Genomic DNA, 55815 nt, shown 5'->3' with positions numbered 1-55815 from the left:
TCTCGTCGTGGAGCGTGTCGAATACCACGTCCGCGGCGGTGCGGCGGTCGAAAATCCCTGCGACGTCCTGCATCTTGCTCCTTTCCCCCGAGACCCGGAGTTTGCCCGATCCGCCCGCCGGTGAAACCCGTCGGAATTCATCTTGGCATAACTACCATACTAGTGTGCGAATATCCACAAACTGGGGGCGGATGCGATCCGGCCCTGCCTGAAACAGGGACCGAAGGGGAATTTGGCATGATCGACAGGGCCGCGAACGGGGGCGACATCACGGGGACATTGACGGGCAAGGTGGCGATCGTCACCGGCGGGGGGCGCGACATCGGACGGGCCTGCGCCCTGCGGCTGGCCGAGGCCGGCGCGGCGGTGGCGATCAACTACCACAGCTCGGCCGCCGGTGCTGACAGTGCGGTGGCCGAGATCACGGCCGCGGGCGGTCGGGCGCTGGCGAAACAGGGCGACATGACCGACGCGGGCGACGTCGCCGCGCTGGTGGAGGACACGGTCAAGGCGTTCGGGCGGATCGACGTTCTGGTGCATGTCACCGGCGGGCTGGTCGCGCGCAAGACAGTGGCCGAGATGGATTTGGATCACTAGCAACGGGTGATGGACCTGAACGCCACCTCGTTCCTGCTGGCGGTAAAGGCGGTGCTGCCACATATGGGCGCGGGCAGTGCGATCGTCGGGCTGGCCAGCCAGGCGGGCCGCGACGGCGGCGGGCCGGGCGCGGTGGCCTATGCGGCGTCCAAGGGAGCGGAGATGACCATGACCCGCGGTCTGGCCAAGGAACTGGGGCCCGACATCCGCGTGAATTCGGTCTGCCCCGGCATGATCGACACCGATTTCCACAACATCTTCACCAAGCCCGAGGCGCGCAGCCACGTCGCGAGCATCACGCCGCTGAAACGCGAAGGCCGGCCCGAGGAGGTCGCCGATCTCGTCTGTTTTCTCGCCTCGGACCGGTCATCCTTCATGACCGGCACGAATATCGACATCAATGGCGGGCTGCTCTTTTCCTGAGCGCCCGCGCAACCGGAAACCGCTTCAACATCCAAGGGAGGACACATCATGTTGCGGAAGATCACGGGAACCGTGCTGGGCGCGGTCACGGCGCTGACGGTGGCGGCGGGCACCGCGGGGGCCGCCGAATGGCGCGGCTGGAACATCCATGTCGAGGGCTATCCCAACACGGTTGCCATGAACAAGTTCGCCGAACTGGTGGAGGAAAAGACCGGTGGCGAGATCAAGCTGCAGATGTTCCATGGCGGCACGCTGGGCAGCCAGCCTGACGCGATCGAACAGGTCCGGCTGGGCGCGCTCGAAGTGGGCAATTTCAACCTCGGCCCGATCGGCCCGGTCGCGCCCGAGGCGAACGTCGTTTCGCTGCCCTTCATCTTCAAGGGCGTGGATCACATGTTCCGGGTGTTGGACGGCGAGGGCGGCAAGATGATCGCCGACGGGATGGCGGCCAAGGGCCTGCTGCCGCTGTCGTGGTTCGACGCCGGGGCGCGGTCGTTCTACAACACGGCCAAACCGATCAACACGCCCGAGGACGTCAAGGGCATGAAGGTCCGCGTGATGAACAACGACCTGTATTCGGGCATGATCGCCCAGCTGGGCGGCAACCCTTCGCCGAGGTCTATCAGGCGCTCAAGACCGGCGTCGTGGACGGGGCCGAAAACAACTGGCCATCCTATGAATCCACCGGCCACTACGAGGTGGCCGGCTACTATTCGCTGTCGCAGCACCTGATCATCCCCGAATGCCTGTGCATCAACACCGATGTGTTCAACGGCCTGTCCGACGAACACAAGAAGGCCGTGAAGGAAGCCGCGGCCGAGGCGGCGGCGCTGCAGCGCCAGCTTTGGGCCGAGCGCGAGAAGGCCAGCCGCGCCAAGGTCGAGGCCGCCGGCGTGAAGGTCAACGAGATTGCCGACAAGGCGCCGTTCCAGGCCGCGATGAAGCCTGTCTATGACGCGTTCCTGGAGGCGAACCCGAACCTTCGGCCGCTGGTCGAAATCATTCAGGCCACCGAATGAGCCGAGCCGGCAGACAAGGCGCCGAGCCCCCGGACGGGGGCCGGCGCCGCGTGACCGGAGAACATGCCATGACGGACAGGGAATTCGTGGCCGAACGACCCTCCTTTCTCGATCTGCTGGACCGCGTGCTGGACGGGATCGCCGATCTTTGCCGGGTGCTGACCGGCGTGGCGCTGGTGGTGCTGACGGTGATCTTCGGCTGGCTGGTGTTCGGCCGCTATGTTCTGAACGCGACGCCCGCCTGGGTCGAGCAGGTGTCGCTGCTGCTGGTGATGACCATCGCCTTTCTCGGTGCGGCAGTGGGGGTGCATGACAACACGCATCTGGCCGTCATGGCCTTCCGCAATATCGTGCCGGGCCGGGCGCGGGCCTTTCTGGTTGCGCTGACCGACCTTTTCCTGGCGGGGTTCGGCCTGCTGATGCTGATCTTCGGGGCCAAGCTGACGCTGTTCAAATGGGGATCGGAGATTCCCCTGATTCACCTGCCCGAAGGGCTGCGGTCGCTGCCGCTGACCGTGGGCGGCGGGCTGATCGCGCTGTTTTCGCTGGGCCATCTTCTGCGGCTGGCGATGGGGCGCGACCAGCGGACGGATTTCACGGAATAGGAGCCGCAAGATGGGCCTTTTTCTTCTGCTCGGCCTGTTCGCTCTGTGTGTGGTGATCGGGGTGCCGGTCGCCTTTGCGCTGGGGATCTCGGCCGTCGCCGCCTTCTGGTTCGAGGGCCTGCCGCTGGTGATCGGGTTCCAGCGCATCATCTCGGGCATCAACGTGTTTTCGCTGATGGCCATTCCGTTCTTCATCTTCGCCGGAGAGCTGATGTTCCACGGCGGCATCGCGCAACGGCTGGTGCGGTTCGCCTCGGCCGCAGTGGGCGCGGTGCGCGGAGGGCTGGGCATCGTCAACGTGTTCTCTTCGATGTTGTTCGGCGGCATCTCGGGCTCGGCGGTGGCCGATATCTCGGCCCTGGGGTCGATCCTGATCCCGGTGATGAAGGAAAAGGGCTATGATCCCGACTATGCGGTGAACATCACGGTCACCTCGTCGATTGCCGGGATCATCATTCCGCCCAGCCACAACATGATCATCTTTGCGATCGCAGCGGGCGGGGGCATCTCGATTTCCAAGCTGTTTCTGGCCGGTGTGGTGCCGGGCGTGCTGATGTGCCTGTGCCTGGCGGTAGCCGGCTGGCTGATCGCGGTCCGGCGCGGCTATGCGGCCGAGAAGTTCCCCGGATGGGAAGCGCTCGTGCTGAGTTTTGCCGGCGCGCTGCCCGGTCTGTTCACGGCCGTCATTATCGTCGGCGGCGTGTTGTCGGGCGTGTTCACGGTCACCGAATCCGGCGCTTTCGGCACGATCTATGCCTTTGTCGTGACCCTTCTGGTCCATCGCAGCATCAGCCGGGAAAACTTCGTGATCGCGGTGCGCAATTCGGTCCGCACCACGGCGATGGTGATGATCCTGATCGCCTGCGCCGGAGCGTGCGCCTACATGCTGACCTTCTACCGCGTGCCGAACCGGATGGAGGATCTTCTGACCGGGCTGACCGACAACCCGATCCTGATCCTGCTGATGATCAACGCGGTGCTGCTGGTTCCGGGCATGATCATGGACATGGCGGCGCTGATCCTGATCTGCACGCCGATCTTTCTGCCGGTGACCAACAGCCTGGGCATCGACCCGATCCAGTTCGGCATGATCCTGATGGTCAATCTCGGCCTCGGCCTGTGTACGCCGCCGGTGGGATCCTGCCTGTTCGTCGGCTGCGCGGTCGGCAAGCTGCCGATGGAGAAGGCCGTCCGCACGATCTGGCCGTTCTATCTGGCGATCCTCGTGGCGCTGATGCTTACCACCTTCGTCCCGGCCATCTCGCTGGCGCTGCCGGCGCTGCTTGGCGTCTGATGGCCGGGTAATTTGGAAAGGAAAAACTTTACGCGCGAAAAAAACCGTGCAAGTTTCGCAGCCACGGGCAGGTTTGACCCAGCCCGTGGCTTGCTTTTTTCGACGGAGGCGCCGGTGACGAAGATCAGGAACATGGAAGAGTTTGCCGCCGCCGCGGGGGTTTCCCGGCCCACCGTGTCGAAATATTTCAACGACCCCAACAGCGTGCGGCCATCGACGCGGGAACGGATCGAGGCCGCGCTGGAACGCTATGACTGGCGGCCGAACATCTTTGCGATGAACCAGAACCGCAAGCTGACCAAGATCGTCGGCATCGTGGTTCCCTATCTGGCCGATCCCTTCTTTGCCGAGATCGCGCGTTCCATCGAACGGCGCTGCATAGAAGCGGGCTATCTGCCCACGCTCTACAGTTCGCACGGCGACCCGGCGCTGGAGAATGACATCCTCGACACGCTGCGCTCGCTCAGGCCGGCCGGGGTGCTGCTGGCGCCGTTGGGCCGGACCTCGGACAAGGGGGCGATCGAAAAGTTCTGCGCCGACGTGCCGACGGTTCTGTTCGACAGCAACGTGTCGGGGCTGGAAATCGCCTATGTCGGTTCCGACAACCCGCAATTCGCCGACCTGATCGTGGACTATCTGTGCCGCACCGGCGAACCGCCCTGTTTCTTCGAGATGAAGAACCCCGCCAACCCCAATGCCAACAAGCGGCGGCAAAGCTATCTGGCGACGATGGAACGGCTGGGGCACACGCCGCATGTCGTTTCGGTGGGCGGCGAAGGCTGGGACTTTGAAGAGATCGGGCGCAGCGGCGGCGCAAAGGCGCTGGCCGAGAAGCGGTTCGCCACCAACACGGTTCTGTGCAGCAACGACCGGCTGGCGATCGGGTTTCTGACCGCGTGCTACGAGTCGGGGGTGCGGGTGGGGCGCACCCCCGACTGCGCGATTCGCGTCGCGGGCCAGGATGACCACCCTTTTTCCCGCTACACCTGTCCCCCGCTGACCACGGTGGCGCAGGACTATGACGCCATTTCAAGGCATGCGGTGGAAACTCTGTTCCAGTCGGTGGAAGACGGCGAAAAGCCGCGCGAAGTCAAGCTGTTCGAGGGCCGTCTGGTCATGCGGGATTCGGCATGAGGAAAGTTTAAACTTCTCGTGCGTAAAAAATATATCGACGCCGCGAACAGCATTTGGCTAGGCTTTCGCCAATCATCCAAACCAGGGAGGACCCGGATGCAATTCTCGAAAGCCCTCTGCGCCGCTGGCGCGATTTCCGTTCTGGCGACCGGCGCGGCCTTGGCCGACACGATCACCATCGCCACGGTGAACAACGGCGACATGATCCGGATGCAGAAGCTGACGGACGACTTTACCGCCAAGACCGGCCACACGGTCGAGTGGGTCACGCTGGAGGAAAACGTTCTGCGTCAGCGTGTCACCACCGACATCACCACCAAGGGTGGCCAGTTCGACATCATGACCATCGGCATGTACGAAACCCCGATCTGGGGGGCAACGGCTGGCTGGTGCCGCTGAACGATCTGCCGGCATCCTATGACGTCGATGACATCCTGCCCGCGATGCGTGGCGGGCTGAGCCATGACGGCACGCTTTATGCCGCGCCGTTCTACGGTGAATCCTCGATGATCATGTATCGCACCGACCTGATGGAAAAGGCGGGGCTGGAAATGCCCGAATCGCCGACTTGGGGCTTTATCAAGAAGGCCGCGGCGGCGATGACCGACAAGGAGAACGAGGTTTACGGCATCTGCCTGCGCGGCAAGGCCGGCTGGGGCGAGAACATGGCCTTCATCACCGCCATGTCCAATTCGTTCGGCGCGCGCTGGTTCGACATGGATTGGAAGCCGCAGCTCGATACGCCGGAATGGAAGGAAACGCTGACCTTCTATCTGGACCTGATGAACAACTACGGTCCCCCGGGCGCGTCCTCCAACGGCTTCAACGAAAACCTCAGCCTGTTCCAGCAGGGCAAGTGCGGCATGTGGATCGACGCTACGGTGGCGGCCTCCTTCGTGACCAACCCCAAGGAATCCACCGTCGCCGACAAGGTCGGTTTCGCGCTGGCGCCGCACAAGGACGGCATCGACAAGAACGCCAACTGGCTGTGGGCCTGGGCGCTGGCGATCCCGGCCGGCACCGACGATGCCGAGGCCGCCAAGGAATTCATCCGGTGGGCCACGTCGAAGGAATATATCGAGCTGCTCGCCTCGAAAGAGGGCTGGGCCAACGTGCCGCCGGGCGCGCGGGTGTCGCTGTATGAAAATCCGAACTACAAGGACATTCCCTTTGCGCAGATGGCGCTCAAGTCGATCCTGTCGGCCGATCCGCTGCACCCGACGGTGAAGCCGGTGCCCTATGTCGGCGTCCAGTTTGCGGCGATCCCCGAATTCGCCGGCATCGCGACCGAGGTCGGTCAGGAATTTTCGGCCGCGCTGGCCGGGCAGCAGTCGGCCGACAAGGCGCTGGCCAAGGCGCAGGCGCTGACCGCCGAGGCGATGGAAGCCGCCGGTTACTGAGGCTCCTCCCCGACCGGGGGACGGCTGCGGTCGCCCCCCGGTCATCCGACCCCGCTTTACCCTTTCAATCGTATAGACTGCGTCCGGGGCGGCATCTGCGCCGCCGCGAAAGGAGAAGTTGTCATGGCTACCCAGCATTCCAGATCCGCCGCACGGATCATGATGGCGCCCGCGGTCATCCTGCTCTTGGGATGGATGCTTGTCCCGCTGACGATGACGCTGTGGTTTTCGTTCCGGAAATACCTGCCGCTGCGGGGCGGTGACCTGGGCTGGGCGGGGTTCGACAACTTTACCCGGTTCGTTTCATCCAGCACGTTCTGGCCGGCGGTCCAGGCCACGCTGATCATTGTCGTCGGCGTGATCGTGGTGACGGTGGTTCTGGGCGTGCTGCTGGCGATCCTGCTGGATCAGCCGATGTGGGGGCAGGGGATCGTGCGCATCCTCGTCATCGCTCCGTTCTTTGTCATGCCCACGGTTTCGGCGCTGGTATGGAAAAACATGTTCATGGACCCGGTGAACGGCCTGCTCGCGAATCTGTGGAAGGCCTTCGGCGCCCAGCCCGTGGAGTGGCTCAGCCAGGCGCCGCTGAGCTCGATCGTGATCATCGTGTCCTGGGAATGGCTGCCCTTTGCCACGCTGATCCTGCTGACCGCGATCCAATCGCTGGACAGCGAACAGCTGGAGGCGGCCGAGATGGACGGCGCGCCGCTGCTCAAGCGGTTCTGGTATGTCGTCCTTCCGCATCTGAGCCGCGCGATCACCGTGGTGATCCTGATCCAGACGATCTTTCTGCTGTCGATCTTTGCCGAGATTTTCGTCACCACCCAGGGCGCGTTCGGCACCCGGACGCTCACCTATCTGATCTACCAGCGCGTGCTGGAGAGCCAGAACGTGGGGCTCGGCTCGGCAGGAGGGGTGTATGCGATCATCCTGGCCAATATCGTCGCGATCTTCCTGATGCGGATCGTCGGCAAGAACCTGGACGCCTGAGGAGGAGAGGCCATGGCACGAGACGTCAAACCCCGTCGCAAGGCCCTGAACACCGCGCTGGCCTGGGCCGCGGGCCTGCTGATCTTCTTTCCGATCCTCTGGCCGATCCTGACCAGCTTCAAGACCGAGGGCGACGCCATCGCCAGCCCGCCTGTGTTACTGTTCTTCGACTGGACGCTGGAGAACTACGCCGTGGTGCAGGAACGCTCAGACTACATGCGCTATCTGTGGAACTCGGTGATCATCGCCGGTGGCTCGACCCTTCTGGGGCTGCTGGTCGCGGTGCCGGCGGCGTGGTCGATGGCCTTCGTGCCGTCAAAGCGGACCAAGGACATCCTGATGTGGATGCTCAGCACCAAGATGCTGCCGGCGGTGGGGGTGCTGTATCCGATCTATCTGATGTTCATCCAGATGGGGCTGCTGGATACGCGGATCGGGTTGGTGATCGTGCTCATGCTCATCAACCTGCCGATCATCGTCTGGATGCTCTACACCTATTTCCGCGAAATCCCCGGCGAGATCCTCGAAGCCGCGCGGATGGACGGGGCCGGCCTGCGCGAGGAAATCCTCTACGTGCTCACGCCGATGGCGCTGCCGGGGATCGCCTCGACGGTGCTGCTGAACGTGATCCTGGCCTGGAACGAGGCGTTCTGGACGCTCAACCTCACCGCCGCCAATGCCGCGCCGCTGACCGCCTTTATTGCCAGCTATTCCAGCCCCGAAGGCCTGTTCTACGCCAAGCTCAGCGCGGCTTCGACCATGGCCATCGCGCCGATCCTGATCCTTGGCTGGTTCAGTCAGAAACAACTGGTCCGCGGCCTGACCTTCGGCGCCGTGAAGTAGGAGACGACCCAAATGGGACAGATCAAGCTTGAAAACGTCACCAAGAGCTTTGGCAACGTGGAGGTCATCCCGCCACTGGACCTGACCATCGAGGACGGCGAGTTCTGCGTCTTCGTCGGCCCTTCGGCCTGCGGCAAGTCCACCCTGCCGCGGCTGATCGCGGGCTAGAGGACGTGACGTCGGTAACGATCCGCATCGACGGGCAGGACGCAACCGATACGCCGCCGGCGAAACGCGGCCTGGCGATGGTGTTTCAGTCCTACGCGCTCTATCCCCACATGACGGTGGCCAGGAACATCGCCTTTCCGCTGCGCATGGCAAAGATGGAAAAGGCCGAGATCGACCGCCGGGTGCGGGCCGCGGCAGAGGTGCTGAACCTCACCGATTACCTTGACCGCCGCCCCGGCCAGCTTTCGGGCGGGCAGCGCCAGCGCGTCGCCATCGGCCGCGCCATCGTGCGTGAACCGAAGGCGTTCCTGTTCGACGAACCGTTGTCAAACCTCGATGCCGCGCTGCGCGTGGGGATGCGGCTGGAGATCAGCGAGCTGCACGAACGGCTCGGGACCACAATGATCCATGTCACCCACGATCAGGTCGAGGCGATGACCATGGCCGACAAGATCGTGGTGCTCCAGGCCGGGGTGATCGAACAGGTCGGCAGCCCGCTGGAACTGTATCGCGCCCCGCGCAACCTGTTCGTGGCCGGCTTCATCGGCTCGCCGAAGATGAACTTCATCAAGGGCGAAGAGGCCGCCCGGCGCGGCGCGCACACGATCGGCATCCGGCCCGAGCATATCGACGTGGTCGAGAATGGCGGGGTGTGGCAGGGCACGGTCGGCGTGGCCGAGCATCTGGGCTCCGATACCTTCGTTCACGTCCACGACACCGGGCTGGCCGACACCATCACCGTCCGCGTGCCGGGCGAGGTAAGCCACCGCAGCGGCGACCGGATCGGGCTCGCCCCGCGCGAGGATCAGATCCATCGCTTTGACGCTCAGGGGCTGAGGATCGGCTGATGAGCGAACTCCGGATGGTGGCCGAGATGCACGCCTGGGCGGATTGCCGCGATGTCGGGCGAAAATTGGAAAGGCTGACATGACCCCCGCGCCGCACATCACTCCGTCGCCGCTTTCTGCCGCGACCCTGGACCGCCTGCCCTCGGCGACCCAGCGGCCGGCCTACGACCGCGCGCGGCTGCGTCCGGGTATCCTGCATGTCGGTGTCGGCAATTTCCACCGCGCCCATCAGGCGGTCTATCTTGACGACCTGTTCGGGCTGGGCCGCGATCACGACTGGGCGATCGGTGGCGCGGGGCTGATGCCCGGCGATGCGCGCCAGCGCGACCTGCTGGCCCCGCAGGACTGGCTTTATTCGGTGACCGAGCTGGCGCCCGACCGGACCGAGGCGCGCGTGATCGGCGCGATGGTCGATTTCCTGCCCGCAGATCCGCAGGCGCTGGCCGCGCGGATCGCCGACCCGTCGGTCCGCATCGTCTCGTTGACCATTACCGAGGGCGGCTATTTCATCGATGCCGCCACCGGCGAGTTCGACGCGAACCACCCGGCGATCCGGGCCGATGCGGAAAACCCCGACGCGCCGCGGACCGTCTTTGGCGCGCTGTTCAAGGGGCTGCGCCTGCGCCGCGACCGGGGGCTTGCTCCGCCCGCGGTCCTGTCCTGCGACAACGTGCAGGGCAATGGCAAGGTTACCCGTGCCGCCGTCGAGGGTCTGGCGGCGATGATTTCGGACGGCCTGCGGGATTGGGTCGCGGGCAACGTCGCCTTTCCCAACGGCATGGTGGACCGGATCACACCGGCCACCACGGATGCCGAACGCGCTCTGATCGCACGCGAATTCGGGTTGGCCGACGCCTCGCCCGTGGTGTGCGAGCCGTTCCGGCGATGGGTGCTCGAGGACGATTTCCCGCTGGGCCGCCCGGCGCTGGAAGAAGTCGGCGTGCAGTTCGTGGCCGACGTGGCCCCCTATGAGACGATGAAGCTGCGCATCCTGAACGCGGGTCACGCGGCGATCGCCTATCCGGCGGCGCTGTTGGGGCATGTGCATGTGCATGAGGCAATGGCCGACCCCGACATCGCCGCCTGGCTGCATGCGCTGATGACGCGCGAGGTGATCCCGGTCCTGCCGCCGATCGCGGGCGAGGACTACCACGCCTATCTGGCCACCTGCGCCGACCGCTTTGCCAACCCCCGCGTGCGTGACACGGTTGCGCGGCTGGCGCAGGACGGATCGAACCGCCTGCCCAAATTCATTCTGCCCACCGTTTCCGAGGCGCTGCAGGCGGGGGGCGAGATTGACGGGCTGGCGCTGGAGGTTGCGTTCTGGTGCCGGCACTGCGCCGCCGGCGGCCGGCCGGACGATCCGCGCGGCGACCGGCTGCGGGCGGCGGCCGAGGCGACGCGGACCAACCCTGCCGCGTTTCTCGCGCTGGCCGACGTGTTCGGGCCGCTGGGGGGCGAGGCGCGGTTCGCCCAGGCCTTTGGGCGCTGGATCGACCGGCTGTGGCGGGAACCGGCGCGGGCGGTGCTGCGCGACTATCTGAACGGACGGGCGGGCTGAGATGATCCTGTGCTGCGGCGAGGCCCTGATCGACATGCTGCCGGCCCGGACTACGGACGGGGCCGACGCCTTCGTGCCGCATCCCGGCGGGGCGGTGTTCAACACCGCGATCGCGCTGGGGCGGCTTGGTGTGCGGGCCGGCATGCTGACGGGGCTGTCCACCGACATGTTCGGAACCCGCCTGCGGGCCGCGCTCGACGCCAGCCATGTTGACGCCTCGCTGGTGGTGACCTCCGACCGGCCGAGCACGCTGGCCTTCGTACAACTCACCGACGGGCACGCGGCCTACAGTTTCTTCGACGAGAACTCGGCCGGCCGGATGCTGACGCCCGAGGACATGCCCCGCCTGCCCGACGAGGTTTCGGCGCTCTATTTCGGCGGTATCAGCCTGGCCACCGAACCCGGCGCCGAGGCCTATGCCGCGCTGCTGGAGCGCGAAGCCGCCGCCCGCGCGGTGATGCTGGACCCCAATATCCGCCCCGGCTTTGTCCGCGACATCGACCGCTATCGCGCGCGGCTCGACCGGATGATCGGGCTGGCCGACATCGTCAAGGTGTCCGACGAGGATCTGAACTGGATCCTGCCGCAACCGCTTTCGCTGCACGAAAAGGTCGAGGTTCTGCTGGATCGGGGGCCGGCGCTGGTGATCCTGACCCGTGGCAGCGCTGGCGCGACCGGCTACTTGTCCGGCGGGGCCGAGGTGCATGTGCCCGCCCGCCGCGTGCCGGTGGTGGATACGGTGGGCGCGGGGGATACTTTCAACGCGGGCGTTCTGGCGCGATTGTCGGACCTTGGCCTGCTGCGCAAGGACAGGCTGGCCGCACTGCCGCCCGAAGCGCTGCGCGAGGCTCTGATCCACGGCGGGCGCGTGGCCGCCGTCACCGTGTCCCGCGCCGGGGCGAACCCACCCTGGGCCGAGGAATTGTAGCGCGTCTCAGGCGTTTGTGGGCGCGACCGTCACCAGCGTCTGCCGGATGCGGACCTGATCGCCGGCGGTCACCGCGATCTCGGCCACCGTGCCATCGACGTCCGAGGCAAGGCGATGCTCCATCTTCATCGCTTCGAGCACCGCCAGCGTCTGGCCCTTTCGGACCTGATCGCCGGGGGCCGCATGGATGGCGACGATGCGGCCGTCCATCGGCGCGACGATGCGCCCCGACCCGGCGGCATCCTCGGCCGCACCCGCCGCCGCGCGGGTCGCATCCCGAAAGGCGATGTCGCCGAAAGGGCCGTCGAGGTGAAGCACATCGCCGTCAAAGGCAAAGCGGATCGTGCGCCGCACCCCGCCGGCCAGACAGGCGCAGCGGTCGCCCGCGATCTCAAGCAGCTCGATCACTTCGGTTTCACCCCCCGCCCGCACGGTGACGCGCGGATGCGGGGCATGGCTGTCCACGGCCAGAGTCAGGTCGTGCATCTCGCCGTCGCAATCCAGCCGGCAGTGCCAGGGCGTGGCCGTCGAGTTTCGCCAGCTCACGCGGCCCGACGCGCCCGGTATCCCGCGCGCCGAGCCGACATGCATCAGCGCCGCCGCCAGCGCCCGCAGCCGCAGCGGCGGCGGGGCCGGGGTCAGGGTGGGGTGGTCTGCGAAATGGTCGGACAGGAACGCCGTTGTCGCGTCGCCCGCGGCAAAGACCGGGTGGCGCAGGATGCCCGACAGAAAGGCCTTGTTGCTCTTCACGCCAAGCAGAACCGTATCCTCGACCGCCCGCGCCAGCCGCCGCCGCGCCTCGTCGCGGGTGGCGCCGCAGGCGATCACCTTGGCCAGCATCGGGTCGAAATGCGGGCCGACCGTCTGGCCCGCGCGCAGTCCGTGATCGACGCGCAGCCCCGGCCCGTGCGGCACCTCCCACGCCAGCACGCGGCCCGTCTGCGGCAGGAAATCGTGGCGCGGATCCTCGGCATAGAGCCGCGCCTCCATCGCCCAACCAGTCAGCGCGATCTGGTCCTGGGTCAGCGGCAGCTTCTCGCCCGCGGCCACGCGCAGCTGCCATTCCACCAGGTCCAGCCCGGTGACAAGCTCGGTCACCGGATGTTCCACCTGCAGCCGCGTGTTCATTTCGAGAAAGTAGAAATTCCCGTCCCCGTCCACCAGAAATTCCACCGTTCCCGCACCGCGATAGGCGCAGGCCCGCGCCGCGTTCACCGCCGCCTGCCCCATCGCCGCTCGCAGTTCCGGCGACACGAAGGGCGAGGGTGCCTCTTCCACCACCTTCTGGTGGCGGCGCTGCACCGAACAGTCGCGCTCGCCCAGATGCACCACGTTGCCGTGGTCGTCGGCAAAGACCTGAACCTCGATGTGTCGTGGGTTCTGCACCGCGCGTTCGAGGATCAACTCGTCCGAGCCGAAGGCCGATAGCGCCTCGGACCGGGCCGCGCGCAAGGCATCGGCCAGCGCGGCGGGGTCATCGACCAGCCGCATGCCCTTGCCGCCGCCGCCGGCGGACGCCTTGACCATCAGCGGAAAGCCGATCCGCGCGGCCTCGGCCGTCAGCCGGTCGTCGCTCTGATCCTCGCCCTGATAGCCGGGGATGCAGGGCACACCGGCCTTTTCCATCGCCAGCTTCGACAGCCGTTTCGACCCCATCAGCTCAATCGCCTCGGGCGGCGGGCCGATGAAGGTCAGCCCCGCATTCGCGCAGGCCCGCGCGAAATCGGCGTTTTCCGACAGAAAGCCGTAACCGGGGTGCACCGCGTCCGCGCCCGACAGGCGGCTGGCCTCGATCAGCTTGTCGGCATCCAGATAGCTTTCGCTCACCGGCGCGGGGCCGATCGGCACGGCTTCGTCGGCCAGCCGGACGTGCAGCGCATCGGCATCGGCCTCGGAATAGACCGCCACCGTGCGATAGCCCATGTCTCGCGCCGTTCGGATGACGCGGCACGCGATCTCGCCACGGTTCGCGATCAGAATTCTGTTGAAACCCGCCATCTCAGCCCCGCCCCGGCGCGATGCCCATCAGTTTGCAGATGATGCCCTGCATCACCTCGTCGGCGCCGCCGCCGATCGGCACGATGCGCAGGTCGCGGTAGAGCCGGTTGATGATCGATTCCTCGACATAGCCCATGCCGCCCCAGAATTGCAGGCACTGGTCGGGGATGGTGCGGGAAAGCCGTCCGGCCTTGAGTTTCGCCATCGACGCCAAGAGCGTCACGTCCTCGCCCGCGACATAGGCCTCGGTCGCGCGCCACAGAAGCGCCCGCAGCGCCTCGACCTCCGTCTGCATCTCGGCCAGCGCGAAATGCACCACCTGGTTGTCAAGGATCGGCTGGCCGAACGCCTGCCGGTCGCGGGTGTATTCGATGGTGGAGGTAACGCACAGCTCCAACCCCTTGATCGCCATCGCCGCGCCGTAGAGCCGTTCCTCCTGAAACTGCTGCATCTGGTAGGTGAAGCCGCGGCTCTCGTCACCGATGCGATAGCGTTTCGGAACGCGCACGTCCTCGAAAAAGATCGGCGCCGTGTCGGACCCGCGCATTCCGATCTTTTGCAGCTTTCCCCCTACCGTCACGCCGGGGGTGTTCGACGGCACCACGATCAGGGACTTGTTTCCGTGCCGGTCGCCGTCGCCGGTATTGGCCAGCACGCAGAAGAAATCGGCCTGGGTCGAGTTGGTGATCCACATCTTCTGGCCGTTGATCACGTAGTCGTCGCCGTCGCTGCGCGCCGTGGTGCGGATCGCCGCCACGTCCGACCCCGCATGCGGTTCGCTGACCGCGATCGAGGCGACCATCTGCCCGGCAATGGCGGGGGCGAGGAACTCGGCGCGCAATGCGTCGCTGCCGAACCGCGCGAGCGCCGGGGTGGCCATGTTGGTATGCGCGCCAAGCGCCATGCCGAAACTGGGGCTGTGGGCGGCGCCCATTTCCTCGGCCATCACCATCTCGAAACTGTAGTCCAGCGCGAGCCCGCCGTATTCGCGGGGCCGCGAGATGCCCAGCAGGCCCAGTTTTCCCAGCCTGGCGAACAGGTCGTGCAGGGGGATTTCGCCGGCCGCGTCCCAGTCGGTTGCGTGCGGGTTGATCTCGGTTTCCACGAACCTGCGGACGGTGTCGCGCAGTTCCTTGTGTTCCTGCGTCTCGATCATCTCTGTCTCCTCAGAACCGGGCGATGCCGAAGGTGTTGGGGGTGAGTTCGCGCCGGTCGCCTGCGCGGCAGATGTCCAGCGCAAAGGCCACCACGCGGCGGGTGTCGCGGGGGTCGATCAGCCCGTCATCCTCGACCCGCGCGGTCGAGGCGATGGCGGTGGTCTGCGCATCCAGCATCTCGCGCGTCTGGCGCTCCATCGCCGCCAGACAATCCTCGTCCACAGCGCCGGCTTTTCGCATCTTGGCCTCGGCGACGATGCGCAGAACCATGCCCGCCTGTGCCCCGCCCATGACCGAGGTGCGGCTGTTGGGCCAGGAGAACAGGAAGCGTGGGCCAAAGCCGCGCCCGCACATGGCGTAGTTGCCCGCGCCGTAGGATCCGCCCACGTTGATCGAGATCTTGGGCACCCTCGCATTGGCGACCGCCTGGATCATCTTCGATCCGTGCTTGATGATGCCCGACTGTTCGGCATCCGTCCCGACAAGGAAGCCGGTGGTGTTGTGCAGGAACAAGAGTGGGATCCCCGCCTGGTCGCAAAGCTGGATGAACTGCCCGCCCTTGGCCGCGCCGGCCGCCGTGATCGGGCCGTTGTTGCCGATCACGCCGACCGGGTGGCCCTCGATACGGATATGGCCGCAGACGGTTTGCCCGTCGTATTCCGGCTTGAAGTCCAGATAGTCCGAACCGTCCGCGATTCGCGCGATGATCTCGCGGCAGTCATAGGGCACCTTGGGATCGGCGGGCACCACGCCCAGAAGTTCCTCGGGCGGATGGAGCGGTTCGGCGAAATCGGGCGCCTCGGCGCGGGGTTCTTGCCACGGCAGCTGCGCCATGATCTCGCGCGCCAGCCGGATGCCGTCGGCGTCGTCCTGCGCGAGGTAGTCGCCCACACCCGACACCTGGGTGTGCATCTCGGCCCCGCCCAGTTCCTCGTCCGTGGCGACCTCGCCGGTGGCGGCCTTCAAGAGCGGCGGGCCGGCCAGGTAGGTGGTGGCCTGCCGTTTCACCATCACGATGTAATCCGACAGCCCCGGCTGATAGGCCCCGCCCGCCGTGGCCGATCCGTGCACCACGGTCACCTGCGGGATGCCGGCCGCCGACATGCGCGCCTGATTGGCAAAGGCCCGCCCGCCGTCGATGAACACATCCGTCGCATAGGCCAGGTTCGCCCCGCCCGATTGCGCCAGCGTAACCGTGGGCAGCTTGTTCTCCAGCGCGATTTCCTGAAGCCGCAGCTTCTTTTTCAGACCCGTGGGCGAAATCGTGCCGCCCTTGACCGCGAAATTGTCCACCACGACCATCGCTCGGATGCCCGAGACATGGCCGATCCCGGCGATGCAGCCCCCGCCCGCGCCGGTGCCGTCGCGGTCGTCATGCAGCTTGTAGCCCGCCAGCGAGCCGATTTCGAGAAAGGGCGAGCCGGGATCCAGGAGCAGGTTCAGCCGGTCCTGCGGCATGATGTAGCCGCGCTTTTCGTAGCGCGCGCGCATCGCCTCGGCGGCCTCGTTGACCTTGGCCTCGATGGCGCGAAAGGCGTCGATATACGCCTGCATGGCCTGCGCATTCGCGCTAAATTCCGCCGAATTGGGGTCGATGCGGCTTTCCAGCGTGGGCATGGGCGGCCTCCTTACAGGAACAATTCGCGCGCCTCTTGCGGCGAGGCGATGGTGCGGCCCGCATCCTCGGCGATCTTCACGATCGCCTCGATCAACTGGCCGTTGCCGGAGGTGCGCGACCCGTCGGGCAGATAGAACGTATCCTCGACCCCGGTGCGCAGATGTCCGCCCAGTTCCGCGACGCGGGCATGCACCGGCCATATCTCCTGCCGCCCGATCAGCGTCGCCTGCCAGCGGGTGTCCGGGGCCATGTAACGCATCAGGATCGGCAGCAGGTCGGCGTCGCAGGGCATCCCCGAGGCAACCCCCATCACAAGGTTCACGTCCGCCCGCTCCACCATGCCCACCTGCCGGAACATCTCGACCGAGCGCACGATGCCGGTGTCGAAACACTCGAATTCGGGCCGCGTGCCGGTCTCGGCCATCACGGCCAGCAATTCCTCGATCTTTTCCACCGGGTTTTCGAACAGCATCGGCGGCCAGGCCCAGGTGCCATCGGATTTGACCTTCAGGTAATTCAGGCTGCCGGCGTTGCAGGCGGCGATTTCGGGGCGGCCCGCGCGGAGGCAGGCGATCGGCCCGGACTGGTCGCGGCCCATGGTGCCGGTGGTGAAGTTCAGGATCACGCCGGGGCAAGCGACGCGCACCGCCTCGGCGATCTCCACCGCCACCGCCGGGTCCCAGCACATCAAATGGCCCTTGCCCGGTTCCTGCTGGCGGAAATGCATGTGGATCACCGACGCGCCCGCATCATAGGCCTCGCGCGCGGATGCGGCCATTTCCTCGGGCGTGACCGGCACCGGGTGCTGTTTCGGGTTGGTCAGAACCCCGGTCACCGCGCAGGTGATGACGACCTTGTCGGACATCTCTCCCTCCCTTACACGCGCGCGACGTGGCGTCGCCGGCGCGCGGTTTCGTTTGCATCGACGATAGCCATTGGCCACAATACCAAGCAAGTGCTTGGTTGGTATTTGCCGCCGTGACGTTGGGGCACGGGGGCGACAGGGCAGGGAGGAACAGATGGCGCCGGAACCGTTCAGTGACGAGGTGCGGATGATCCGCGACACCGCGCGCGCCTTTGTCGATCGCGTAATCCGTCCGAATGTGGACGACTGGGAAGAGGCGGGCAGATTCCCGCGCGAACTTTACCTGAAGGCGGGTGCGGCGGGGCTTTTGGGCATCGGCTACCCGGAGGAGCTGGGCGGGTCGGGCGGTGGCGTTTTCCACAAGCTCGCCTGGATCGAGGAGCTGATGCGCGCGGGCTCGGGCGGGCTGGCGGCGAGCCTCGGCTCGCTCGACATCGGGCTGCCGCCGCTGGTGAAATTCGGCTCGGACGAGTTGAAGCGCGAGATCGTGCCGCGGGTGCTGGCGGGCGAGAAGATCTATGCCCTTGCGATCACCGAACCGGGCGGCGGGTCGGACGTGGCCAACCTGAAGACACGGGCCGAGCGGGTCACGGTCGGCAACCGCGAATATTACCGTATCAACGGCGCCAAGACCTTCATCACCAGCGGCTGCCGGGCGGATTTCTACACCGTCGCGGTGCGCACGGGCGGCGAGGGGCACGCGGGCATCAGCCTGATCGTCGTCCCGCGCGAGGCAGAGGGGTTTTCCTCCGGCCCGCCGCTGAAGAAGATGGGCTGGTGGGCCTCGGACACCGCCGAGCTGTTCTTTGACGACTGCCTCGTGCCGGCGGAAAATCTGATCGGCGAGGAAAGCCGGGGCTTTCCCATGATCACCTCGAATTTCCAGATGGAGCGGCTGACCCTGGCGGTGATGGCGAACGTGACCTCGGAGATGGCGCTGGAAGCGGCGATAAACCATGCCCGCGACCGCCGCGCGTTCGGCTCGGCCCTGACGGGGCATCAGACGATCCGGCACAAGCTGGCCGACATGGGCACCCTGCTGGAGGCGAGCCGCGCGCTGACCCATGCCTGTGCGACGCGGATGGAGGCGGGCGAGATGATCTTCAAGGAGATCTCGATGGCCAAGAACTTTGCCACCGACGCCTGCGACCGGATCACATATGACGCGGTTCAGATCTTCGGCGGCATGGGCTACATGCGCGAAAGCGTGGTCGAACGGCTCTACCGCGACGCCCGCATCCTGTCGATCGGCGGCGGCACCCGCGAGATCATGAATGAAATCATCGCCAAGCAGATGGGGCTTTGATCATGGGCGAACCGGCACGCGCCGAAACACCTCGGGACCGCCCGAGCAAGGCCAAGCGCCGGATCCTCGATGCGGCGGCGCGGCTGTTCCACGAACGCGGCTTTGCCCGCTGCACCGTGCGCGAACTGGCCGATGCTGTGGGAATCCTGTCGGGCAGCCTGTTTCACCATTTCCGCAGCAAGGACGAGATCCTGTTTGCCGTGATGGAAGAGGTGATCGCCGAGATGGACGCGGCGCTGGCGGAGGCGCTGGCCCGCGCGGCGGACACGGAATCGCGACTGCGCGTCCTGATCCGCACCCAGTTGCAGTTCATCCACGGCCCGCGCGGTCACGCCGCGGCGGTTCTGGTCTATGAATGGGACGCGCTGTCGCCCGAAGGGCAGGCGCGGCTGCTCGAGGGCCGCGCCCGCTATTTCCGGCAGTGGGAAGAGGTGCTGGACGAGGCCCGCCAGGCCGGTCTGACCGACACCGACCCGACCGTGCTGCGCCAGCTGATCCACGGCGCGGTGGTCTGGACCGTCAACTGGTTCGACCCGCAGGGGCCGATGTCGGTGGAGGATCTGGAACAGGCCGTGCTGGCGCTGATCCTCAAGTGACGCCTCACGCCGCTTCTGCCGCCTCGGCGCGTTTCACGCGTTTTGCGATGGCCTGAAGGTCGTCCTCGGCCAGAGTTTCGCGTTCCAGCAGGTCGCGCGCGCTTTCTTCCAGCAGCGGGCGGTTCTGTTCCAGAATGCCCAGGGTGCGGTCGAAGATGCGGCCGACGATTTCCTTGACGGCGGCGTCCATCTTCTCGGCGGTGGCTTCGCTGTAGCGGCGGTTCAGCCAGCTGCCCTGATCGGAATTGCCCAGGAAACCGGGCCGGTCGGTGTCATAGCTGACATGGCCCAGTTCGGGGTCCATGCCATAGCGCGTCACCATCGACCGGGCGATGTCGGTGGCCTTGACCAGATCGTCCGCCGCGCCGGTCGAAAGGTGATCGTAGATGATCTTTTCCGCTGCGCGCCCGCCCAGCAGCACGGCGATCTTGTTCTCCAGCTCTTCCCTGGTCATCAGGAAACGATCCTCGGTGGGGCGCTGGATGGTGTATCCCAGCGCGCCGATCCCGCGCGGGATGATCGACACCTTGTGCACCGGATCGGTCCCCGGCAGCGCCATCGCCACCAGCGCGTGGCCCATCTCGTGATGGGCGACGATTTCGCGTTCGCGCGGGTTCAGCACGCGGTTCTTCTTTTCCAGTCCCGCGACGATGCGCTCCACCGCAGCCGTGAAGTCGTCCATCGTCACCGCGTCACCCTTGCGCCGGGTGGCCAGCAGCGCGGCCTCGTTCACCAGGTTGGCCAGATCCGCGCCCGAGAACCCGGCGGTCAGCTCGGCGACCTTCTCGGGCTCCACGTCGGGGGCCAGTTTCACCTTCTTCATGTGCACCTTGAGAATCTGCACGCGGCCCTTCTTGTCGGGCTTGTCCACCAGCACCTGCCGGTCGAAGCGCCCGGCGCGCAACAGCGCGGGGTCGAGGATTTCGGGCCGGTTGGTGGCCGCCAGCAGCACGATGCCCGCCGAGGGGTCGAAACCGTCCAGTTCGGTCAGAAGCTGGTTCAGGGTCTGTTCGCGTTCATCGTTGCCGCCGGGGATCTGCCCGGCCTGCCGCGCCCGCCCCAGCGCGTCCAGCTCGTCGATGAAGATGATGGCCGGGGCGTTCTTGCGGGCCTGTTCGAACAGGTCGCGCACGCGCGCGGCGCCGACGCCCACGAACATCTCGACGAATTCCGACCCCGAGATGGAAAAGAAGGTCACGCCGGCCTCGCCCGCCACGGCGCGGGCCAGCAGAGTCTTGCCGGTGCCCGGCGGCCCGACCAGCAGCACGCCCTTGGGAATGCGCGCGCCAAGGCGGCCGTATTCCTCGGGGTTCTTGAGGAACTCGACCACCTCCTGCAGTTCCTGCTTGGCCTCGTCCACGCCGGCCACGTCGTCGAAGGTGACGCCGGTTTCCTTTTCCATGTAAACCTTGGCGCGGCTCTTGCCGATCTGCATGAACCCGCCAAAGCCCTGCTTTTCAGCCACCTTGCGAAAGAAGAACATCCACAGCGCGAAGAACACGAATGCCGGCACCACCCAGGACAGGATCGTGCCGATCCAGGTGCTTTCGGGCAGGCCTGTGATCTCGACACCCGAATCGTCGATGCGGTCAAGGATCGCCGGGTCCACGATGTTGGTGACGAACTGGCTCTTGCCGTCCTGCGGGATCTTGTAGGTGCCGGTGATCCGGTCCGCGCCCACGGCGACGGATTCGATCTTGCCCTCGTCGAGATATTTCTCGAACTGGGTATAGGTGATCGGCTCCACCTCGCTGACGGTCTGAAGAAAGCTCTGGATGAAGAGCACGGCCATGAAGGCCAGAACCCAGTACCAGATGTTGAATTCGGTCTTCTTCTCCATGGGCGTCCCCTCCGCGGCCGTTTGATGGTCGGGTCAATCATGTCCTATGGGACGGGCCTTCGCCAGTTTCTTTGTGCCTCGGTCCCTCGCGGTCGGCTATGTAGGGGCACGGGCGGCGGGTTCAAGCCCCCGTGTTCAGGGCAAGAAACGCTGCGGCACTTGCGGTCTTGCCCGATTGATCGCGGCAGGCGCGCCTGCGACCAATGAAGTGATACGGAAATGAGAGGAGACCGCCCATGACGACCGACGTGACGCAGACGCTGATCCCGTTCGAGAGTTTCCAGGTGGGGCAGGTGCAGGAATTCGGCGCCTACGAGGTGACCGAGGAAGAGATCATCGAATTCGCGAGCAAATACGACCCGCAATTCTTTCACCTGGACCCGGAGGCGGCGAAGAAGTCGCTGTTCGGGGGGCTGTGCGCCAGCGGTTGGCATACCTGCGCGATGACCATGCGGATGATGGTGGACAACATGGAAAGGCGCGGCACCTCGCTGGGCTCGCCTGGCGTGGACGACCTGCGCTGGCGCAAGCCGGTCTATCCCGGCGACGTGCTGTCCGTGCGGATGGAGGTGGTCGGGCTGGAGCCGTCGAAATCGCGGCCTCAGATCGGCATCGTGCTGAGCACCGTGCAGACCCGCAACCAGAAGGGCGAGGTGGTGATGGAATTCCTGTCCAAGGGCATCTTCCCGCGCAGGGAGGCGCGCGGGGGGGAGTGACCCGTCAGCCCGCCTCTTTGGCCGGTGTCACGGGCCGGGCCGACGAGGCGTAGCGCTCGGACCGTTCGTAATAGTCGTCGAACCCGACCCTGCGGCGCAGTTCGGCGAAATCCATCAGCCCGGCGCGTGGGCGGCCCTGTTTCATCGCCTCCAGCACATCGACCATCGCCCGCATCGCCGCCGACATCAGCGTCAGCGGATAGGCCGCGATGCGATAGCCGATCTCCTCCAGCGCCTCGGGCGGCAGGTCGGGGGTTTCGCCGCCCTCGACGATATTGGCCATGTTGGGCGCATCGGTGGCGGCGCAGATCTCGCGCATTTCGGATTCGGTGCGGGGGGCCTCGACAAACAGGATGTCGGCGCCCAGTTCGGCAAACAGCCGGGCGCGTTCGATCGCCTCGCCCAACCCGTGGTCGTGGCGGGCGTCGGTGCGCGCGAGGATCAGGATGTCGGCGCCCTCGTCGCGGGCGTCCACCGCCGCGCGGATGCGGTCGGCGGCTTCGTCGCGGCCGACCACCGCCTTGCCCGGCGTGTGGCCACAGCGTTTCGGGGCCAGCTGGTCCTCGATCATCACCGCCGCGCAGCCGGCACGGGCAAAGCCCTGCACCGTGCGGCGCACGTTCATCGCGTTGCCATAGCCGGTATCGCCGTCGCCGATCACCGGGATCGACACGGCGGCAGCGATGTTGCGGGCCTGATCGACGACTTCGCCATAGCTCATCAGGCCCAGGTCGGGCGCGCCGATCCGGCTGGCCGAGGCGCCGAAGCCGGTCATGAAGGTCAGGTCGAACCCGGCCTGTTCAATGAGCTTGGCCGACAGCGCGTCATAGGCGCAGGGCATCACATGCAGTTTCGGCTGCGCCAGAAGAGCGCGCAGGCGGGCGGCGGGGGATGTCATCGGGCCCTCACAGCTTGAACGGGATGTAAAGGGCGAGATCTGGGATCAGGTAGAGCAGTAACACGCAGAGGAACATGAGCAACAGGAATGGCAGCGCGCCGCGCGCCACGTCGCCCAACGTGGACCGCGCCACCGACTGGATCACATAGAGATTCAGCCCCACGGGCGGGGTGATCAGCGCGGCCTCGACCATGATGACCATGAACACGCCGAACCAGATCGGATCGAACCGCATGCCCATCGCCGTCGGCAGCAGCACGGGCGTCATGATCAGCACCATCGACAGTGCCTCGAGCACCAGCCCCATCACGACCAGGATCGCCCCCACCAGCAGGACGAACAGCGCGGGCGTCGCCACATTGTCCGAGATGAAGGCGCTGATCTCCTGCGGGATCCGGTAGAGCGTGATTGCCTTGCCGAACACCTTGGCGCCGGCGACGATCAGCAGGATGGCGACGGTGGTGGCCATCGAATCCATCGCCGCCTCGCGGAAGGCGGCCCATGTCAGGGTGCGCAGCACGACGGCGGTGATCAGCACGGCGGCGGCAAAGCCGATCGCGGCGGCCTCGGTCGGGGTGAAGGCGCCGGTATAGATCCCCGCGACCACCAGCGCCGCCAGCGCCAGCGACGGCGTGGCGCGCAGGGTCGCGCGCCAGCGGTCGGCCCAGCCGGTGCGCGGCGAGCGCCCCATGCCGGTGAGCGAGGCATGGGCCATCGCGTAGCCCGCGAACATCACCAGCAGCGCCAGCCCCGGCCCGATCCCGGCCAAAAACAGTGCGATCACCGATTCCTCGGTGACAAAGCCATAGACGATCATCGGGATTGACGGCGGGATCAGGATGCCCAGCGTACCCCCTGCCGCCAGCAGGCCATAGACGAACCGGCGGTCATAGCCGCGGTCGATCATCTCGGGGATGGCGACGGTGCCGATCGTGGCCGCCGTGGCCACCGACGAGCCCGAGATCGCCGCGAACAGTCCGCAGGAAATCACCGTCGCCACCGCCAGCCCGCCGGGCCAGTGCCCGACCCAGGCCTGCACGGCGGAAAACAGGTCGCGCCCCACGCCGCCGCGCAGCAGCACGTTGGACATCAGCAGAAAGAGCGGCACCGACAGCAGGATGAACCCGTCCAGCGTGGACAGCACCGCCTGCGGCGCCATCAGCGGCGAAAAGCCGCCCAGCACCAGCATCGCCAGCCCCAGCAGGCCCAGCGAGAACGCCACCGGAACCCCCACGAGCAAGAGCGCGAACAGCGCGCCCAGGATCATTGCAACGGTCATTCCCCGTGTTCTCCCTCGGCCACAATCTCGCCGCGCGCGGCGCGGGCGGCCTCGATCAGCGCCTGCGCCAGCAGCACGGCCATGCCGAAGGGCATCGCCAGTTCGACGATCCAGACCGGCAGGTCCAGCATTGATCCCGTAGTGCGGCCGCGCTCGAAACTGTCGAAGAAGATCCACCAGCCATAGGCCAGCACCGCTCCGGAAAACACCGCGACCGCGAGCATCGCGAACAGGTCCGCCGCCAACTGCCCCCGCCGGGGCAGCAGTCCGGTCACTGCGGTGATGCGGATGTGGCGGCGTTCGCGCAGCGCCCAGGGCGCGGCGATCAGTGACCCCCAGATCAGGCAGGCCTGGCTGAGTTCGGCCGCCCAGATTGTCGGCCGCACGAAGAAATAGCGTGCCAGCACCTCGTAGGTCAGCATCACCCCGGCGGCCACGAACAGGGCCGCCGCGATCCAGGCCAGCGCGGTCACGAACCGGGAAAATGCCGTCATGTCGATTGCGGATCCTGTGAGGGGACTTGCGGGCCGGGGCAACGGGCAGGGCCGCCCCGGCGCGATGGCTCAGAACGACCGGGCGGCGTCGATCAACTGCTTGCCCAGATCTCCGGCCTTTTTCAGATAGCTGTCATAGACCGGAGCCGAGGCCTTTTTCCAAAGTTCGATTTCGTCGGCGGTGGGATGATAGATCGTCATGCCGTGCTCCTTGGCGGCGGCATAGGCGTCGGCCTCGATTTGCGAAACGCGGTCACGCACGTCGATTTCCGCCTTGCGGGCGGCGTCCATCATCACCTTGCGGTGGGCCTCCGACAGGCCGTTCCACCAGTCGCTGTTGGCGACCACGACGAATTCGATATCGGCGTGGTTCGTGACCGTGATCGTGTCCATCACCTCCCACAGCTTGCGGGATTTCACGCCCGACACGCCGGTCATGCCGATATCGACGGTGCCGCGCTGATAGGCCAGGTATTGTTCGGACCCCGAAATCAGCGTCGGCGCGCCGCCCACGGCGGTGACGAAATCGCCCAGCGTCTTGCCAAAGACGCGGACCTTCTTGCCCTTCATGTCAGCGGGTGCCCTGATCGGACTGCCATTGGACAGAAGGATCGCCCCGCCATAAGCCTGCCACCACAGCACGGTGGATCCGGTGCCCTTGATCGCCTCGTCGATCGGGCCGCGCACCGGGCTGCCCGGCGCGGTCGCCTTGCGCACCTTTTCCTCGGAGTTCAGCAGGAACGGCATGTAGAACACGTCCACCGCCGGGATGTCGCCGACATAGCGGGTCAGCGAGGCCACGCCCATCTCGATCGCGCCAGAGCCCACGGCGGCGGGCACTTCCTTGTCCTTGTAGAGCTGGGCGCTGTCGTAGATCTCGACCTTGATCTCGCCGTTCGAGGTCTTTTCGACCTCTTCCTTGAACAACAGCAGGTTCTGGCCCAGGTGGCTCTTCAACGGCAGTTGCAGCGAAATCCGCGCGGTGACCTGTTCGGCAAAGGCCGGAAGCGCCAGGCCCACGGCAAGCGCCGCGCCGGCGACGATGGATGCGATTTTCATGTTTTCTCCTCCCAAAGACTGCGCGCATGATTGGCGTCAGTATGAGAGTCGTCAAGGTTTTCCTGTGCAGTTCCCGAGATTTGCAGGCTCAGGCATAGCCGCGGCGCAGCTTCGTCGCGGCCAGTTTCCGCCGGGCCTGCTCGGCCTGTGCGCGGTCGGGATAGGATTCCACCAGGCTTTGCCCGCCGCCGCGCCCGATACGGCCCCAGCGGCGCACCAGCAGCCATGTGCCGAACAGGTCGCGGGTGATTTCGATCGCATAGAACCGGTGCATGTTGGCGCCGGCGTCGTGGCGTTCCAGCCAGATCATGCGGTCACCGTCCAGAACCGGTAACGGTCCTGCCCCGTGAGTTCGCGCACCAGTCCCCGGTCGGCGAACAGGTTCAGGTTGCGCCGGGCCGAGGGACGCGAGGCGCCGGTCGCCTCGGCCGCCAGTTCCGCCGACAGGACCGGGTGCCGCAGCAGTGCCGCGATCAGCGCCGGCGGCGTGCGCCCCGACAGGTCGGATGTGGCGGCAACGGCGCGGTCCCGCCAGGCGGCCAGCCGGTCCAGTTCCATGCAGGCCGCGACCGCCCCGGCCTGTGCTGCGGCATAGAATGTGGCCAGCCGCGCCCCGGGGCTGGCCGAGGATCCCGACAGGCCGTGCCGGTCCAGCCGGTGCCCCGGCGCCATCGGCAGAAACGGCGCCAGCCCCTGCGCGCCCACCAGCATCGCCGCGACCGAAGGCTCCAGCATCTCGTCCCACGGGCCGATCCCCAGCGTGCGCCAGGCGGCAAAGCCATGCGCCGCCCGGGTCAGCGGGTGACAGCGGCCCATCGCCGCCTGCGCCGCGGCCCAGTCCCGCCCCAGAGCCGCGAGATCGTCGCCCACCGGCCGGTCCTCGCCCGGCGGGGTGCGCGCGTCATGGACGTCCACGCGGCCCAGGAAATCGTGCAGGTCGTCGCCGGGCGGAGCGCCCGCGTCCAGCCGCCGGCAGGCCCAGCTCGCACGGGCCAGATCGCGCACCGTGTCGTCCGAACCCAGCCGCAGTTCGCGAAACAGCGCCACCTGTTCGGGCGAGAGCCAGACGCCTTCGCCGCGCAGCACCGCCACCACCGACTGCAGCGCCAGACGGGCCGCGACGCCCGCGGGCGCGCCGCGCAGACGTTCTCCGAACCGCGTGACCGCCTGCGCCGCCTCGATCAGATCGCGGTAGCATTCGGCCTCGGCCGCGGCCCAGGCGCGCGGCTCCAGCGTCGCCTCGCGCGGGGCGACGGGCCAGGGCGGATCGGTGGGGGCGGCATCCTCGGGCGGGCCGGGCAGGAACCACAGGTCGTCCTCGTCCACCGGGTCCGAGTCATAGATCGACCCCGGCGAAAGCTGTTCATCGTCCTTGTTTTCAATGCCCGACGCCATTTGCCGGCCACGTTAGCCGAAAACTTGCGCGTTGACCAATCTTTCCGCCTCGGGTATCGGCGCGCGGCGCAGCGGCGGGGCGGGAACGTATGAAACATACGTTTCTTCGGTTGACCGACGCTAAAACAGATGAATAATTTTACCGTTCGCGTGGGGGAGGCCGAGATTCGTGGCAGGAACCAGTTCCATCGAGGACCGGGTAGCGAGCCATTACGCCGATCTCAGCGCAAGGCTGAAGGACGCGGCGGATTACGTCGTCAACAATCCGGTCGAGGTGGCGACACGGTCGCTGCGGTCGGTTTCGGCGGCCAGCGGGGTGTCGCCGGCCACCCTGTCGCGGCTGGCGCGGGTGTTGGGCTATGAAAGCTACGAAGACCTGCGCGAACAGACCCGCAGCGCGGTGGGCACGCGGGTGATCTCGTTTTCCGAAAAGGCGGCGTTGCTGAAATCGCAGGCCACGTCGCCGCAATCCATGCTGGACCGGCAGGCGGCGGCCTGCATGGACAACATCGCCGAGCTGGGCCGCAGCATCGACCGGGACCGGCTGGCGCAGGCGGTGGAGGCGATGGGCCGTGCCCGCAACGTGATCCTGTTCGGCGCGTTCGGCTCCACCGGCATCGTCGAATACATGGCCTATCTGGCGCATTACTTCGCCACGAACTGGACGTTGGCGGGGCGGATGGGCGCCTCGCTGGGCGCGGCGCTGGCGGCGATCGGGCCGGACGACATGCTGCTGATCGTGACAAAGACGCCCTATGCCAACCGCGCGGTCACCGCGGCCGAGGTCGCCCGGCGGCACGGCGCGCAGACCATCGTCATCACCGACAGCCATGCCTGCCCGGCGATCCGGCATGCCAGTTTCCATTTCATCGTCCCCTCGGACAGCCCGCAGTTCTTCTCCTCCTACGTTGCGACGCTGACATTGCTGGAGACGATGATCGCCATGCTCGTGGCGCAATCCGAGCAGGACCCGGCCGACCGCATCCGCGAGGTCGAGGACCGAAACCGAAGCCTGGGCGAATTCTGGGCCGACTGAAACCAATTGCAAACCACAATCAAGAGGGAGTTTGACATGTTTGCGAAACTGAAACTGGGCGGGGCGATCCTTGCCGCGTCGCTGGTGGCCGCGCCGCTGGCGATGGCGCAGGAATTCATCACCATCGGCACCGGCGGCGTGACCGGGGTGTATTACCCGACCGGCGGCGCGATCTGCCGTCTGATGAACAAGAACCGCAAGGAATCGGGTATCCGCTGCTCGGTCGAATCCACTGGCGGCTCGGTCTACAACATCAACACCATCCGCGAGGGCGAGCTGGAATTCGGCGTGGCCCAGTCGGACTGGCAGTATCACGCCTATCACGGCACCTCGAAATTCAAGGATCAGGGGCCGTTCGAGGGCCTGCGCGCGGTGTTCTCGATCCACCCCGAACCGTTCACTGTGGTCGCCCGCGCCGATGCCGGCATCAAGAGCTTTGAAGACCTCAAGGGCAAACGCGTGAACATCGGCAACCCCGGTTCGGGCCAGCGCGGCACCATGGAAGTGTTGATGGAGGCCATGGGCTGGACCACCGACGACTTTGCGCTCGCGACCGAGCTGAAGGCGGCGGAACAATCCGCGGCGCTGTGCGACAACCAGATCGACGCGATGGTCTATACCGTCGGCCACCCGTCGGGCTCGATCCAGGAGGCCACCACTGCCTGTGATTCGGTTCTGGTGAACGTGACCGGCCCGGCGGTGGACAAGCTGGTCGCCGAAAACCCGTTCTACCGCTATGCCACCATTCCGGGCGGCATGTATCGCGGCAATCCCGACGACGTTAAGACCTTTGGCGTGGGCGCGACTCTGGTGACCTCGGACAAGGTCAGCGAAGATGCCGTGTATTGGCTGGTGAAGTCGGTGTTCGACAATTTCGACGACTTCAAGAAGCTGCACCCGGCCTTTGCCAACCTCAAGGAAGAGGAAATGATCAAGGACGGTCTCAGCGCTCCGCTGCATCCCGGCGCCGTCAAGTATTACAAGGAACGCGGCTGGATGTAAGGTCCGCGCATCGGTTAAGGGAAATGGGCGCGGCCGGTCGAACCGGCCGCGTCGGGGGCGCCACATGACGCGCCCCCTTTCGGCGTGACAGAGCGGCCGGACAAGTGCCGCCAGCGGGAGCGACAGGGATGACGGAAGACAAGGCCGGCGGACGCCAGCTCAGCGAGGAAGAGCTTCAGGAACTGGTCGCCGCCACGGATGCGGGCGGACGCAACCCGGTGGGGCCGGTGGGCACGATGCTTGCGGTGATCGCCTTCGTCTGGTCCGCCTTTCAGGTGATCCTCGCCTCGCCCATCTCCAACAACGTGCTGCCGGGCGACATCGTCAACAATTCGCGCCAGATCCATCTGGCCTTTGCGATCTTTCTGGCCTTCATGGCCTATCCGGCGCTGGCCTCGAGCCCGCGCCACAGGATCCCGGTGCAGGACTGGATCATGGCGCTGGTGGGCGCGTTCATCGCGCTTTACGGGTTTTTCTTTTACGAAAAGATTGTCGCCTCCGGCGGATTGGCGGACGACACAGACAAATGGGTGGCGCTGATCGGGCTTATCCTGCTGTTCGAAGCAGCGCGCCGCGCGCTGGGGCCGGCGATGGCGGTCATCGCCACGATCTTTCTTCTGTATGTGTTCTTCGGCTCCTCGGAATGGGTGCCCGAAGTGATCCGCTGGAAGGGCGCCACGCTGAAAAAGGCGATGAGCCATATGTGGATCACGTCCGAAGGCGTCTTTGGTATCGCGCTGGGGGTGTCCACCAAGTTCGTGTTCCTGTTCGTGCTGTTCGGCGCGCTGCTGGAGAAGGCCGGCGCCGGCAACTACTTCATCAAGATGGCGTTCGGTGCGCTGGGGGCGCTGCGCGGCGGGCCGGCCAAGGCTGCGGTCGTAGGCTCGGCCGCGACGGGGCTGATATCGGGGTCGTCCATTGCCAACGTGGTGACCACCGGAACCTTTACCATCCCGCTGATGAAACGCGTGGGCTTTTCCAGCGAAAAGGCCGGCGCGGTCGAGGTGGCAAGTTCCGTGAACGGCCAGATCATGCCCCCCGTGATGGGGGCCGCGGCCTTTCTGATGGTGGAATATGTCGGGATTTCCTATGTGGAGGTGATCAAGCACGCCTTTCTGCCGGCGGTCATCTCCTACATCGCGCTGGTCTATATCGTGCATCTGGAGGCGGTGAAGAACCGGATGCCGACGCTGGGCGACAAGGCGGTGAACCTGGGCCGCACCATCGGCGGCATGGCGCTATTCTTCGCGGGCTTCGCGGCGCTGTGTTATGGCGTGCAGTATCCGGTGCGCTGGATCGTGGCGATGGTTCCCGAGGGCGCCGGTTGGGTGCTGGCGCTGTTGACGCTGGTGGCCTATGTCGCGCTGCTGTGGCTGGCCGCGCAGGAACCGGATCTGGAGTCCGACGATCCCAACGCGCCGCAGGTCGAGCTGCCGGACGTGTCGCATATCTACAAGACGGGGCTCTACTACCTGCTGCCGATCATCGTGCTGGTCTATTTCCTGATGATCGAGCAGAAATCGCCGGGCCTTTCGGCCTTCTGGGCGACGTTCCTGCTGTTCTTCATCCTGCTGACCCAGCGGCCGATCAAGGCGGTGTTCCGCGGCGAAAGCGAGGTCGCGAATGCGTTTCGCGCCGGCGTGACCGATTTCGTTCACGGCATGATCGACGGGGCGCGCAACATGATCGGGATCGCGCTGGCCACCGCGACGGCGGGGGTGATCGTCGGCACGGTGACGCTGACCGGCGTGGGGCAGGTGATGGCCGATCTGGTCGAGTTCCTGTCGGGCGGCAACCTGATCCTGATGCTGGTTTTCGTGGCGCTTCTGTCGCTGGTGCTGGGCATGGGGCTGCCGACGACGGCGAACTACATCGTCGTCAGTTCGCTGATGGCGGGGGTCGTGGTGCAGCTGGGCGCGCAGTCGGGGTTGATCGTGCCGCTGATCGCGGTGCATCTGTTCGTGTTCTATTTCGGCATCATGGCGGATGTGACGCCTCCGGTGGGGCTGGCGAGTTTCGCGGCCGCCGCCGTGTCGGGGGGGGACGCGATCCGCACCGGCTTTGTCGCGTTCTTCTACTCCTTGCGCACGGTGGCGCTGCCTTTCGTGTTCATCTTCAACACCGACCTGTTGCTGATCGATGTGGGCTGGGTGCAGGGGATCATCGTTTTCGTGGTGTCCACGGTGGGCATCCTCGTCTTCACCGCCGGCACGATGGGCTGGTTCGTGACCCGCTCGCGCATCTGGGAGACGGTGGCGCTGTTGCTGATCGCCTTTGCCCTGTTCCGGCCGGGGTTCTTCATGGACCAGGTTCAGGATCCCTGGCGCGAGGTGCCGCTGGACCGGTTCGTCGAAGAGGTTGGCGCGGCCGCGCCGGGCACGCAGATGCGGCTGGTGGTGGCGGGGCCCGATTTCGACACCGGCAATATGAAGGAAACTCATTTCACGCTGGAGATCGGCGAGGGCGCGACCGGCGATGAGCGGCTCGAGGCGCTGGGGCTGGTGGTGTTCGAGGAAGACGGTCTGATGAAGATCGAGGAACCCTTCCCCGGCAAGCCGTTCTTCGAGAAGATGCAGAATTATGACTTCTACGGCGACGATCCGGTGCATCTGGTATCGGTGCTGGAAGAGGCCGACCGGCTGCCCAAGGAGCTGGTGTTCATTCCCGCGCTTTTGCTGCTGGGTCTGATCGCGTGGTTGCAGAGCCGCCGGGCGGCCAGAACAGAGGAGGCGATGGCATGACGATCCGGTCCATCCTGTGCGCGCTGGACCTGAGCCAGCCTGAAATCGACGACCGCCCCCTGCTGGTGGCGGCGGATCTTGCGCGGCATCACGGGGCGCAGCTGGACGTGATGACGGTGGTGCCCAGTTTCGGCGTGGGCGAGGTGTCGTCGTTCTTCCCCGAGGGCTATCAGGACGAGGCGCGGGAGGCGGCCCGGGAACGGCTGGTCGCGCATGTGGCCGAGGTGCTGGGGGCGGAGGAAAACGCCAGGGTGCGGCACGAGGTGGCGGTGGGCAAGGTCTATCGCGAGGTGTTGCGCGTGGCCGAGGAGGCCGGCAGTGACCTGATCGTGGTGGGGGCGCACAACCCGGAGCTGCGCGACTATCTTTTGGGGTCGAATGCGGCGCGAATCGCGCGGCATGCGAGTTGCTCGGTCTATGTGGTGAGGTGATGGGCGAGAAGGGGGCGCTGCCCCCGTCCGCCCGTGCCGGGCGGACTCCCCCGGGGTATTTCCGACCAGAAAGAAGCGGCGGATTGCGGGTTGCTTTCGGGGCCGGCGCGGCTTAGTTTCCGCGCCACCTCGGGGTGCCCTGCGTTGACAGGGCTGAGACGCGACGCGAACCCGTTGAACCTGAACCGGCTAATACCGGCGGAGGGAAGGAAATGGACATCCCCGTTCCCCTTGCCCTGTCGCCGCACAGGAGGGTGCCATGAAGTATCTTGCATTTGCAGCGGGAGTGATGGCGGCGGGGGCGGCCGTGGCTGCCGAGAAGCCCGTGCTGACCGTCTATACCTATGACAGTTTCGTATCCGACTGGGGGCCGGGGCCCGCGGTCGAGAAGGCGTTCGAGGCCGTTTGCGGCTGCGATCTGAAGCTGGTGGGCGCGGGCGATGGCGCGGCGCTTCTGGCGCGGGTTCGGCTGGAGGGCGCGCGGACGGAGGCGGACGTGGTGCTGGGGCTGGACACGAACCTGACCGCCGCGGCGCGTGCCACGGGGCTGTTTGAGCCGCATGGGGTGGAAGCCGAATACGACCTGCCGATCCGGTGGGAGGATGACACCTTCGTCCCCTATGACTGGGGGTATTTCGCCTTTGTCCACAACGCGGGCAAGCCTGCGCCTGCGAATTTCCGGGAACTCGCCGACAGCGATCTGAAGATCGTGATCCAAGATCCGCGGTCGTCGACTCCGGGGCTTGGGCTGCTCATGTGGGTCAAGGCGGCCTATAAGGATCAGGCCGGCGAGATCTGGGAGGGGCTTGCGGACAACATCGTTACGGTGACCAAGGGCTGGTCCGAGGCCTATGGTCTGTTTCTGGATGGCGAGGCGGACATGGTGCTGAGCTATACGACATCGCCGGCCTATCACCTGATCGCGGAAAACGATTCCAGCAAGGCGGCGGCGGCATTCGACGAGGGTCACTACATGCAGGTGGAGGTCGCGGGCAAGCTGGCGGGCACGGATCAGCCGGAGCTGGCCGACCGGTTCCTGCAGTTCGTGGTATCGGACGCTTTCCAGTCGGTCATTCCGACCACGAACTGGATGTACCCGGCCGTCACGCCGAAGGATGGCCTGCCCGAGGGCTTCGAGACGTTGGTCAAGCCGGCGAAGTCGCTGCTGTTGCCAGAGGATGAGGCGGCATCGATGCGGGATGCGGCGCTGGCGGAATGGCGCGACGCGCTGAGCCGGTAGGCGCGGCTGTCGGGATTGGCGCGGCGGCCGTCGTCGCGGCGCTGATCCTCGGTGCGTTGCTGGCCGTTTTCCTGCGGGCCGAAGCGGGGGCCGGGCTGGGGCCGGCGGACTGGGCCGCAGTGCGGTTCACGGTTCTGCAGGCGGCTCTGTCGGCTGGGGTCAGCGTGACGCTGGCGGTGCCGGTGGCGCGCGCGCTTGCCCGGCGGCGGTTTCCGGGGCGGCGCTGGCTGATCGCTCTGATGGGCGCACCCTTCATCCTGCCGGTGATCGTCGCGGTGCTGGGGCTGTTGACGGTGTTCGGCCGAGGCGGTTGGGTCAGTCATCTGCTGGGCTGGGCCGGGTTGCCGCCGTTGCAGATCTACGGGCTGCATGGCGTGGTGCTGGCGCATGTGTTCTTCAACCTGCCGCTGGCGGTGCGGCTGATCCTGCAGGGCTGGCAGGAGATCCCGGCCGAGCGGTTCCGGCTGGCCGCCCAGCTGGGCGCCGGCCCGCGCGAGGTGCGGCGGCTGTTGGAATACCCGATGCTGGCGCGGGTGGCGCCGGGGGCGCTGGCGGTGATCTTTGCCATCTGTCTGACCAGCTTTGCGGTGGCGCTTACGCTCGGCGGGGGGCCCAAGGCGACCACGGTGGAACTGGCGATCTACCAGGCCTTTCGGTTCGACTTCGACCTTGGCCGGGCGGCGATGCTGTCGGTGATCCAGATCGTTCTGACCTGTGCGGCGGCGCTGGTGGCGGTGCGCGCGGCGCGGCGCGACAGCCCCGGCGGCGGTCTGGATCGGCCGATTCGGCGCTGGGATGCAACCGGACGCGGGGCGCGCGTATGGGATACCGGATTGATCGGGCTGGCCGCGCTGTTTCTGTTGTTGCCGCTGGCGGCGGTGGTTCTGCGGGGGGCGGCAGGCGTGGTGGACCTGCCGGGCGTGGTGTGGTTGGCGGCGTTGATCTCGGTTCTCGTCGCGGCGATCAGCACCGGCCTGTTGCTGGTTCTGGCGCTGCCGATGGCCGCGGCGGTTGCCGTGGGGCGGCGCGCCGGCATGGAGATCGCCGGCCTGTTGGGGCTGGCGGCATCGCCGCTGGTGATCGGCACGGGCCTGTTCATCGTCATCAACCCGGTGGCGGATCCGTTCGCGCTGGCCTTGCCGGTGACGGCGCTGGTGAATGCGGTGATGGCGCTGCCCTTTGCGCTGCGGATCCTCGTGCCGCGTGCGGTGCAGGTGGTGGAGCGATACGGGCGGCTGGGTGCGTCGCTGGACCTGCGCGGCTGGAACTTTGCGCGGATCGTGCTGTTGCCTCGGATGCGCGCGCAGATCGGGTTTGCCGCGGGGCTGGGGGCGGCGCTGTCGATGGGGGATCTGGGCGTGATCGCGCTGTTTGCCGACCCCGAACACGCCACGCTGCCCTTGCAGATCTACCGGCTGATGGGATCCTATCGGATGGAGGCGGCGGCCGGAGCGGCGCTGCTGTTGCTGGCGCTGTCGATGGGCGCGTTCTGGGCGCTGGATCGGGGAGGGCGCTGGCATGCTGAAGCTTGAGGGCGTGGTGATCCGCAACGGGGCATTTGCCGTGACTGCGGATTTCGAGGTGGCCGATGGCGCCAAGGTGGCGGTGATCGGGCCTTCGGGCGCGGGCAAGACCACGCTGATCGAGGGGATCGCCGGGTTTCTGGCCGTGGAGCGCGGGCGGATCCTTTGGGACGGGCGCGACATCACCGCCGAACCGCCGGGCCGGCGGCCGGTGGCGATGCTGTTTCAGGACGGCAACCTGTTTCCGCACCTGACAGTGGCACAGAACGTGGGGCTGGGGATTCGGCCCGATCTGAAACTGGATGCCGATCAGCGGGCGCGGGTGGCGCGGGCGATTGCGCGCGTCGGGCTGGCGGGGCTGGAGGTGCGCAAGCCCGCAGAGCTGTCGGGCGGGCAGCAGAGTCGGGCGGCGCTGGCGCGGGTATTGGTGCAGGGGCGGCCCTTGGTGCTGTTGGACGAGCCCTTTGCCGCGCTGGGGCCGGCGCTGAAGGCGGAGATGCTGGATCTGGTCGCGGGGCTGGTGGCGGAGACCGGGGCGACGCTGATGATGGTGAGCCACGATCCGGGCGATGCGCGGCGGATCGCGGATCAGGTGGTGCTGGTGGCCGAGGGACGCGCGCATCCGCCACAAGAGACGACGGCGCTGCTGGACGCGCCACCGCCGGTGCTGCAAGACTATCTGGGAACAGCCTGACCGACGGAGCCGGCCCGATGCACCCGAATCCCGTTTTCCATGACCGCGACGACGCGGAGAACCTTGCCTTTGCCGCCGAGCGCGGCTTTGGCGTGCTGGCGGTGTCGGCCGAGGGTGCGCCGATGCTGGCGCATGTGCCCTTCGTGCTGGAGGGGCGGGTGGCCGAGTTGCACCTGATGCGGTCGAACCCGATCGCGCGGGCGCTGTCCGGGCCTGTGGCGGCGCGGATCGCGGTAAGCGGGCCGGACGGCTATGTTTCGCCGGACTGGTACGGGACGGCGGATCAGGTTCCGACGTGGAATTATGTGGCGGTGCATCTGACCGGGCGGCTGGAGCGGTTGGCGGATGCCGAGTTGCGCGGGGTGCTGGAACGGCTGTCTGAAGCCTTCGAGGCGCGGCTGGCACCGAAGCCGGCCTGGCGGATGGAGAAGATGGAGCCAGACGCGTTGGCGCGGATGATGCGGATGGTGGCGCGGTTCCGTTTCACGGTCGAGGCGGTGGAGGGCACCTGGAAACTGGCGCAGAACAAGCCCGAAGGCGCGCGTCTGGGTGCGGCGGAAGGGATTGAGGCATCGGGAATCGGTTTCGAGGTTGCGGCCCTGGCGGCGCTGATGCGCGGCGTGTGACCGCGGAGGGCGTGACTTTCGGCGCGGAACCAAGGGGGCGCTGCCCCCTCGGCCCTGGCGGGCCTCACCCCCGGGGTATTTCGGACCAGAAAGAAGCAGGGGGCTGGGGGTTGTGGTGTGGCACCGGTCGGGTAAGCCGTCCCGGAACCGATTGGAAACGGAAGCTGGCCGATGAAACTTGTCTCGTCTCCCGCATCGCCCTTCGTGCGCAAGGTACGCGTCGTCCTGCGCGAGGCGGGGCTGGCGGATGCCGTGGAGGAGGTGCCGGTGGCGACCTCCGCGCTGAACACGGCGGACGAGGTCCGGGCGGCGAACCCGCTGGGCAAGATCCCGGCGCTGATTCGCGACGACGGCCGGCCGTTGTATGACAGCCGGGTGATCACGCGGTTTCTGGATGCGCGGGCGGGGGCGGGCCTGTATCCCGAGGAGAGGCTCTGGGACGTTCTGACGCTGGAGGCGACCGGGGACGGGATCATGGAGGCGGCGGTGCTGTGCGTCTATGAGCGCCGCCTGAGGCCAGAGGCGCAGCAGTCGCCGGACTGGATCGAGGCGCAGTGGAACAAGGCGATCACCGCGGTGCGCCACGTCAACGACAGGTGGATGGATCATCTGGCCGGGCCGGTGGATGCGGGGCAGATTGCGGTCGGTTGCGCGCTTGGCTATCTGGATTTCCGCCATGGCGACCGGAACTGGCGGCAGGGAAATGACGCGCTGGCCGGCTGGTTCGAGGCATTCGAATCGCGGCCCGCAATGGTGGACACCCGGCCCGCGGACGGCTGACGGTGACAAAAGTCCCGAAAACATATTCCAAATCGTGTATGTGTGTGGCCTCTTAGGCACAAGCGCGGCATTTTGCAACCCCCTGCGCGCGAATGACCGCTGGACGAAGGCCGAACGCCCCGCTAGATACCCGCCCTGAAGCTGCCGCGCCGCGCGCGGCGCATTCGCATGTCAGCCCGCCACGGGCGCTGGAAACGGAGAAAAACTCGTGTCCCACGCAGAAGATCACGAAGGCACCCGGAGGGACTTCCTCTATTACGCCACTGCTGGCGCCGGTGTCGTGACCACGGCGGCAGCCGTCTGGCCGCTGATCGATCAGATGAACCCCTCGGCGGACGTTCAGGCGCTGTCGTCGATCTTTGTCGACATCAGCGGCGTCGAGCCGGGCACTCAGCTGACCGTGAAATGGCGCGGCAAGCCGGTGTTCATCCGCCGCCGCACCCCCGAAGAGATCGAAGCGGCGCGGTCCGTCAAGGTCGAGGAGCTGGTGGACCCCAAGGCCGAGAACGCAAACCTGCCGCCTGATGCGCCCGCGACCGATGAGAACCGCGCTCTGGACGAGGCCGGCGAATGGCTGGTGATGGTCGGCGTCTGCACGCATCTGGGCTGCGTGCCGCTGGGCGACGGCGCCGGCGAATTCGGCGGCTGGTTCTGCCCCTGCCACGGGTCGCATTACGATACGTCGGGCCGGATCCGCAAGGGACCTGCGCCGCGCAACCTGGACGTGCCGGTGGCCCAGTTCGTCGACGAAAACACCATCAAGCTCGGCTGAGGAGACTCGAGAATGTCCGGTATCCCGCACGACCATTACGAGCCCAAGTCGGGCTTTGAGAAATGGCTTCACGAGCGCCTGCCGATCGTGGCGCTTGCCTATGACACGCTGATGATCCCCACGCCGAAGAACCTGAACTGGTGGTGGATCTTCGGCATCGTTCTGGCCTTCTGCCTGGTGCTGCAGATCGTCACCGGGATCATTCTGGTGATGCACTACACGCCGCATGTGGACCTGGCCTTTGCCAGCGTCGAGCACATCATGCGCGACGTGCGTGGCGGTCACATGTTGCGCTATCTGCACGCCAATGGCGCCTCGCTGTTCTTCTTTGCCGTCTATGTCCACATCTTCCGCGGGCTGTTCTACGGCTCCTACAAGTCGCCGCGCGAAGTGACCTGGATCATCGGCATGCTGATCTATCTGTGCATGATGGGCACCGCCTTCATGGGCTATGTTCTGCCCTGGGGTCAGATGTCGTTCTGGGGCGCCACCGTGATCACCGGCCTCTTCGGCGCGATCCCGTTCGTGGGCGAGCCGATCCAGACCTGGCTTCTGGGCGGGCCGGCGGTGGACAACGCCACGCTGAACCGCTTCTTCTCGCTGCACTATCTGCTGCCCTTCGTGATCGCGGCGCTGGTGGCGGTGCATATCTGGGCCTTCCACACCACCGGCAACAACAACCCGACGGGGATCGAGGTGCGCCGCGGGTCGAAGGAAGAGGCCGAGAAGGACACGCTGCCGTTCTGGCCCTATTTCGTCATCAAGGACCTGTTCGCGCTGGGTGTGGTTCTGATCGTGTTCTGGGCGATCGTCGGCTTCATGCCGAACTATCTGGGACACCCCGACAACTACATCGAGGCCAACCCGCTGGCGACGCCTGCGCATATCGTGCCGGAATGGTATTTCCTGCCGTTCTACGCGATCTTGCGCGCGTTTACCTCGGACGTGTGGGCGGTGCAGTTCGCCAGCTTCATCACCGGCGGCATCATCGATGCCAAGTTCTTTGGCGTGCTGGCCATGTTCGGCGCGATCATCGCGATGGCGCTGGTGCCGTGGCTTGACACTTCCTCGGTGCGCTCGGGCAAGTATCGGCCCATGTTCAAATGGTGGTTCTACCTTCTGGTCATCGATTTCCTGGTCCTGATGTGGCTGGGCGCGATGCCGGCCGAAGAGCCCTATGCCAGCTTCGCGCTGATCGGTGCGACCTACTGGTTCGCGTATTTCTTCGTGATCCTGCCGATCCTCGGCGTGATCGAGAAGCCGAGTCCGATGCCGGCGACGATCGAGGAAGACTTTGAAGCCCATTACGGCAAGAAAGCGGCCGAAACGCCCGCCGAATAAGAGAAGGGACCGGAAACGATGTTCAAGAAACTTGCAATCGGTGCCGCCTTTGCTCTGGCGCTGGCTCCGGCCGCGTCCCTGGCGGCCGGCGGCGAGGGCCATGTCGAGGACTTCGCGTTCTCGTTCGAAGGGCCGTTCGGCACCTATGACCGCAACCAGCTGCAGCGGGGTCTGCAGATCTATACCGAGATTTGTTCGTCCTGCCACGGGCTGAAATACGTTCCGATCCGCACCCTGGCCGACGAAGGAGGGCCGCAGCTGCCCGAGGAGCAGGTACGCGCCTATGCCAAGAATTTCGAGGTCTGGGACGAAGAGCTGCGCGACTACCGCGAGGCGACCAGCAACGACCATTTCCCCGAGTCCGCCGATGAAAATGCGCCGGACCTGAGCCTGATGGCCAAGGCGCGCGCGGGGTTCCACGGGCCCTACGGGCTGGGGATCAACCAGCTGGTGCGCGGTATGGGCGGGCCGGAATACATCGCCTCGATCCTGACCGGCTATACCGGCAAGGAAAAAGAGGAAGCGGGCACGATCTTCTACGAGAACACCGCCTTTCCCGGCGGCTGGATCGCCATGGCGCCGCCGCTGGCGGGCGAGGACGTGGAGTTCGCCGACGGGCATTCGAACGAGTTGCATCACGAGGCGCAGGACGTGGCGGCCTTTCTGATGTGGGCGGCCGAGCCGAAGATGATGGCGCGCAAGCAGGCCGGGTTCGTCGGTGTGCTGATGCTGACCGTGCTGACGGTTCTGCTGTATCTGACCAACAAGCGCCTGTGGGCGCCGCACAAGGGCAAGAAACAGGCCTGAGCCATTTTTCTGTCCGGAAATCGTCCCCCGTCGCAGGATATGCGGCGGGGGTTTCGTTTCATGACCCTTGGCAGGTGGGGGCGCTGCCCCCGTCCGCCCTGTGGGCGGACTCCCCCGGGGTATTTCGGACCAGAAAGAAGCAGGGGCGATCAGGCGGTCAGTCGGGTCGCGGTGGCGCCGGTGATGCGGGCGGTGACGATCCGGCCTTCGGGCTGGGGGGCGGCGAAGGTGACTTCGGCGAATTGTTCGGTCCGGCCCATATGCGGGTTTTCCATCAGGATCCGGTGGGTGCGGCCGATCTGGTCGGCCAGGTGGCGGCGGACACGGGCGGCGCCGGCTTCGCGCAGGCGGGCGGCGCGGGCCTTGATCTCGGCGCCCGGCACCTGCGGCATGCGGGCTGCGGGCGTGCCGTTGCGCGGCGAATAGGGAAAGACGTGCAGCCAGGTCAGGCCGCAGTCTTCGACTAGCCTGAGCGAGTTTTCGAAATGCGCCTGCGTTTCGGTGGGGAAGCCCGCGATGATGTCGGCGCCGAAGGTGATGTCGGGGCGCAGGCGGCGGACCTCTTGCGTGAAGCGGATCGCGTCGTCGCGCAGATGCCGGCGTTTCATCCGTTTCAGGATCAGGTCGTCGCCGTGCTGCAGCGACAGGTGCAGATGCGGCATCAGGCGCGGTTCGGTAGCGATGGCCTGCATCAGTGCGTCGTCGGCCTCGATCGAGTCGATCGAGGAGATGCGCAGGCGGGGCAGGTCGGGCACGAGTTTAAGGATGCGCAGCACGAGATCGCCCAGCCGCGGCGTGCCCGGCAGGTCGGCGCCCCAGCTGGTCAGGTCCACGCCGGTCAGGACGACCTCGTTGAAGCCGCGGTCCACGAGCCGCTTGATCTGGTCGACCACGACGCCGGCGGGGACCGAGCGCGAATTGCCGCGCCCGTAGGGGATGATGCAGAAGGTGCAGCGGTGGTCGCAGCCGTTTTGCACCTGGACATAGGCGCGCGAGCGGGTGCCGAAACCGTCGATCAGGTGGCCGGCGGTTTCGCGCACCGACATGATGTCGTCCACGCGTGCCTTTTCCGTGTCGCCGATCAGCCCGCGGGCGAGGTCCGTCCAGGTGCCGGGGCGCATCTTTTCGGCATTGCCGATCACCGCGTCCACCTCGTCCATTGCGGTGAAGGTGTCCGGTTCGGTCTGCGCCGCGCAGCCGGTGACGATCAGCCGCGCATCCGGGTTCTCGCGCCGCAGGCGGCGGATTTCCTGGCGCGCCTTGCGCACGGCTTCGGCGGTGACGGCGCAGGTGTTGACGATCACCGCGTCGCCAAGTCCGACCTCGGAGGCGAGCTTCTTCATCGCCTCGGTTTCATAGGCGTTGAGCCGGCAGCCCAGCGTGGTGAAGCGTGGCGCGGTCATACGGCGCGCTCCAGGAATTCGGGCGTGAGCGTGCCGGTGAACACATGCGCGGTGGGGCCGGTCATCCAGACGCCGTCCTCGCGCCAGTCGATCCAGAGCGTGCCGCCGTCAAGGTCGATGCGCACCTTGCGCCCGGTGAGCCCGCGCCGCGCCGCCGCCACGGCCGTGGCACAGGAGGAGGAGCCCGAGGCCAGCGTCACGCCCACGCCGCGTTCCCAGACCCGCATGCGGATATGGTCCGGGCCAACGATCTGCGCGATCTGCACGTTGGTGCGTTCGGGGTAGAGCGGGTGGTGTTCGTAGAGCGGCCCGAACTCTTCCAGCGTGACGCGTTCGGCATCCTCGACGAAGAAGGTGCAATGCGGGTTGCCCATGCCGGTGGCGGTCGGGGCGCCTTCGATCGGCAGCTCCAGCGTGTCCACCTCTTCGGCAAGCGGGATGTCGCGCCAGTCGAGTTGCGGCGGCCCCATGTTGACCGAGGTCAGCCCGTCGCCCGCGTCCGCGGCCGTCAGTGTGCCGCGGTCGGTGGTGAGGATCAGCGTATCGCGGCCCGATTCGTTCATCAGGAAACGCGCGATGCAGCGGGTGGCGTTGCCGCAGGCGGCCGAGGTGGAACCGTCGGCATTGTAGAAGATCAGGTGCGCGTCGGCCTGTGCCGGATCTGCGGGCGCCGCGATCACGGCAAGCTGGTCGAAGCCGACGCCGAAATGCCGGTCGGCCACGGCGCGGGCCAGCGCCGGGGTCACGGGATTGGCGCCCGCGCGCGCATCGACAACGACGAAGTCGTTGCCCAGCCCTTGCATCTTCATGAAGGGCAGACCGCTATGTTCCGGCGTGCGCATGGCGCGCATATAGCGGCGCTTTGCAGGTTAATCCAGACAGGGGCGATTTTTTCTCAGATTCGGGCTTGACCGCCCCGCGATGCTTTCATAGTTAGGCCGCCGTCAGCGGTTGATCGGCCCGGTCGGGTCGGACGCTGGCGAGAGTGGGCCGTTAGCTCAGTTGGTAGAGCAACTGACTTTTAATCAGTGGGTCGCAGGTTCGAATCCTGCACGGCTCACCACTCGATCCCAGAGCGATTGTCAAATTGCTGCCGGCACGGGGCCGGGTTCCGGTGTTCCTTGAGCGGCGCGATTGGCGGCTTGAGAGAGTGCCGTAAACACGTCGGCAAAAGCCACAAGATAAACCGCCCAGGGTTCGGAGGGAGGATCTGGCGCGGCCCGAAGGAGCTCCTTTGACCGACCTTGGCATCGCCCTGGAAAGTCCCCTCCCGCTTGCGGCGTGGTCCACTTCGTGATTCGCTTCCAAGGCGCCGGGCGGGCGCGGTCAGGACGCGCCCGTGCAGGGCCGGATGGACTGATCGGCGTCAGGCGTCCTGTTCGACCATCTGCGCCGGCAGCTCCACCTGCCGGCCCGAAATGCGCAGCGCTCCGGCCTCGCTCAGCCGGCGCAGGCTGCGCGTCACGGTTTCGGGGGCCAGCCCCAGCGCGGCCGCGATGTCGGCCCGCGACAGCGGCAGACGAAAGCGTAGTATGCCGTCCGGGTCGGGGCCTTGATCGGCGGACAGGTCGCGGATCAGCCGCAACAGGCGCGCGCGGTTGTCGCCGCGGCGCGAATGGGCCCGCAACTGGCGGCTGCGGCGCAACTCCTCGGCGCAGCGCAGCGCCAGATTGCCCATGACGCGCGGCGATCCCTCGACCACGGCGCGCGCATCCCGCGCCGCCACCACGCAGACGCGCGAGGCCACAAGCGTGCGCGCCTCGGTGTCATGCGGCTGCATCTCAAGGAACGATCGGAACCCGAAGATGTCGCCTGGGCGCACCAGCCGGACGAAGCTGTAATGACCATCCGGCCGCATCGACCGCAACGCCACCAGGCCCCGTGACAGGCAATAGACCGTGTCGCCGGGTGCGCCCTGGGCATAGATCATCTCTTCACTCGCCAGCTGGCGGCGGTTGAAGCCCCGTTCCAGCCGCGTCCGGCAGTCGCGCGTGACCGGCCACCAGATGCTGGTGGCGCGAAAGCCGCAGGCGCCGCAGGGGTGATCCCGTTCCGTGGAAAAATGCCTGTTCATGGGCGGGATGGTCGCTTTCCGGTCGGGCGACGGCAAGGCGAAAACCGTGCGAATTTCCGGCTCGGTGCCGCCCGAGTGATCCAAATCCTGACAATCGTCAGTTTTCGACCGGGCCGGCAATGCTAAGCGCGCCGGAAAAAGGGGGATTCATGCCAACCGACAGCATGACCGGTGCGCCGGAACATTCGACTTTCACCCATGATCGGAGCGCGCATCGCGCAACAATCGCGGTTACGCCGGCGGATCGGCCGCCGATGCCCGCGTCGCGGCCCGGACCGGTCCCGTTTACCCGGCATTTCCGCCTTTACCGGCGCGATATCCTGTCGGCGCAGCCCGCGCATCTGTTCCGGGCATGGATGGCCGAGATGTGCACGCCCTTCTTCCGGTCGTTCCTGTGCAACGACCCGGAACTGGTGGATCGCGTGCTGCGCGCGCCCGCAGAGGCGTTCCCCAAGTCGGAACGGATCCGGGTCGGGCTCAAGCCGCTGCTGGGCGAATCGATCTTCATCTCCAACGGCGATCTCTGGGCGTTTCAGCGCCGCATCATCGACCCGGCCTTCGAAGGCGGCCGGCTGCGCACCGTCTTCCCGGCCATGCGGGACAGCGGGGTTGCGGCCGCCGAGCGCTTGGCGCCTCTGGCCGACGGGCGAGCGGTCGAGATCGAGGCCCAGACCAGCCATGTGGCGATGGACGTGATCTTTCGCACCCTGTTTTCGGTCCCGATCACGCATGACGTCGCCGCCGCCGCCTTTACCCAGTTCCGCGCACACAAGGAGAGCCAGCCGGTCGCCAATGTCGCGGCGCTCATGCCCTGGCCGAAATGGGTGCCGCGGTTTCATTCGCGCCGAACGCGCCGGACCGCGCGCAACATCCGGGCGCTTGTGGCGCAGCTGGTCGAGACCCGCGCGGCCGAGATCGCGCAGGGCCGCGCGTCCGACGATCTGGCGACCAAGATCATGACCACGCGCGACCCGGTCACGGGACGCCGGTTCACGAAGAAAGAGATGATCGACCAGGTGGCCATCTTCTTTCTGGCCGGGCACGAAACCTCGGCCGCTGCGCTGGCGTGGTCTCTCTATCTTCTTGCCCGCTATCCTGACTGGCAGGAAAAGGTCGCAGCCGAGGCGCTTGCCGTGATCGAACCGGACAAGATCTATTTTTCGGCGCTGTCGAAACTGCGCCTGTCGCGGGCGGTGTTCCGCGAGGCGATGCGGCTCTACCCGCCGGTTCCGATGATGGTGCGCGAAGCCGCCTGCACGACCGAATTCAGGGGACGCGCGGTGCCCAAGGGGGCGCAGGTGGTTCTCAGCCCCTGGCACCTGCACCGCCACGAACGCCTTTGGGACGCCCCGCATGATTTTGATCCATCCCGCTGGGAAACGCCCAATGGCAAGGCCTGCCTGCGCGCGGCCTATATCCCGTTTTCCGCCGGCCCCCGTGTCTGCCCCGGTTCGGCCTTTGCCATGGCCGAAGGGCCGCTGATCCTGTCGCTGCTGGTGCGGGCCTTCCGGTTCACCCGCGCGCCGGGCCGGGATCCGGTGCCGGCTGCGCATCCGACGCTGCGCGCCCGCGATGGCATCCACCTGTGTCTGGAGCCGCGGCGCGCATGACCACCCCACACAAAGGAGCATCCGCCCCATGACCGCGATCCCCGGCGCCGAACCGGCCGCTGGCGAGTTTGTCCGACCCAGCGCCTGGCCCTACTGGATGACGCTTGCCTTCGTGCCGCTGGTGCTGCTGGCGTTGTGGCAGGGCGGCTGGACGATCGCGCTCATCCCCTTCTACGGCTGGGTTCTGATGCCGCTTCTCGATCTGCTGGTCGGTGGATCCGAGGAAAATGCCGACCCCGATACGCCCGAAAGCGAACTGTTCTGGTTCAAGCTGCTCACCTGGATCTGGTTCCCGCTGGAATTCGCGCTGGTGTTCGGCGCGATCTGGGCGATCACGCGCGTCGGCGGTTATGGCACGGTCGAGGAATGGGCGCTGATGTTCGGCATCGGTGTCACCACCGGAACGGTGGGTATCGTCCATGCGCACGAGCTGTTCCACAAACCGGGCCGGTTCGAGCGCAACCTGGGCGATCTGCTGATGGCGCTGGTGCTTTACGGGCATTTCCGCACCGAGCATCTTCTGGTGCATCACCCATGGGTCGGCACCCCGCGCGACACCGTGACCGCGCGCTATAACGAGGGGTTTCATCGGTTCTTTCCGCGCGTGCTGTGGCAGGGGCCGCAATCGGCTTGGCGGGCGGAAAGGGCGAAGCTTGCCCGCGCGGGCCGCTCGGCCTTTCATCCGTCGAATCCCATCTGGAAATACATCCTGTTGCAGGCGATGTTCCTAGCGCTGGCCTTTGCCATCGGCGGCTGGAAGGGCGTGGGGCTGTTTGCCTTCCAGGCGCTGGTCGCGGTCTGGCAGCTGGAGCTGACCAACTATGTCGAGCACTACGGCCTGACCCGGCGTTACCTCGGCGAGGGGCGCTATGAACCCCCCGCGCTGCATCATTCGTGGGATTCGGCGCACCGCCTGTCGGGTCTGCTGCTTCTGAACCTGCAACGGCATGCCGACCACCACATTCACCCCCAGCGGCGCTATCCGCTGTTGCAGATCTATGGCCCCGAGCGCGTGCCGCGCCTGCCCACCGGATATCCGCCGCTGACGGCGATGGCGATGATCCCGCCGCTGTGGCGCAGGGTGTTCAACCCCCGCGTTCGCGCCTGGCGCCGCTTCTACTACCCCGACATCGAGGACTGGACCGCCTACAAGACGCTGTCGCTGCCCATGCCCCGAAATGCGGGCTGACGCTGCTGCGGCATGCGTTCCGGCGCCGTGGCCTATCGCCGGAACGCCAGGGACAGGGTAAAGGTATAGGTGTCCCGCGAAAGGCCCTTTGGCGCGGGCGGGAAGCGGCCGGCCCGTGCCACGGCGTTCAAGGCGGCCCTGTCGAAAAGACGGCGGCCCGCCGAACGAAGCAATTTCGTGGCAACCAGCCGACCGGTCCGGTCCACGGTCAGCGCCACGCGCGCGGTGCCCGAACCGGAGGCTCCGCGCGGATAGATCAGACGGCGGTGGACCTTTTTCTGGATCCGGGCGCCCCATTGCGCCAGCAGGCGGTCGCGGCCCCCCGATGTGTTGGATTGGGTCTTGTCCGCGCCCTTTTTGCCGACCTTGCGATCGGCGGGCGCGCCGCCGCCCGAGGCCACCTGCGCCGGGATCGCGGGGGCCGCGTCGCGGGATTTGTCCGCATACGCCCGGGCGGGCGGGGCCGGGCGTGCGGGCCTGCGCGCGGGCTCCTGCAACCGGGGCGGTTGCGCTGCCTTGACCGGGGCCGGAGGTGGTGGGGGCGCGGCGGTTGCTGCCTCGGGCGGTACCGGCGGCGCCGGGGTTGTCCGATCGGACCGGGGCAGCGGATCCGGCTTGACCACCGCCAGCGCCTGCGACACGGGCCGAGCGGCCGGCTGTATGGGTTCGAGGGGCCGGTCGGGCGGGGTATCGACCCGTTTCGCGATAGCGGGTTGCGGCGCCTGCCCGAGTGCCGGCGGGCGCGTCCAGGACCGGGCCAGCGCGGCCAGTCGCGGGGTGGCCGGTGCAAGGGTCAGCCTTGCCGTGCCCGGTCCTCCGTCGGACGCGGTGCCCTGGATCCGGGGCGCCAGTTGCCAGGCGCCGACATGAAGGCCGGCGGCCAGGGTCAGGAATATGACCGCCTCGGCCGGGCGCATCAGTCGGCCCCGGCAGGCGCCGGCACGGTGGCCAGCGACAGGTCGGCAAAGCCCATCCCCGCCAGCCGGGGCAGCAGGGCGGCCAGATCGCGCGCGGGCAGAGCCTCGTCGGCGCGGATCAGAAGCGGCGCGGCCCGGTCAAGCGCGGAGAGCGCGTCGAAAACGGCATCGCCCCGGGCATCGCCAAAGGCCAGCGCGCCGTCGGCTCCGATCAGCAGGACCGGGGTGCCGGTTCTGGCCGCGTCACCGCCGTCAGCCGCGGGTGGGGTAATCTCGAACGGGTCGGGCGGGGCGATCTGCGCGGTCATCAGGAAAAAGATCAGCAGCAGGAACACGACGTTGATCATCGGGACGATGTTTTCGGACCGGGTGCGGAGGCGGGGGGTGCAGAACTGCATCGGCCTATTCCACGATGACGAGCCGGGTCAGGCCGGCGGCGCGCAGGGCATCGATCACCGCGATCAGCCGCGCCAGACGGGTTCCATTGCCCGCGCGCACCAGAACCGGCGCATCGGGCTCCGGCATGAGCGGGGCCAGTCGCTCGGCCAGCGTGTCGATTTCGGCTGGCCCGCCGTTCAGGGTGACGATATCGGGCAGCACCGTTATCAGGCGCGGCGGCCCCTCCCAAGACACGTCGCCCGCCCCGCCAGCGGTCAGGGGAAGGGCGGTTTCGTGGCCGAAGCGCGAGGCCAGCATGAAGAACACCAGAAGCAGGAACACCACGTCGATCATCGGCGTGAGGCTGGGCCGCCGCCGCGGGCGCGGTTCGGCAAAGGCGAACATCAGCCCCGCCCCCCACGGACAAAGATCCGGGTGGCGGCGTCCTCCATGTCCGCCTGCAGCGCGTCGGCGACGCTTTCGAACCAGCTGAGCGCGACGCCCGCCGGGATCGCAACCGCCATGCCGGCGGCGGTGGTCAGAAGCGCCTCCCAGATGCCGCCGGCCAGCGCCGAGGGCTCGGCGCGCGCGCCGGCCTGTTGCAGGGTCTGGAATGCCTCGATCATGCCCAGCACCGTGCCCAGCAGGCCCAGCAGCGGCGCGATCGTGGCGATCAGCTCCAGCGCGCGCAGGCCGCGTCGGGCTTCGGCCAGATCGGCGCGGGCGGCGCGGGCAGTTTCCTCGCGCGCGGCGGCGTCGTCCAGCGCCGGGTCGAGCCGCGCCGACATCGCCGCATGGGCGAGCCGCGCCCGCAGGCTGCGGCGCCCCGCGACGGTGGCCAGTGCGGCCTCGGCCTGGCCTTCGGTCCACAGCCGGATCGCCTGCGCGGTGGCCGCGCCCGACCACGCGCCCAGACGCGCAAGCTGCCATGTCTTCCACAGGATCAGGGCCAGCGTCAGCACGCTGAGCGCCGCGATCAGCCACATGGTGGGACCGCCGCGATCGAGAAACTCCAATAGCGATTGTGGGATCATGGGCGTTCACTCCGGTTCGAGGCGGGGCATCAGACGGTATCCTTGCGTCGCACCGTGTCCATCCAGACCTGCGCGCCGCGCCGCACGGCATCATACACCGCCCGCCCCACGGTTTCGCCGACGGGCGTGTGCATCCCTGCATAGGGCGCGGTGCCCGGCGGCGCGGCGACGGCGATGCAGTCGGTGCCGGTGCCGGTGGCGATGCCGGTGGGCAGGGCGTGGCCGGTATCCATGACCGCCGCAGTGCGGGCCTGGGCGACGATCGACAGCGACTCGACCAGCGCGGCCCCGGACAGAGGTTCGGACAGGGCCACCGCGACGTTGATCGTGCCCCAGTCCTTGCCCGAGCGGTCCAGCCGCGTGCCGATGCGTTCGGCGTTCGACAGGCCCACCGTGGCAACGCAGTGCGCGGTGACGTCTTCGGCCGTGGCGGTGGCGGTTTCATATGCATTCAGATCGCGCGAGGTCAGCATGGCCACGGCATCCTTGGCCCCGCGCTCCGCCAGCTCGCCCCGCAGCCAGCGCAGCACGTCCAGATCGTGCGGCAGGTCGGCATTGCGCACTTCGCGCCAGAGGATCCGGTCGGCGGTGACGAATCCTGGCCGGGTGATCGACCAGCTCAGCACCTGCATCGGCGCAGGCAGGCGCCATTCCAGCCAGGGGCGGTCCAGTGTCAGCGTCATCGCACCACCTCCATCGGCTGGAACACCGGGCCTTGCGGGGTGGTTTCGTAGTAGGCAGTGACGCCGAATACCCGTTCCACGTTCTCGCGGGTCAGCACCTCGGCCGGGGGACCATCGGCCACCAGCCGGCCGGCCTGCAGCATTACCAGCCGGGTGCAGTGCCGCGCGGCCAGGCCGAGATCGTGCAGCGACACTATGACCGAACGGCCCTCGCGCGCGAGATCGGCAAAGACCTTCATGGTGGCGATCTGGTGTGCCGGGTCGAGCCCGGCAATCGGCTCGTCCGCCATGAACAGCGGCGTGTCCTGCGCCAACGCGCGCGCGATCAGCACCCGTGCCTGTTCCCCGCCCGAAAGCCGTGTGGCGGTGCGGGTGCGGTAGTCCTCCAGTTCCATCCGCACGATTGCCGCGTCGATGGCGGCGCGGTCCAGCGCGCCGGGCCGGGCGCCGCGCGGCAGATGCGGCAGGCGGCCAAGGGCAATCGCCGTCTCTACGCTCACCGGCCAGGCGATTTCGCGGGTCTGCGGCATCCAGGCGGCGATCCGGGCGCGTTCGGCCAGGGGCAGGGCGGCCAGGGTCGATGTGCCCGTCGCCGGCAGCAGGCCGAGCGCGGCGCGCATCAGCGTGGTCTTGCCCGCGCCGTTGGGACCGATCAGCCCGACGCATTCGCCCACGCCCACGGTCAGCGAAACCCCATCCAGCGCGGTGCGCGTGCCCCGGCGCACGGTCAGGTCGGTCAGCGAAAGCAGGCTCATGGCAGCTCCTTCCGCGTCTTGTAGATCAGGTGCAGAAACAGCGGCGCACCCACCAGAGCCATCAGCACGCCGAGCTTGAGGTCGCGGTCGGGCAGGGCCACCCGCACCGCGATATCGGTGGCCAGCACCATAGCCGCCCCACCCAGCGCCGAGGCCCACAAGAGCGCCGACGGCCGCGCCCCCACCAGCGGGCGCAGCAGGTGCGGCACCACCAGCCCGACGAACCCGATGGCACCGGCCACGGCGGTCGCGGCCCCCACCGCGCAGGCGGTGCCGATCACCAGCGCCAGCCGCAGCCGGGGCAGATGCACGCCCATCGCCTGGGCCGCGTCCTCGCCCAGCGTCAGCGCGTCGAGCCCCCGGCCCAGCCGCGCCAGCATGACCCAACCCAGGGCCATGAAAGGCAGCGCCAGCCAGACATGGGCAAAGGACCGATCCGCCAGCGATCCCATCATCCAGAACACGATGTCGGCGGCGGCAAACGGGTTGGGCGACAGGTTCAGAACCAGCGAGGTCAGCGCCGAGGCCAGCGCCGAGATCGCGATCCCCGCCAGGATCAGCGTGATCGACCCGCCGCGCGGGCCGGCCAGCGCAAGGATCAGCAGCACCCCCAGCACCGCCATTCCCAGCGCCGCCAGCGGCAGCGCCAGCGCGAAATGCAGCGTCAGACCGGTCTGGATCGCCAGCACCGCCCCCAGCGCGGCGGCACCGGAAATGCCGATCAGCCCCGGCTCGGCCAGGGGGTTGCGCAGATAGCCCTGAAGCGCCGCACCCGACAGCCCCAGCGATGCCCCGATCATCGCCGCCAGCAGCGCCCGCGGCAGGCGGATTTCGCGCATCACCACCGACAATGGCGTTCCGTCGCCGATGATCAGCGCCTTCAGGGCCTGTCCGGCGGGCACGGATGCATATCCGGTAACCAGCGACAGAACGAACAGCGCGGCGCACAGCGCGACCAGGGTGGCGGCGAGCCTCATCGCCCGGCCTCCATCGACAGGCGCAGATCACGCAGGCGTCGGATCGCGTTCAGCACCAGCGGCGTGCCGCAGATCCAGTCGCGGTCGGTCAACGTGCCCACGACGCGGGTGCGTTCCAGCGCGCGCAGGGCAGGGTGGGTCAGCGGATCCTCGGCGCGGGCCTGCCCGGGATAGTCGCGCCCCTTGACGATCACCTCGGGCGCCAGCAGCACGAGCTGCTCCAGCGGCAGGGTGCCGCCGTGGGTCAGCCCGGTCTCGGAGGCGACATTGGCAAAGCCCGCGGCGTTCAGAATCGCGCCCGCAAGCGACCGGTCGCCCAAGGTGTAGCTGTTGACATAGTAGAGCGCCGCGCGCGGGCGCCGCGCGGGCGGGTCGGACAGCGCGGCCAGCTCGGCGCGAAAGGCGGCGATCTGGCGCGCGGCCTCGTCCTCGCGTCCCAGCGCGCGGCCCATCTGCGCCAGCCGCGCGGGGATGTCCTCCAGCGACCGCGCCGGCGCAAAGCGCTCCACGGGGATGCCCAGATCCCGCAGCATCCGCACCGTGGCATCGGCGGTATAGGTGCCGGCCAGCACCAGGTCGGGGTTCAGCAGATAGACCTCTTCGGCGCCCGAGCCGTTGGTGGGGATCGCCCGCGCCCGGCGATGCAGCGCCGAGCTGTCGGGGTCGTGGGCCAGACGGGACACCGAGACCAGCTGCCCCGGCGCGGCCAGCAGCAGCGCCAGCTGATCGGTGCACAGGTTGACCGATACGACCCGGCGCGGCGGTTGCGCCAGGGCCGCCGCGCCGGCGATCGCCAGCGCGACGGTCAGGGATATGAGCCTAGAAGGCCGCACGGATGCCCGCGAAGACGCCCCGTCCGGGGGCGTTGAAGCCGCCCGCGGTCTGGTAGTCTTCGTCAGTCAGGTTCTCGATGCGCAGATACGCGGTGGCGCGGTCGGTGATGTCATAGGACAGGGTGGCGTTGGCCACCGTGTAGTCCGCCATCACCGTGCCGAACTCGTCCGGGCGGTCGGCCACATGACGGACGGTCAGCGCGCCGCGCCAGCGTTCGGCAAAGTCGGCCTCGACCCCGATCGCCGCGTCGTGGCGCGGCACCCGCAAGAGCCGCGCGCCGTTGGCGTCCTTGGCGTCGGTATAGGTGTAGTTGGCCACCAGCCGGGCCGAGCCCGTGATCGCCCAGGCGCCGGCCAGCTCGATCCCCTTGGACCGCGACGTGCCGGGCACTTGCCGATACTGGCCGGCAAAGGGGACAAAGCTGAGGGTCACGAACTGGATCAGGTTGTCGATCTCGGTGTGAAAGGCCGTGGCCCGGACGAAGCTGCCGCCGCCGAACTGGTGCACCACGCCCAGCTCGAGGCTGCGGCTTTCTTCGGGCTGGAGGTTGGGGTTGCCGTAAAGCGTGCTGTTGAGTTCATAGAGCGACGGCGCCCGGAACCCGGTGGCCGCCACGGCATTGATCGTGGTCGCATCCGTGACCTGCCAAGCCGCCGCGATCCGCCCCGACAGGTTGCCACCGAAGGAGTCGTAATTGTCATAACGCAGCGACGCGGCCAGGTTCAGATCGGCGGTCGGCGCATAGAGCACCTCTCCGAACAGGCCGGTGCTGGTCTCCTCGCCCCTGTCGAAACCGGAATCGAAGTTCTCCTGTTCCCAATCGGCGCCGTAGGTGAGGCTCAGCGCCTCGGACCGGGTCCAGGTGCCGACATAGTCCAGCTTTTTCCGCTTGCCGTTGAACACCGAATCGAACCCGTTCGAGCTGCTGACCCGATCGTTCTTGTAGTAGGTATAGGACAGCTCGTGCGTCACCGCCCCGGTCTGCAGCTGCGCCCAGGCGCGGGCGGCACGGGTGTCGGTGGTGTTGTTTTCGTCATAGGGCGGGGCCCCGTCGCCGCCGAATTCGTCAAAGTCGCCTTCGGCATCCAGGTAATAGGTCGAAAAGCCCAGCCGCAGCACGTCGGTCGCCTGCACGTCGCCCGACAGCGTCAGCTGCGTGCCCTTGTAGCCGTCGGGTTCGGTCCCTGCGGCGCTGGCCGAGAAGCCGTCGGTTTCCACCCGGTTCACGGCAAGGCTCAGCCCGCCGCGTTCGGTGCGGTGGGTGACGGCGGCCTCGGCGCGCCGGGTCTTCTCGCTGCCGGCCTCGGCCGCCACGGTGGCGCGGGTGCCCGGTTCGTCCCCTTGCGGCGCGGTGGTGATGTTGATCACGCCGCCGATTGCGCGCGAGCCATAGAGCGACGAGGCCGACCCCTTCAGCACCTCGATCCGGCTGACCGAGCTGGTGGTCATGCCGGCCCAGTTGAACTGGGTCTGGGGCTGGCTGGGATCGGTCACGTCGATGCCGTTGACCATGACCTTGATGTATTTGCCGTCAAGGCCGCGAATGCGGACCTGCGTGTTGGCGCCGATGCCGCCATTGGCGCTGACCGTCAGGCCGGGCAGCGAGGCCAGATAGTCGGCCACGGTGGTTTCGGATGCCTTTTGCAGATCCTCCTCGGTCACCACCTCGATGGTGGTGCCGGTGCGCTTCAGTTCGGTTTCCTCGCCGGCCTTGTTGGCGAAGACCGCGATCTCGCCCAGATCAAAGGCCTCTTGTGCGAATGCGCCCGTGGCGCTGGCCAGGGCGATCGCGGATGCTGTCACGATCGGTTTTTTCATTCCTCGGTTCCTTCCGGACCTTCCGTTTTGTCTTGGCACCGGCGGAAGGCGGGGACGCCCACCGCCGGCGGGTGAGAGTGGTGTCACCGCTACGGAACTGACGCCGCCCTGCCGGCGCCCCCCGCGCCGGTGGAAGGTGATCGCTCTGGCAGGTCTCCTGACTTGCGGGTCGTCGCGCTGGCCGGACCTTCCCGGACCCGTTCCGGGTCCAGTGGCGTCATTCCGGCCGCGCTCTCCGCCTACAGTTGCGGGGGCAGTTGCGGACTTGGCCCGGCCGGGCCGCACCGCATTCCCTATTGCCGGCGACTCGCGCCGCCGAACCAGAGCATCCCGTCCTATAGGCGCGGGGGCATCGCGGATCAACGATCAAACGCGACCATTCCGTGTTTGATCGCGTCCGAACGCGGGTGGATCTTGCATGCGTGCAGTTGCCGGCAGCGCCCCGGGAGATGGTGTGGGAACTGGCGTCCACCTGCTTCTTCATGGCTGGTGTTGCGCGTTCACCGGGCGGCGATCATCGTCGCCGTATCGGGATCGTTGCACACGGCACTCGGCTTTTCCACCGGTCCACCGGCATGTAGCGTCGGGACAGGGCCCGCTCGTAGCTCTGCTCCAGCATCAGCGCACCGACGAGGCGCACGACAGCCGCGCGGTTCGGGAAGATACCGACGACGTTGGCGCGCCGTTTGATCTCCTTGTTCACGCGTTCCAGCGGGTTGGTGCCGCGCAGCTTCGAGCGCAGGCTCTCGTCGTGGGCCATCCAGGCGAGAACGTCGTGCTCTGCCTCGCCCATGAGCTCTGCGACATCCCTGAACCGGCCACGCAGGCTGTCGGCCACCTCGTGCCAGCGGGCATGAGCCTGGTTGCGGTCCTTCTCGGCGATCCGTCGGGCCGCGCCGGGGATGGCGGTTTCGCCGTTGTCGAGGACACCGAACACATCCAGCAGGAACAGGTCGAACCGATCCGCCAGCGCGGACAGGTCGGGCACGGGCCGGCGGCGCCGAGGCTGGACGGTGACGCCAGGCGCGGGCGGGTGTTCTGGTAGAGCGCAAGGATTTCTTCCGGCGCCAAGCGGGTCAGGGGATCCATCCGATGATTGCCCCCGATCGGACGCGGCTTTCGATCGTCTTTCCCGGTTCATGTCGCGACCATTGCCTCGACCCCCGACCGGTCAAGCGCCCGGGCCAGCTTTCCTTCGGGCGCCGCGCCGGTGATGAGCGCCGAGATGTCATCCAGCCCGCAGACCCGCGCGAACCCGGTCCCGCCCATCTTGTCGCGGATAATCAGCAGATTGGTCCGGCGACTGCGCCGGATCATCGCCCTCTTGACCGAAGCAAACCCGCGCGCGGTTTCCGACACGCCCCGAGGGTCTATAGCGGTGGCACCGATAAAGCACTGATCGACCATGTGCGACTCGATGAACGCCACGGTTTCCGGCCCGATCACCGCCGATTCCGACGCCAGATATTCGCCAGGGCACAGGATCACCTCGGCCGTCTCGCCCTGGCCCAGCGTCATCGCTACCGGCAGGCTGTTGGTCAGCACCGTGCAGGGGGTTCCGGCATAGGCCAGGAACCGCGCCATCTGCAGCGTGGTCGAACCGGCGTCGATCATCAGCGTGTCGCCGGGTTGCACCAGACCGGCCGCATGGCGGCCGATGCGCTCGCGCTCTTCCATGCCCTGGCGGCTGCGCTCGTCCAACCCCGGATAGTGCCCGCGCATCGGCGCCGACCCGCCGCCATGGGCGCGAAACAGCAACCCGTCGGCGCTGAGCGCCTCGAAATCCCGGCGCACGGTTTCGGTGGACACTCCGAAGCGTTCAGCCAGTTCGGACACGCGAACATGCGGGTGCAGCTTCAGTTCCAGCAGGATCTGCTCGCGCCGGGCCTTCTTGCGCAGGCGGGGTCGGGGGGTGCCGCCAATGTTCTTCATGTTCTCGAACTGTCCCCCGACCTTCCCTCTGGCGGTCTACGCGCATTGCAGTCGAGGAATTTTTTGTGGAGTGCCCCACATTTTTCAATCATTTTTGTTGGATACCGTTCATTTATCTGCTGAATTCCCAACACCTGACCCCCATCTCCGATTGACGGGACAAAACGGTTTCAAGAGCCAAGGAGGA

Annotated in this window: 50 protein-coding genes, 1 tRNA gene, 4 pseudogenes and 2 riboswitches (1 of these 57 running past the window's edge); of the genes and pseudogenes, 29 read left to right on the top strand and 26 right to left on the bottom strand. The window is 67.0% G+C overall.

What is annotated here, in order from left to right:
- A protein-coding gene (locus C4S70_RS07220) for a GntR family transcriptional regulator (RefSeq protein ID WP_104007430.1) crosses the window boundary here: on the bottom strand, positions 1–73 show its 5' portion. The gene continues 608 nt to the left of window position 1, outside the view; 73 of the gene's 681 nt are visible here — the first part of the coding sequence; the start codon lies at positions 71–73; the stop codon falls past the left edge of the window.
- A gap of 164 nt (positions 74–237) precedes the next feature.
- Here C4S70_RS07220 and C4S70_RS07215 point away from each other — a divergent pair.
- The 11 genes and pseudogenes from C4S70_RS07215 to C4S70_RS07165 all read left to right on the top strand — a co-directional run bounded on the left by C4S70_RS07215 (position 238) and on the right by C4S70_RS07165 (position 11810).
- Positions 238–1020: pseudogene (locus C4S70_RS07215) on the top strand (SDR family NAD(P)-dependent oxidoreductase).
- 48 nt (positions 1021–1068) lie between these two features.
- Positions 1069–2039 (top strand): annotated as a pseudogene (locus C4S70_RS07210) (TRAP transporter substrate-binding protein).
- Between the two features lie 68 nt (positions 2040–2107).
- On the top strand, positions 2108–2644 hold the full coding sequence (locus C4S70_RS07205; RefSeq protein WP_104007429.1) for a TRAP transporter small permease: 537 nt from the start codon (positions 2108–2110) through the stop codon (positions 2642–2644).
- A gap of 10 nt (positions 2645–2654) precedes the next feature.
- A complete protein-coding gene (locus C4S70_RS07200; RefSeq protein WP_104007428.1) occupies positions 2655–3938 on the top strand; it encodes a TRAP transporter large permease in 1284 nt (427 codons plus the stop codon).
- A 114-nt stretch (positions 3939–4052) separates the two neighbouring features.
- Positions 4053–5072, top strand: a complete 1020-nt coding sequence (locus C4S70_RS07195; protein WP_104007466.1) for a LacI family DNA-binding transcriptional regulator — start codon at positions 4053–4055, stop codon at positions 5070–5072.
- Positions 5073–5168: 96 nt separating this feature from the next.
- Positions 5169–6472 (top strand): annotated as a pseudogene (locus C4S70_RS07190) (ABC transporter substrate-binding protein).
- A gap of 123 nt (positions 6473–6595) precedes the next feature.
- On the top strand, positions 6596–7462 hold the full coding sequence (locus tag C4S70_RS07185) for a carbohydrate ABC transporter permease (protein ID WP_104007427.1): 867 nt from the start codon (positions 6596–6598) through the stop codon (positions 7460–7462).
- A gap of 12 nt (positions 7463–7474) precedes the next feature.
- Positions 7475–8305, top strand: coding sequence for a carbohydrate ABC transporter permease (locus C4S70_RS07180; RefSeq protein ID WP_104007426.1), 831 nt, complete (start codon positions 7475–7477; stop codon positions 8303–8305).
- A gap of 12 nt (positions 8306–8317) precedes the next feature.
- A pseudogene (locus C4S70_RS07175) lies at positions 8318–9321 on the top strand (ABC transporter ATP-binding protein).
- A 79-nt stretch (positions 9322–9400) separates the two neighbouring features.
- Positions 9401–10882, top strand: a complete 1482-nt coding sequence (locus tag C4S70_RS07170; protein WP_104007425.1) for a mannitol dehydrogenase family protein — start codon at positions 9401–9403, stop codon at positions 10880–10882.
- Between the two features lies 1 nt (position 10883).
- Positions 10884–11810 carry a carbohydrate kinase family protein gene (locus C4S70_RS07165; protein ID WP_104007424.1) on the top strand — a complete coding sequence of 309 codons (927 nt, stop codon included), beginning with the start codon at positions 10884–10886 and terminating at the stop codon, positions 11808–11810.
- Between the two features lie 6 nt (positions 11811–11816).
- Here the strand turns inward: C4S70_RS07165 and C4S70_RS07160 are convergent, their stop codons facing one another.
- From C4S70_RS07160 to C4S70_RS07145, 4 genes are read right to left on the bottom strand one after another with little or no spacing between them, the layout of a single operon-like run.
- Positions 11817–13808, bottom strand: coding sequence for an acetyl/propionyl/methylcrotonyl-CoA carboxylase subunit alpha (locus C4S70_RS07160; RefSeq protein WP_104007423.1), 1992 nt, complete (start codon positions 13806–13808; stop codon positions 11817–11819).
- 1 nt (position 13809) lies between these two features.
- A complete protein-coding gene (locus C4S70_RS07155; RefSeq protein WP_104007422.1) occupies positions 13810–14964 on the bottom strand; it encodes an acyl-CoA dehydrogenase family protein in 1155 nt (384 codons plus the stop codon).
- 10 nt (positions 14965–14974) lie between these two features.
- Positions 14975–16582: an acyl-CoA carboxylase subunit beta gene (locus tag C4S70_RS07150; protein WP_104007421.1), complete on the bottom strand. Its 1608-nt coding sequence runs from the start codon at positions 16580–16582 to the stop codon at positions 14975–14977.
- A gap of 11 nt (positions 16583–16593) precedes the next feature.
- Positions 16594–17448 carry a BKACE family enzyme gene (locus C4S70_RS07145; RefSeq protein ID WP_104007420.1) on the bottom strand — a complete coding sequence of 285 codons (855 nt, stop codon included), beginning with the start codon at positions 17446–17448 and terminating at the stop codon, positions 16594–16596.
- 154 nt (positions 17449–17602) lie between these two features.
- Between C4S70_RS07145 and C4S70_RS07140 the strand changes: the two genes are divergently transcribed.
- Both C4S70_RS07140 and C4S70_RS07135 read left to right on the top strand, forming a co-directional pair.
- Positions 17603–18754, top strand: a complete 1152-nt coding sequence (locus C4S70_RS07140) for an acyl-CoA dehydrogenase family protein (RefSeq protein ID WP_104007419.1) — start codon at positions 17603–17605, stop codon at positions 18752–18754.
- 2 nt (positions 18755–18756) lie between these two features.
- Complete coding sequence (locus C4S70_RS07135) at positions 18757–19350, top strand: TetR/AcrR family transcriptional regulator (RefSeq protein ID WP_104007418.1); 594 nt, start codon at positions 18757–18759, stop codon at positions 19348–19350.
- 4 nt (positions 19351–19354) lie between these two features.
- Here C4S70_RS07135 and ftsH read toward each other — a convergent pair whose 3' ends face one another.
- Entirely contained in the window at positions 19355–21190 is a 1836-nt protein-coding gene (gene ftsH, locus C4S70_RS07130; protein ID WP_104007417.1) for an ATP-dependent zinc metalloprotease FtsH, read from the bottom strand.
- A gap of 236 nt (positions 21191–21426) precedes the next feature.
- Here ftsH and C4S70_RS07125 point away from each other — a divergent pair, with 236 nt between their 5' ends.
- Positions 21427–21906: a MaoC family dehydratase gene (locus C4S70_RS07125; protein ID WP_200822737.1), complete on the top strand. Its 480-nt coding sequence runs from the start codon at positions 21427–21429 to the stop codon at positions 21904–21906.
- Between the two features lie 4 nt (positions 21907–21910).
- On the opposite strand, the gene C4S70_RS07120 is transcribed toward C4S70_RS07125, so the two are convergent.
- From C4S70_RS07120 to C4S70_RS07095, 6 genes are all read right to left on the bottom strand, one after another.
- A complete protein-coding gene (locus tag C4S70_RS07120; protein WP_104007416.1) occupies positions 21911–22804 on the bottom strand; it encodes an isocitrate lyase/PEP mutase family protein in 894 nt (297 codons plus the stop codon).
- Between the two features lie 7 nt (positions 22805–22811).
- On the bottom strand, positions 22812–24083 hold the full coding sequence (locus C4S70_RS07115) for a TRAP transporter large permease (RefSeq protein ID WP_104007415.1): 1272 nt from the start codon (positions 24081–24083) through the stop codon (positions 22812–22814).
- On the bottom strand, positions 24080–24577 hold the full coding sequence (locus tag C4S70_RS07110) for a TRAP transporter small permease (RefSeq protein ID WP_104007414.1): 498 nt from the start codon (positions 24575–24577) through the stop codon (positions 24080–24082). Before C4S70_RS07110 ends, C4S70_RS07115 begins: the two co-directional genes overlap by 4 nt.
- Before the next feature lie 69 nt (positions 24578–24646).
- Positions 24647–25636 carry a TRAP transporter substrate-binding protein gene (locus C4S70_RS07105; RefSeq protein ID WP_104007413.1) on the bottom strand — a complete coding sequence of 330 codons (990 nt, stop codon included), beginning with the start codon at positions 25634–25636 and terminating at the stop codon, positions 24647–24649.
- An 88-nt stretch (positions 25637–25724) separates the two neighbouring features.
- On the bottom strand, positions 25725–25946 hold the full coding sequence (locus C4S70_RS07100; RefSeq protein WP_104007412.1) for a WGR domain-containing protein: 222 nt from the start codon (positions 25944–25946) through the stop codon (positions 25725–25727).
- The gene (locus C4S70_RS07095; RefSeq protein WP_104007411.1) at positions 25943–27031 is read right to left on the bottom strand and encodes a helix-turn-helix domain-containing protein; all 1089 of its coding nucleotides are present in this window, start codon (positions 27029–27031) and stop codon (positions 25943–25945) included. The genes C4S70_RS07100 and C4S70_RS07095 overlap by 4 nt, the downstream gene beginning before the upstream one ends.
- 169 nt (positions 27032–27200) lie before the next feature.
- Here C4S70_RS07095 and C4S70_RS07090 point away from each other — a divergent pair, with 169 nt between their 5' ends.
- The 12 genes from C4S70_RS07090 (at position 27201) to C4S70_RS07035 (ending at position 40024) form a co-directional block, all read left to right on the top strand.
- Positions 27201–28067 (top strand): MurR/RpiR family transcriptional regulator, encoded by an 867-nt coding sequence (locus tag C4S70_RS07090; RefSeq protein WP_104007410.1) that lies wholly within the window; start codon positions 27201–27203, stop codon positions 28065–28067.
- Positions 28068–28103: 36 nt separating this feature from the next.
- On the top strand, positions 28104–29069 hold the full coding sequence (locus tag C4S70_RS07085) for a TAXI family TRAP transporter solute-binding subunit (RefSeq protein WP_104007409.1): 966 nt from the start codon (positions 28104–28106) through the stop codon (positions 29067–29069).
- 128 nt (positions 29070–29197) lie between these two features.
- Positions 29198–31810 (top strand): TRAP transporter permease, encoded by a 2613-nt coding sequence (locus tag C4S70_RS07080; protein ID WP_104007408.1) that lies wholly within the window; start codon positions 29198–29200, stop codon positions 31808–31810.
- Complete coding sequence (locus C4S70_RS07075; protein ID WP_104007407.1) at positions 31807–32241, top strand: universal stress protein; 435 nt, start codon at positions 31807–31809, stop codon at positions 32239–32241. The genes C4S70_RS07080 and C4S70_RS07075 overlap by 4 nt, the downstream gene beginning before the upstream one ends.
- A 120-nt stretch (positions 32242–32361) precedes the next feature.
- A riboswitch (TPP riboswitch) is annotated at positions 32362–32465 on the top strand.
- Positions 32466–32500: 35 nt separating this feature from the next.
- Positions 32501–33481: a thiamine ABC transporter substrate binding subunit gene (gene thiB / locus C4S70_RS07070; protein ID WP_104007406.1), complete on the top strand. Its 981-nt coding sequence runs from the start codon at positions 32501–32503 to the stop codon at positions 33479–33481.
- Positions 33457–35013, top strand: coding sequence for a thiamine/thiamine pyrophosphate ABC transporter permease ThiP (locus tag C4S70_RS07065; RefSeq protein ID WP_104007405.1), 1557 nt, complete (start codon positions 33457–33459; stop codon positions 35011–35013). The genes thiB and C4S70_RS07065 overlap by 25 nt, the downstream gene beginning before the upstream one ends.
- Positions 35000–35698: a thiamine ABC transporter ATP-binding protein gene (locus C4S70_RS07060; protein ID WP_104007404.1), complete on the top strand. Its 699-nt coding sequence runs from the start codon at positions 35000–35002 to the stop codon at positions 35696–35698. The genes C4S70_RS07065 and C4S70_RS07060 overlap by 14 nt, the downstream gene beginning before the upstream one ends.
- Positions 35699–35715: 17 nt before the next feature.
- Positions 35716–36324: an FMN-binding negative transcriptional regulator gene (locus C4S70_RS07055; protein ID WP_104007403.1), complete on the top strand. Its 609-nt coding sequence runs from the start codon at positions 35716–35718 to the stop codon at positions 36322–36324.
- Between the two features lie 171 nt (positions 36325–36495).
- Complete coding sequence (locus C4S70_RS07050; RefSeq protein ID WP_104007402.1) at positions 36496–37104, top strand: glutathione S-transferase; 609 nt, start codon at positions 36496–36498, stop codon at positions 37102–37104.
- Positions 37105–37312: 208 nt separating this feature from the next.
- On the top strand, positions 37313–37876 hold the full coding sequence (gene petA / locus C4S70_RS07045; protein WP_104007401.1) for a ubiquinol-cytochrome c reductase iron-sulfur subunit: 564 nt from the start codon (positions 37313–37315) through the stop codon (positions 37874–37876).
- Between the two features lie 12 nt (positions 37877–37888).
- Entirely contained in the window at positions 37889–39217 is a 1329-nt protein-coding gene (gene petB / locus C4S70_RS07040; RefSeq protein WP_104007400.1) for a cytochrome b, read from the top strand.
- An 18-nt stretch (positions 39218–39235) separates the two neighbouring features.
- Positions 39236–40024: a cytochrome c1 gene (locus C4S70_RS07035; protein WP_104007399.1), complete on the top strand. Its 789-nt coding sequence runs from the start codon at positions 39236–39238 to the stop codon at positions 40022–40024.
- Positions 40025–40173: 149 nt separating this feature from the next.
- On the opposite strand, the gene mtaB is transcribed toward C4S70_RS07035, so the two are convergent.
- The gene (gene mtaB / locus C4S70_RS07030; RefSeq protein WP_104007398.1) at positions 40174–41427 is read right to left on the bottom strand and encodes a tRNA (N(6)-L-threonylcarbamoyladenosine(37)-C(2))-methylthiotransferase MtaB; all 1254 of its coding nucleotides are present in this window, start codon (positions 41425–41427) and stop codon (positions 40174–40176) included.
- Positions 41424–42278, bottom strand: a complete 855-nt coding sequence (dapF, locus tag C4S70_RS07025; protein ID WP_104007397.1) for a diaminopimelate epimerase — start codon at positions 42276–42278, stop codon at positions 41424–41426. Before dapF ends, mtaB begins: the two co-directional genes overlap by 4 nt.
- 136 nt (positions 42279–42414) lie before the next feature.
- Between dapF and C4S70_RS07020 the strand changes: the two genes are divergently transcribed.
- Positions 42415–42490: transfer RNA gene (locus C4S70_RS07020), tRNA-Lys, on the top strand.
- Between the two features lie 303 nt (positions 42491–42793).
- Here C4S70_RS07020 and C4S70_RS07015 read toward each other — a convergent pair.
- Positions 42794–43501: a Crp/Fnr family transcriptional regulator gene (locus C4S70_RS07015; RefSeq protein WP_146064185.1), complete on the bottom strand. Its 708-nt coding sequence runs from the start codon at positions 43499–43501 to the stop codon at positions 42794–42796.
- 254 nt (positions 43502–43755) lie between these two features.
- Between C4S70_RS07015 and C4S70_RS07010 the strand changes: the two genes are divergently transcribed.
- Both C4S70_RS07010 and C4S70_RS07005 read left to right on the top strand, forming a co-directional pair.
- Complete coding sequence (locus tag C4S70_RS07010) at positions 43756–45111, top strand: cytochrome P450 (protein WP_104007464.1); 1356 nt, start codon at positions 43756–43758, stop codon at positions 45109–45111.
- Positions 45112–45139: 28 nt separating this feature from the next.
- Entirely contained in the window at positions 45140–46300 is a 1161-nt protein-coding gene (locus C4S70_RS07005; protein ID WP_104007395.1) for an alkane 1-monooxygenase, read from the top strand.
- Between the two features lie 32 nt (positions 46301–46332).
- Here C4S70_RS07005 and C4S70_RS07000 read toward each other — a convergent pair whose 3' ends face one another.
- From C4S70_RS07000 to C4S70_RS06950, 11 genes are all read right to left on the bottom strand, one after another.
- On the bottom strand, positions 46333–47217 hold the full coding sequence (locus C4S70_RS07000) for an energy transducer TonB (RefSeq protein WP_104007394.1): 885 nt from the start codon (positions 47215–47217) through the stop codon (positions 46333–46335).
- Complete coding sequence (locus C4S70_RS06995) at positions 47217–47615, bottom strand: ExbD/TolR family protein (RefSeq protein ID WP_104007393.1); 399 nt, start codon at positions 47613–47615, stop codon at positions 47217–47219. The genes C4S70_RS07000 and C4S70_RS06995 overlap by 1 nt, the downstream gene beginning before the upstream one ends.
- 4 nt (positions 47616–47619) lie before the next feature.
- On the bottom strand, positions 47620–48000 hold the full coding sequence (locus tag C4S70_RS06990; protein WP_104007392.1) for an ExbD/TolR family protein: 381 nt from the start codon (positions 47998–48000) through the stop codon (positions 47620–47622).
- Positions 48000–48629: a MotA/TolQ/ExbB proton channel family protein gene (locus C4S70_RS06985; RefSeq protein WP_104007391.1), complete on the bottom strand. Its 630-nt coding sequence runs from the start codon at positions 48627–48629 to the stop codon at positions 48000–48002. Before C4S70_RS06985 ends, C4S70_RS06990 begins: the two co-directional genes overlap by 1 nt.
- A gap of 29 nt (positions 48630–48658) precedes the next feature.
- Positions 48659–49312, bottom strand: coding sequence for an adenosylcobinamide amidohydrolase (locus C4S70_RS06980; protein WP_104007390.1), 654 nt, complete (start codon positions 49310–49312; stop codon positions 48659–48661).
- A complete protein-coding gene (locus C4S70_RS06975; RefSeq protein WP_104007389.1) occupies positions 49309–50067 on the bottom strand; it encodes an ABC transporter ATP-binding protein in 759 nt (252 codons plus the stop codon). Before C4S70_RS06975 ends, C4S70_RS06980 begins: the two co-directional genes overlap by 4 nt.
- A complete protein-coding gene (locus tag C4S70_RS06970; protein ID WP_104007388.1) occupies positions 50064–51044 on the bottom strand; it encodes a FecCD family ABC transporter permease in 981 nt (326 codons plus the stop codon). The genes C4S70_RS06975 and C4S70_RS06970 overlap by 4 nt, the downstream gene beginning before the upstream one ends.
- The gene (locus C4S70_RS06965) at positions 51041–51877 is read right to left on the bottom strand and encodes an ABC transporter substrate-binding protein (protein ID WP_104007387.1); all 837 of its coding nucleotides are present in this window, start codon (positions 51875–51877) and stop codon (positions 51041–51043) included. Before C4S70_RS06965 ends, C4S70_RS06970 begins: the two co-directional genes overlap by 4 nt.
- A complete protein-coding gene (locus C4S70_RS06960) occupies positions 51864–53696 on the bottom strand; it encodes a TonB-dependent receptor plug domain-containing protein (protein WP_104007386.1) in 1833 nt (610 codons plus the stop codon). Before C4S70_RS06960 ends, C4S70_RS06965 begins: the two co-directional genes overlap by 14 nt.
- Positions 53697–53826: 130 nt before the next feature.
- A riboswitch (cobalamin riboswitch) is annotated at positions 53827–54036 on the bottom strand.
- A gap of 174 nt (positions 54037–54210) precedes the next feature.
- On the bottom strand, positions 54211–54837 hold the full coding sequence (locus tag C4S70_RS06955; protein WP_104007385.1) for a transposase: 627 nt from the start codon (positions 54835–54837) through the stop codon (positions 54211–54213).
- Entirely contained in the window at positions 54834–55628 is a 795-nt protein-coding gene (locus C4S70_RS06950; RefSeq protein WP_104007384.1) for a DeoR/GlpR family DNA-binding transcription regulator, read from the bottom strand. Before C4S70_RS06950 ends, C4S70_RS06955 begins: the two co-directional genes overlap by 4 nt.
- Positions 55629–55815: the final 187 nt, after the last annotated feature.

This window comes from Jhaorihella thermophila, assembly GCF_900108275.1.
Taxonomy (GTDB): domain Bacteria; phylum Pseudomonadota; class Alphaproteobacteria; order Rhodobacterales; family Rhodobacteraceae; genus Jhaorihella; species Jhaorihella thermophila.
Note: the sequence above shows the minus strand (reverse complement) of the source record. Positions and strands in the feature narration are given on the sequence as shown.

What these genes read in the sequence shown, in the direction of transcription:
- C4S70_RS07060 (WP_104007404.1), top strand. Translation starts at nt 35,000, where the DNA reads ATGCTGAAGCTTGAGGGCGTGGTGATCCGCAACGGGGCATTTGCCGTG.
- C4S70_RS06975 (WP_104007389.1), bottom strand. Translation starts at nt 50,067, where the DNA reads ATGAGCCTGCTTTCGCTGACCGACCTGACCGTGCGCCGGGGCACGCGC.
- C4S70_RS06955 (WP_104007385.1), bottom strand. Translation starts at nt 54,837, where the DNA reads ATGAACCGGGAAAGACGATCGAAAGCCGCGTCCGATCGGGGGCAATCA.
- C4S70_RS07050 (WP_104007402.1), top strand. Translation starts at nt 36,496, where the DNA reads ATGAAACTTGTCTCGTCTCCCGCATCGCCCTTCGTGCGCAAGGTACGC.
- C4S70_RS07110 (WP_104007414.1), bottom strand. Translation starts at nt 24,577, where the DNA reads ATGACGGCATTTTCCCGGTTCGTGACCGCGCTGGCCTGGATCGCGGCG.
- C4S70_RS07200 (WP_104007428.1), top strand. Translation starts at nt 2,655, where the DNA reads ATGGGCCTTTTTCTTCTGCTCGGCCTGTTCGCTCTGTGTGTGGTGATC.
- dapF (WP_104007397.1), bottom strand. Translation starts at nt 42,278, where the DNA reads ATGCGCGCCATGCGCACGCCGGAACATAGCGGTCTGCCCTTCATGAAG.
- C4S70_RS07075 (WP_104007407.1), top strand. Translation starts at nt 31,807, where the DNA reads ATGACGATCCGGTCCATCCTGTGCGCGCTGGACCTGAGCCAGCCTGAA.
- C4S70_RS07160 (WP_104007423.1), bottom strand. Translation starts at nt 13,808, where the DNA reads ATGGCGGGTTTCAACAGAATTCTGATCGCGAACCGTGGCGAGATCGCG.
- C4S70_RS07100 (WP_104007412.1), bottom strand. Translation starts at nt 25,946, where the DNA reads ATGATCTGGCTGGAACGCCACGACGCCGGCGCCAACATGCACCGGTTC.
- C4S70_RS07055 (WP_104007403.1), top strand. Translation starts at nt 35,716, where the DNA reads ATGCACCCGAATCCCGTTTTCCATGACCGCGACGACGCGGAGAACCTT.
- C4S70_RS07145 (WP_104007420.1), bottom strand. Translation starts at nt 17,448, where the DNA reads ATGTCCGACAAGGTCGTCATCACCTGCGCGGTGACCGGGGTTCTGACC.
- petB (WP_104007400.1), top strand. Translation starts at nt 37,889, where the DNA reads ATGTCCGGTATCCCGCACGACCATTACGAGCCCAAGTCGGGCTTTGAG.
- C4S70_RS06990 (WP_104007392.1), bottom strand. Translation starts at nt 48,000, where the DNA reads ATGTTCGCCTTTGCCGAACCGCGCCCGCGGCGGCGGCCCAGCCTCACG.
- thiB (WP_104007406.1), top strand. Translation starts at nt 32,501, where the DNA reads ATGAAGTATCTTGCATTTGCAGCGGGAGTGATGGCGGCGGGGGCGGCC.
- C4S70_RS07080 (WP_104007408.1), top strand. Translation starts at nt 29,198, where the DNA reads ATGACGGAAGACAAGGCCGGCGGACGCCAGCTCAGCGAGGAAGAGCTT.
- C4S70_RS07115 (WP_104007415.1), bottom strand. Translation starts at nt 24,083, where the DNA reads ATGACCGTTGCAATGATCCTGGGCGCGCTGTTCGCGCTCTTGCTCGTG.
- C4S70_RS06995 (WP_104007393.1), bottom strand. Translation starts at nt 47,615, where the DNA reads ATGCAGTTCTGCACCCCCCGCCTCCGCACCCGGTCCGAAAACATCGTC.
- C4S70_RS07170 (WP_104007425.1), top strand. Translation starts at nt 9,401, where the DNA reads ATGACCCCCGCGCCGCACATCACTCCGTCGCCGCTTTCTGCCGCGACC.
- C4S70_RS07000 (WP_104007394.1), bottom strand. Translation starts at nt 47,217, where the DNA reads ATGCGCCCGGCCGAGGCGGTCATATTCCTGACCCTGGCCGCCGGCCTT.
- mtaB (WP_104007398.1), bottom strand. Translation starts at nt 41,427, where the DNA reads ATGACCGCGCCACGCTTCACCACGCTGGGCTGCCGGCTCAACGCCTAT.
- C4S70_RS07015 (WP_146064185.1), bottom strand. Translation starts at nt 43,501, where the DNA reads ATGAACAGGCATTTTTCCACGGAACGGGATCACCCCTGCGGCGCCTGC.
- C4S70_RS07205 (WP_104007429.1), top strand. Translation starts at nt 2,108, where the DNA reads ATGACGGACAGGGAATTCGTGGCCGAACGACCCTCCTTTCTCGATCTG.
- C4S70_RS07120 (WP_104007416.1), bottom strand. Translation starts at nt 22,804, where the DNA reads ATGACATCCCCCGCCGCCCGCCTGCGCGCTCTTCTGGCGCAGCCGAAA.
- C4S70_RS07140 (WP_104007419.1), top strand. Translation starts at nt 17,603, where the DNA reads ATGGCGCCGGAACCGTTCAGTGACGAGGTGCGGATGATCCGCGACACC.
- C4S70_RS06985 (WP_104007391.1), bottom strand. Translation starts at nt 48,629, where the DNA reads ATGATCCCACAATCGCTATTGGAGTTTCTCGATCGCGGCGGTCCCACC.
- C4S70_RS06950 (WP_104007384.1), bottom strand. Translation starts at nt 55,628, where the DNA reads ATGAAGAACATTGGCGGCACCCCCCGACCCCGCCTGCGCAAGAAGGCC.
- C4S70_RS07095 (WP_104007411.1), bottom strand. Translation starts at nt 27,031, where the DNA reads ATGGCGTCGGGCATTGAAAACAAGGACGATGAACAGCTTTCGCCGGGG.
- C4S70_RS07150 (WP_104007421.1), bottom strand. Translation starts at nt 16,582, where the DNA reads ATGCCCACGCTGGAAAGCCGCATCGACCCCAATTCGGCGGAATTTAGC.
- C4S70_RS07085 (WP_104007409.1), top strand. Translation starts at nt 28,104, where the DNA reads ATGTTTGCGAAACTGAAACTGGGCGGGGCGATCCTTGCCGCGTCGCTG.
- C4S70_RS06980 (WP_104007390.1), bottom strand. Translation starts at nt 49,312, where the DNA reads ATGACGCTGACACTGGACCGCCCCTGGCTGGAATGGCGCCTGCCTGCG.
- C4S70_RS07065 (WP_104007405.1), top strand. Translation starts at nt 33,457, where the DNA reads ATGGCGCGACGCGCTGAGCCGGTAGGCGCGGCTGTCGGGATTGGCGCG.
- C4S70_RS06970 (WP_104007388.1), bottom strand. Translation starts at nt 51,044, where the DNA reads ATGAGGCTCGCCGCCACCCTGGTCGCGCTGTGCGCCGCGCTGTTCGTT.
- C4S70_RS07005 (WP_104007395.1), top strand. Translation starts at nt 45,140, where the DNA reads ATGACCGCGATCCCCGGCGCCGAACCGGCCGCTGGCGAGTTTGTCCGA.
- C4S70_RS07185 (WP_104007427.1), top strand. Translation starts at nt 6,596, where the DNA reads ATGGCTACCCAGCATTCCAGATCCGCCGCACGGATCATGATGGCGCCC.
- C4S70_RS06960 (WP_104007386.1), bottom strand. Translation starts at nt 53,696, where the DNA reads ATGAAAAAACCGATCGTGACAGCATCCGCGATCGCCCTGGCCAGCGCC.
- C4S70_RS07165 (WP_104007424.1), top strand. Translation starts at nt 10,884, where the DNA reads ATGATCCTGTGCTGCGGCGAGGCCCTGATCGACATGCTGCCGGCCCGG.
- C4S70_RS07135 (WP_104007418.1), top strand. Translation starts at nt 18,757, where the DNA reads ATGGGCGAACCGGCACGCGCCGAAACACCTCGGGACCGCCCGAGCAAG.
- ftsH (WP_104007417.1), bottom strand. Translation starts at nt 21,190, where the DNA reads ATGGAGAAGAAGACCGAATTCAACATCTGGTACTGGGTTCTGGCCTTC.
- C4S70_RS07180 (WP_104007426.1), top strand. Translation starts at nt 7,475, where the DNA reads ATGGCACGAGACGTCAAACCCCGTCGCAAGGCCCTGAACACCGCGCTG.
- C4S70_RS07105 (WP_104007413.1), bottom strand. Translation starts at nt 25,636, where the DNA reads ATGAAAATCGCATCCATCGTCGCCGGCGCGGCGCTTGCCGTGGGCCTG.
- C4S70_RS07010 (WP_104007464.1), top strand. Translation starts at nt 43,756, where the DNA reads ATGCCCGCGTCGCGGCCCGGACCGGTCCCGTTTACCCGGCATTTCCGC.
- C4S70_RS07155 (WP_104007422.1), bottom strand. Translation starts at nt 14,964, where the DNA reads ATGATCGAGACGCAGGAACACAAGGAACTGCGCGACACCGTCCGCAGG.
- C4S70_RS07035 (WP_104007399.1), top strand. Translation starts at nt 39,236, where the DNA reads ATGTTCAAGAAACTTGCAATCGGTGCCGCCTTTGCTCTGGCGCTGGCT.
- C4S70_RS07125 (WP_200822737.1), top strand. Translation starts at nt 21,427, where the DNA reads ATGACGACCGACGTGACGCAGACGCTGATCCCGTTCGAGAGTTTCCAG.